Genomic DNA, 57,671 nt, shown 5'->3' with positions numbered 1-57,671 from the left:
AGCTTTGCTTTTCTCCTTTAAAAAATTCCAGTGTCCTCCGTCATTTGGAAGATTCCATTCGAAAAATTGCATTATAGTTCTATTCACCTAACTCATCTCCTATTATTAATCACATTTATTATAATATTAATAGCCACCAACTTATCGCTACAATATGTTAATGGCTAAAAATTGATGGCTGGATTCAATTTTAAATTTATTCGTTCACAATATTTACTGGAGTTCCTGCTAAAAATTTTTCAAGATTAACAACTGCAATATCCATAAGTCGTTTTCTTGACTCAATTGGTGCCCAGGAAATATGTGGTGTTATAATGCAGTTTTTAGCTTTTAGCAATGGGTTATCTAACTTTATCGGTTCGAAAGATACAACATCTAATGCTGCTCCTGATACTTTCCCGTTGTTTAATGCCTCAGCTAAATCTTCTTCCACAATCAAGGGGCCTCTTGAATTATTTATTATCATAACCCCATTTTTCATCTTTTTGATTGTTTCCTTATTTATGATACCCTTAGTACTCTCAAATAGTGGGCAATGTAGGGTTATAACATCGGAATTAGTAAGTAGAGTATCTAAATCTACATACTTCATTGTTTCACTTTCTAAATTTTTATTCTTAGAAGAACCAGATGCTAGTATCTTCATTCCAAGAGCCTGTGCTATTTTACCAGTCGCTTTTCCAATCTTTCCATATCCAATAATGCCCATAGTTTTTCCTGAAAGCTCAATTAATGGGTAATTCCAATAACAGAAATCTATATTATTTGACCATTCTCCGCTTTTAACGGATTCACTATGAGCCCCAACATGCTGGCACATTTCAAGCATTAGTGCTATTGCCATTTGGCTAACAGCATCTGTTCCATAAGAAGGAATATTAGATACTTTAATCCCTTTTTCCTTTGCTGCTTCCACATCTACTACATTGTATCCTGTTGCAAGCACTCCAATATACTTTAATTTTGGCATCTTAGCTAAAGATTGTCTTGATAAGGGAGTTTTATTTGTAAAAACTATTTCTGCATCTTTAGCCCTTTCTATAATAATATGAGTATCATCTAGATTATAATCGGTACGGTCATATATTGTTACATCCCCAATATTTTTTAGTCCATCCCAAGTTAGATCGCCTGGATTTAGAGTATAACCGTCTAAAACAACTATTTTCATATTGCCATCCCCTTTAAAGATTAAAATTATTTCTATTGATTAATAACTTCCTTGCTATATGATGCGTAATTAGGTGAGTCTTCACCAACCAATTTATCTAATTTCCAATTATATCCCTTAGCTTCGTCATAAACAAGGAAATATAATGCTACAAAAGAAACGTTTTTATTTTCTTTCTTTTTCTTATCCATATATGTAATACTTCCATATACATATTTTATATTTTCAGAGCCCTTCTTGGACAATATTTCTTTAATTTTAAATGTCTTCGCTTCTTCAGCGGTTATTTTATGGTTATTAGACCACCAAAAAAACAAATTACTTCCTTCAATTTCATTATTTGTTATAGTGGATATTATTACGTCCTGTGGAATCTTGTTAATAGTCCCACTATCAACGGTAGTTTTTGATCCATATAATAATGATACCTTGCTCAGTGATATTGAGAAATTATAATTAGTTGATAATACCGACTTTATTTCCCCAGCTGTATTTTCCCTTTTCGCAGTGATACTTAATGTTCCTTTTTGTGAATCATATTTTTTGCTAAATATCTGAATACCATTAGTAAATTTATCCTTTACAGCAAAACCCTTCCCTTCAAAAAAGTTTGGATAAGTTACATTCTCCTCAAGACCACCACTTCTTATTGTTTCAATAACCTTATCATCAGAAAAGGTTGGTGAAAGTGCTAATTTAAATTCATTAATTCCATTTTCTCCAGTGCTATTTTCTTCAATGCTTCCGATACTCCAAACCTCATTTTTAAAAATAAGCTCGCACTTTATCTTTCCAGTAGTTGAGAGAAGACCGCTATCTATAGATGTGGCAACCAAGATTTCTTCTTTTCCATTTTCAAAATCAGGTGTTCTAAGTGTCAACCCAAGATTTTTCACATCTTGACCACCTAATGTTATTGGTGTATCTGCAATAGTAATTTTTAATTTCTTGAGCCTGGCTAAGAACTTCGCCTCATCCATTCCTACTACAGGTTTCAATGAAGTAAGCCTAGCAAGCACAAATTTTTCAAACTTCCACTTATTATTACCTTCAGAAGTATATGCTAATGTCAAATTTGTATTTGCCTCAACAACACCATTGTTCAAAATTAATGATACTTTTATCTCATCTGTACTCTTGTCTGTGTTCCTACTATTTATACTAAAGCTTTTCATATTATTCTTATCGATTTTTATGCTTGTCCCTTTGGGAAAAGTTACAACCTTACCAATCAAATCTTCTTTTATTCTTACCTCATCAACAGGTTTTACAATTAAAAATGTTTTTGCAAACACTATCGCTGAAATAACAACTAATAAAGCTATTATAGGTACTATTATTTTTTTCCTTTTGAATATTTTCTTAAAAAAAGAATTTATCTTCTCTTTTTTATACTTTCTTATATCTTTTTTTGTTATAATCGGCATTTCTAAAGTGTTTTGATGTTTTTTATCCTTTGCTACGGCTTCAATTAAGTTTTCTATTCCTTCATTTTTAATTTTATCAGGAGCCTGCATAATATCAAACTCAATACTCTCTTCTGTTTTAGCTCCACAATATGGGCAAAATTTTAACCCATCAATATCATCAGATTCATTCTTACAGTTGTTGCATATCATTTGTTCCCTCCAAACATTCGTATAAATATATAAAATAAATAATATGTTATATTTAATATATTATAGCCTGTTCGTATGCTTTATTCAAACATATTCACATTTCTAATTATCCTCATATGCAATTGGCACATTATTTATTCCAAGTTCTTGTGCTGCAGCATATTGATCATGCCCTGACACAATTACAAGGCTACCTCTTTTTACAAGAATAGGTTTGTTAAATTTGTTATTATTTTTCATGTAATTTAGTGCTTTATTCTTTGAACGTTTTATAGACATTTCTTCATTTTCATTTACTAGTTTTGCGATATCCATTATCTCATCAGTACCAGTTGGCATTTCATAATTTAAATCTATTTGTCCATTCTCATCTTTTAACAAATGAAATATTTTAACAGAAGTTGCTTCTACTGAAATAAACGGGGTACCTTTGCTATTTACACATGCCTTAAGTTCTCCTTTAATTACAAAATAATTTACATCCTTCATACCTATTACTGCATCTCTCCAATAATCCTTTTTAACAATTACTCTATAAACTGATTGCATTTCATCGTAAGTTTCTATTCTAAAAAGTAACATAACATCTCCATTTTCTAGTCTATTTGTTTTTGTAGGTAATCCCTTAATTATAATTTCACTTTTATTCATATTTAATTTCTCCTTCAAACCATATTTATTTTTCCTAGCATATTAAGCAGTCCCTTTAATAATTGTAAATTTAAAATCATAAAAATAAAACACCTAGAAAGCACATATCGCTTTCTGGGTGTTTTTAATTGAATTATAGATTAATGGCATATTAATTTTCACACTAATAAATTGATCTTGACCTATATTAGATGTTTTTAGGTGTTTTTCAGCTGTAGAATTTTTTTTAATATAAACTAACATAGAAAACACCTCATTCATTTATTTAAAATATTTTTTATTTAAAATACAATTACACTTAAGTGGCTTTACTAATAAAGTCATTATACCATTTTTCTCATAAAATCACAATTTAAATCTGATAATAACAATGCTATAAAGATAAATCACTGACAGGAAATTACACCCTGCCAATTAAATTAGATATATTACATAGTAGATATTATAAGCTCCATTTTACCAAAAGGTAATTCTATTGGAAACACATATGTAGAAGCTATTTCCTTTTCAAAACACACTGATTGTGGCTCCATGTCTAATTCTACTCCTTTATTAGACATACCTACAAGATACAAACCATTATTTAAATTCAGAAATTCGCCTACTGAGTCTTTAGCCATTTCATCTACTATTGATAACTCTTCCTCCGCGTATCTAGAAGCAATTTTTAAAAACACATCTTGTTCTGCATTTATATACGTCATAAAATTAATTGAGTTTTTTATTCTTTGACTTACAACACATTTCGTTTTAAATTCTTTTACTTTCATTATTTTATTTGCATAAACCTCTGAATCAATAAAACGAATTATATTTCTCATAAACAAAGCTATGTATTGCTTTATTTCTATTCCATATTTCTCATCTTCTAAATTTACATAAATATTTATAATTTCATCTACATCGTCACCCTGCAACAAACTAAATTGACTCTCTGAAATATTATATTTTTTCTTGTACTCGTAAATTGCTCTTTCAAATTTCTCTAATGACATATAGTTTTTATCAATTAAAGCTTGTGCCAATAAAAGATGGCCAAATTTTTGTGAAGAAAGCAATTCTTCTATTTGCTCCTCCTTTATATATCCTGCCTCCACAGCAAGCTCGCCAAATCGTTTATCAACTTTTGATTGCATTTGATGTACCTGATTTGCCTGCTGAGAATTCATATATCCCGCATTTATAGCTAAAACTCCTAGTTTTAATCTAACAGATTGTTGATATTCTAATGCTATCTTTAATTGCTCACCTGTTAAATATTTTTCAGTTAATAAATATTGACCAAAATATTGACTAAACATAGTTTTACCTCCTTGCCTATTTTAGATTAAGAATAATTTTATTGATTTGTTCCTTTTCCCAAGGTTTTTGTACAAATTCAAATGCTCCTGCTTTTATTGCCTGTTTCACATGTTCTTTTGTACCGGCTGAAGAAGCCATCACTACTTTTGCATCTTTATCAAACCCTATTATTTCATAAACCGCTTCTATCCCATTTTTCAAAGGCATTATAATATCCATAAATACTAAATCTGGCTTGTTTTCTTTGTATATATCTATTGCTTCTTGGCCATTGGCAGCTTCTAAAATATTATTACACCCACAACTTTTCAATACTTCTTTTAGTTTTTTTCTTATTAGCATAGAATCATCGCACACTAATATTTTAAGAAAATTTTCTATCACTTAAATTCCCCCTCCTGTAATTAAAAAATGTAAAATTATTATTCATATGTATACTTTCGGCGTATTTCTAAAAAACCCTTTTTTACCTTCTATATTACTAAATTGTTATTTTTTATAATAAATTTAAAGCCACATTCCTATATTTATAGGATGTGGCTTTAAGTAAGATTGAAATCTTTTGTAATTATTTAATATAAATGACATGACACGAAGTGTCCACTCTCTACTTCCTTATTTTGTGGTGGGATTTCCCTACATATTGGTTTAACATAGGGACATCTTGTATGAAATCTACAACCTGAAGGAATATCCATAGGACTTGGTATATCTCCTTTTATAATCTGCCTTACAGAAGCTTTAGCCCTTATAGGGTCAGCTATAGGTATAGATGATAAAAGAGCCTTTGTATATGGATGAAGTGGATTTTTATACAAATCGTTTGATTTAGATATTTCTACAATGTTCCCTAAATACATAACTCCAATTCTATCTGAAATATGTCTTACCATAGATAAATCATGAGCTACAAAAAGGTAGGTTAATCCCATTTTTTCTTGTAAGTCTTCTAACATATTTACAACTTGAGCTTGTATTGATACATCTAAAGCTGAAATTGGTTCATCACATAATATAAAATCAGGTTCTGTTGATATTGCTCTTGCAATTCCAATTCTTTGACATTGACCACCACTAAATTCATGTGAAAACTTCTCCATATCATCCTTTTTCAGTCCAACCATTTCAAGTAAGTGTTGTATTTTTTCTAACTTAGCTTTTTTTGAAAGGGTTGTATGTAATGACAAAGGCTCATTTATTAGTTCTTCAACATTCATATATGGATTCAATGATGAATATGGATCTTGAAAGATAATTTGCATGTTTCTATGATATTCTTTCATTTGTTTTCTATTGAATTTTGCAATATTGGTTCCCTCAAAAAATATATCTCCCTCTGTAGCATCATAAAGTTTCGTTATTGTTCTTCCGAGAGTTGATTTACCACATCCAGATTCTCCAACAAGTCCAAATGTTTCCCCTCTTTTTATATCAAATGAAACACCATCCACAGCCTTTACAAATTTTTTTTCTCCACCCATAAATTTATTTTTTACAGGGAAATATTTTTTCAAATTTTTTACTTCAATTATTATATCTTCTGAATTATTCAATGTTTTCCTCCCCTCCAATAATCTAGGGTTGTGTAATATTTTCTAAAAAGCACATGGCTTTATGAGTTTCACTGATTTTTTTATATACTGGCATTTCATTAAAACACTTGGTAAATGCAAACTCACATCGCTCTGCGAATGGACATCCCATAGGCGGATTTAAAAGAGATGGGGCTGAGCCCTTTATTGGTTCAAGTCTTATTTTTTCATCCCCTTGAACTTTTGGTATTGCGTTCAGCAAGGCTTTTGTATATGGGTGATTAGGCTCATAAAATATCTCTTCGGTAAGCCCTTCTTCCATTATTAAACCACCATACATAACTTCTATTCTATTACATATACTAGCCACAACCCCAAGGTCGTGAGTTATTAGAATAATTGACATGTTATTAACTTCTTTAAGAGATTTTAAAAGTTCTAATATCTGTGCTTGAATCGTAACATCAAGGGCCGTTGTAGGCTCATCCGCAATCAATAGTTTAGGACTGCATGCAAGTGCCATTGCAATTAATACTCTCTGCCTCATTCCACCACTAAATTCATGTGGATATTGATTCATTCTTTTTTCTGGCAGAGGTATACCTACTTCGCGTAGAACATCTATTGCTAATTTTTGTGCTTGCGTCTTATTTATTCCCTTATGTCTAACTAAGACCTCTACAATATGCTCTCCTACTTTTCTTAGTGGATTTAATGCTGACATTGGATCTTGAAATATCATTGCTATTTCTTTGCCTTTAATCTTTCTCATCTCTTTAGGAGATAATTTAAGAAGATCTTTACCATAAAAATAAATTTCGCCTGAATCTATCTTTGCACTTTCTGGAAGTATATTCATTACTGATTTCATAAGCACACTTTTCCCACTGCCGGATTCTCCAACAATGCCAAGAATATCTCCAGTTTTAATTTCAAAACTTACCCCTCTCACAGCTTCTATTTTTTTATTCTTGCTGTAAAAAGTAGTTTTAAGATCTTTAACCTTAAGAAGTGTTTCTTCTCTCATAATATTACCTTCCACCTCCTGCAATCTTAGGTTCAACAAATACTCTTAAAACATTACCTATTTTATTAAATGAAAATATTGTAAATACTATTAATAACCCTGGTAAAATAGCCATATATGGCGCACTTTGTAAGTTTGTTTGAGCATTCTGAAGTAAATTCCCCCAGGATGACATTGGTTGCTGAATTCCAAGTCCTAAAAAACTTAATGAGGACTCTGTCATTATAGCATTAGCAATACTTGTTGTTGAAGCTATTATTATGGTAGGAAATACGCTTGGAATAATATGCGTAAATATTATACTTCCTGAACTCTCACCAATAGAAATCGCATAAAGTACATATTCTCTTTCCTTTATAGAAAGGGTTTCCGCTCGAACTAGCCTTGAAATTTCCATCCAAGAAAATAATCCTATTACTATAATTATAGCTTGAAGTCCTGGTTTTAAAAATATACTAATTATAGTTACAAGTATTAGCCAAGGAATAGATGATATTATATCGACAAACCTCATCAGAATATTATCTATCTTCCCTCCAAAATACCCACTTATAGTTCCAACTCCCACTCCAATACTTGTAGATATTACCATAGCAAGAACTCCAACTACAAGAGACACACGCCCACCATATATAGTTCTAACTAAATAATCTCTACCTAATTCATCAGTACCGAATAAATGAGCCAAACTAGGAGCTTGCAGAATACTAGATGTATCTATGGCATCTGGATTTATAGGTATTAAAAATGCAAATATTGAAATGAGTATTATAAAAATCAGGAAGGCAATTGAAAATAAAGCACTTTTATTACCTTTTAACTCATCTTTAACATTCTTTAATCTTCGATTTTTCATATATTTACTCCATTTCCTTTATTCTAGGATCTATCAAACAATATAATATATCAGACAATAAATTACCAATTATAACTAAAGACGATGATAATATTAAAACTGCCATAACAATAGGATAATCTAATCCCTGAACAGCTTTTATAAAGTAAGGTCCAACTCCCGGCCATCCAAATACTGTCTCAGTTATTACACCCCCAGTTACAAGCATTGGTAATGCCATGCCGACTTTTGTAATTATCGGAAGAAGTACATTTTTACACACGTGCTTAAATAATATTTCTTTTTTACTTGCTCCAAATGCATTTTGTACCATTACATATTCCTCTGATATTTGGCTTATTGTTGAGGATCTTACGTATCTTACAAGCTCTGGTAAGAATGCAATAACCAAAACAAAACTTGGCATTATAAAATGAAGCATAGAATCTGCAAATGATCCTTCTACCCCAATAGTATTCATTCCCAGTATGGGTAATATGGCAAATTTATAACCAAATACAAATATCATAATCATTGCAAACCAAAAACTAGGTATAGCTATTGCTATAGAGCAAAAGCCATCTATTATCTTATCCATTAATTTATTCTTATTTGCTCCGGCTATTAATCCAAGTATTATAGAAATTATAAGTGCAATTATATATGATGGTAACACCAATACAATAGTCGCTGGTATCCTTGCAGCTAAATCATTTGAAATACTTTCATGTGTTACTATCGAATATCCAAACTGACCACTTAATATACCTTTAATCCATAACAAATATTGTACATATGCAGGTTTATCGAATCCATACTTAGCCTTTATAAGGTTAACAGTTGCTATCGGCATCCTCGGCGTCGTCATTGCATCAACAGCGTTATATGGTGCTAGCTTGATAAGTGCAAAGCATATTATAGAAATTATTAAAAGTAACGGAATAGCTTGAAGCGTTCTTTTAAGTATATATTTTGACACTCTATGTTCACTTCCTTAATCTAAAAATTATACATATGGAATAAAATATCTTATTCCATATGTATTCAAAATAATTATTACTATTTAAAATAAAGTTTTGACATGTCTTCAAATGTATATACTGGTACTAGTGTTGCATCTTCTATTCCAGCTAATTTAGAACTCATAACTACAATTCTCTTATTTTCAAGAATTGGATAAAAATATGCATTTGCTTGAAGCTTTTTCTGAATTTCTGTATATATTTCTTTTCTTTTGGCTTCAGTTGTTGCAACCCTTCCGGCATTAAATAAATCATCAATTTTCTTATCGTTAAAATGACTATAATTATATTTACTGCCAGATGTAAATAGTGAACTAAATGTATCCGGATCTATTCCCATAATATATCCACCTAGGAACATATCATAAGTACTTTTTTCATTTTTCATCTGTTGACTTATAGCTGCATCTTCTCCTCCTAAAAGTTCAACATCTATACCTATTGCTTTAAGGCTTTGTTGAATTATAGCAGCGTCCTTTGAGTATGGTGCATTATTTCCTACATATCCAAGTTTAAGTTTAAGTCCGGATACTCCAGATTTCGCCATAAGTTCCTTAGCCTTAGTAATATTAAAATCATATTTTTCTACATCGTTTGAATGAAACTTTCCTTCATTTGGAAGGAATGAGTAAGCTGGTTTTGCATATTCAACTGATCCAAAAGCAGCATTAATCAAATCTGTCCTTTTTAATGCATAAAATATAGCTTGTCGTACATTAGCGTCCTTAAGTTTCGTTGAATTAGAGTTAATTACCATGTAAGCTATTCTACCTTCATCATATTTGTACGGAGTTAGCTTATCATCTTTTACCAAATCCTTTAAATCACTTGATTGAACTGATAATGCGTTAATTTCTCCTTTTTGCAAAGCAAGTTTACCAGTATTCGCATCAGGTATTACTCTATATATGACATTATTTATTTTAGGTATTCCTAAAAAATAAGTATCATTTTTAACTAATTTTACATATTGTCCAGCTTTATATTCTTCTAACTTATATGGCCCAGTACCTACTGGTTTCGCATTTTTTGCACTATTTTCAAAGTTAGTTTCGCCTTCATATATATGTTTAGGCATTATAAATATATTACCTAAAAGTTCAATTCCAGGTGCACTAACTTCTGGAAGTATAAATTTAACCGTATTATCATCAACTTTTTCAACCTTTAATGGTTTACCGTTAAATATTAATTGGCCATATGCCCAACCTGCATTCTTTTCTTTTAACATTTCATTATAAGTGAAAACTACGTCATCTGCAGTAAATTTAACTCCATCACTCCATTTAATATTTTTTTTGAGTTTTGCAGTATAAGTTAATTTATCTGCTGAAAGGGTCATACTATCTGCTAGAAAATACTGGATCTTAGTTGCATTGTACATATATAATGGTGAATATAAAGCCTTTATTTCCATTAATCCGTAACGATCACTTGTTGTTATTACATTTACAGAATTGCCTGGATCTCCATCAATGCCGTATATAAATGTATCCGATTTAGCTGCAGTTCCACTTGGAGTAGTGCTTTTAGATGTTCCACAACCACTTAATAAAAAGGTAGCAGCCATCATCCCTATTAGAACCTTTGATATTTTTTTAAATTTCATTTTCAATCCCCCTAAAATATTAATTCCTTTAATTCATATTGATTTACTATTGATTACAAATTAATTATAGCACCTATGTTTGTTTTGTCAATTAAACATTATACACTTATTTCTTTTTAAGTAGTGTATTTTTTTCTAAAAATGTAATAAATAATGACATAACCCTTATTTATTTTTTTTATAATCATAGTTTTTTTGATTTGTCTCATTTAGTTGACCTTAATCTAAGACACTTATCCCCCTATTGTTTATAATATATCTAGTATATAATAAATATTTTAAGGAGGTTTTATTATGGATAAAAAGATTTATACTAAAAAAAGCAAACAAGAGTTAAAAAAGATACTAACACCCACTCAGTATGAAGTAACTCAGGAAAATAAAACAGAAAGATCTTTTGATAATGAATTTTGGAATAATAAAGCAGAAGGAATTTATGTAGATATAAATAGTGAAGAACCTTTATTTACATCCCTTGATAAATTTGATTCAGGATGTGGGTGGCCTAGTTTTACAAAGCCAGTTGATGAGAATCATGTGAAAGAAAATAGTGATGTAACCCTTGGAATGACAAGAACGGAAGTAAGAAGTAAATATGGTGACAGTCATTTGGGGCACGTATTTAACGATGGCCCTCTTGCTCAGGGTGGATTAAGGTATTGCATAAATAGTGCTGCATTAAGATTTATACCAATTGATAAGCTTTGCGATGAAGGGTATGGGGAGTATTTAAAGTTATTTGAAAAATAACTATCATATATATTTCTTTAAAACAAAATTGCTCTTAACACTAACTTAATTAGTATTAAGAGCAATTTTTACGCCATAAGATTATTTTTTATTTATTCATTTCTTGAACTTTCTTTTTAAATAGAGGCTTAATTCCTCCGCTTTCTAGAATATTCATAGCATATTCGGATATTTTTTGACCTTGCATAATTTCGCCAGTAGTTTTGTTTTTAACTGTTCCTTGTTCAAGATTAATTTCAAGTATGTCTTCATCTTTTACCTTATTACTTATTCCTGGACACACCATAAGTGGGAGTGCCAAATTTATAGAATTCCTATAGAAAATTCTAGCAAATGATTCGGCGAGTACCACACTTACACCAGCACTTATTAATGTTATTGCTGCATGTTCACGGCTTGATCCACATCCAAAGTTTGTTCCCGCTACTACAACATCTCCAAAAGACACACGCTTAACAAAGGTTGGATCTGCTCCTTCTAAACAATGTTTTGCAATATCTTCTATCTTTACAAGTTCTACAAATCTACCAGGATATATTTGATCAGTATCAATATTTTTGCCATAAACAAAAGCTTTTGCTGTTATTTCTTTACGCATTTTATTCTACCTCCTTAATTACTTCTCTCGGATCAGTAATTTCACCCTTTAAAGCAGCCGCTGCTACGCTAGCTGGTGAGCCAAGATATATTTGTCCTCCTGTACTCCCCATACGTCCTGGGAAATTACGATTTGTTGCAGTAATACATACTTCTCCACTGGCAATTAATCCCTCGTGGGCTCCTAAACATGGTCCACAACCAGGCGATGAAAATGTGGCACCTGCACTAACTAAAGATTGTACATATCCTAGTTTCATTGCATTCTGATATACCTCGGTGGATGCAGGTATAACAACCAATCTTGTATCGGGATGCACACTTCTGCCATCAAGAATCTTATATGCCTCTTTCAAATCTTCCAGTCTTCCTCCAGTACAAGATCCTATAAAGGCTTGATCTACTTTTATTCCCTTTACATCTTCTATAGGAAAAACATTATCAACACTATGTGGTGCAGCAATTTGTGGAGACAATTCACTTATATCAAAAACATAAGTCGCTGAGTATTCAAAATCAACATCTGTTTCCTGAATTACAAATTCTTTATCAGTTCTTGAGTGTACATATTCTAAAACCTTATCATTTGGCTTCATATAAGCAGTTTTAGCTCCCATCTCAACAGCCATATTGCAAATTGTCATTCTCCCTGCAACTCCTAAACTTTCAACATACGTTCCTGAGAATTCAATTGCTTTGTACACTGCTATATCGGCTTTTAGTTTACCTATTATATGAAGGATAACATCCTTTGGATAAACACCCTTTTGAAGTTGTCCATTAATTTCTATCTTTATTATTTCAGGAACCCTAAACCAAAGTTCCCCCGAAATTAAAACTGTAGCCATATCAGTAGCTCCAAGGCCCGTTCCAAAAGCTCCAAAAGCTCCATGAGTAGTTGTATGTGAATCTGTTGCTACGAGAATCATTCCTGGCCAAATTACGCCTGCTTCGGGCATAACCTGATGACAAACTCCTTTATTAATATCAAAATGGTATTTTAAATTTTGCTCTTTCGCAAAAGCCCTCATTTCCTTATGACTTTGAGCAGAATTTATAGTAGGTGCTGGAGAATAATGATCAAATACAAAAGTTATTTTTTCATTATCCCAAACTTTTTTACCTCCCATCTCATAAAAAGAATATACAGTTTGAAGATAAAGATCATTAATTTCAGCAAAATCTATTTTACAAACAATAATTTCACCTGTTTCCACCTTATCTTTTCCTGCGGCTTTAGCTAGAATTTTTTCAATTGCATGCATTTTTATTCCTCCTTAAAGTCTAAATATATTATTGTTATATGTTCTAGAGCAATAACCTTGCCAACTTCCTATCTGTATAATCTACTTGTTCTTTATCTTAACAATAAATAAAAAAGTTACATATTGTATCACTTGTAATACAATATGTAACATTATTTTATTTATTATACTTTTGAAAATTCAATTTAATTTTCTCTTTTAACTTTAAAGCTTCTTTATCATATTCTTCTCCGCTATCCCATGTATTTCTGGGATTTAGTATATTTGTTGGAACACCGGGGCATTCCTTGGGGATGTGAAATCCAAATATATGTTCCTGATAAAATTCTACATTTTTAAGTTCTCCTGAAATAGCTGCGTCAACCATTTCTCTTGTATAAGCTAGTTTTATTCTCTCTCCTTTTCCATAACCGCCACCTATCCAGCCTGTGTTTATAAGATACACATCTATATCGTACTTTTCTATTTTCTCACCTAATAGTTTTGCATAAACCAATGGGTTTAATGGCATAAATGGTTCTCCAAAGCAAGCTGAAAATGTAGCTTCCGGAGTAGTTACCCCTATCTCTGTTCCAGATAACTTACTAGTATAGCCGGACATAAAATGATAAATTGCTTCTTTATGATCTAACTTAGATATCGGAGGCATAACTCCAAAAGCATCTGCTGTTAAAAAAATGATAATACTAGGATTGCTTCCAATTCCCGTTTCCTCAATATTTTCCACATAATTAATAGGATATGCAGCTCTAGTATTTTCTGTATAAACATTGTTATTATAATCCGGATGTCTATTTTCATTTAGTACTACATTCTCGAGTATTGTACCAAATTTTATAGCATTATATATCTCTTTTTCTTTATTTTTATCAAGACGTATTGCTTTAGCGTAACAACCACCTTCGAAATTAAATACATGCTCACCATACCATCCATGCTCATCATCCCCTATAAGTTTCCGATCAGGATCTGTTGAAAGTGTAGTTTTTCCTGTACCAGATAAGCCGAAAAAAATAGCAGTCTTTCCGTCTTTTCCCATGTTAGCTGAGCAATGCATTGGCATTATTCCTCTTTGAGGAAGCAAGAAATTCATTACTGAAAATACAGCTTTTTTTATTTCACCTGAATACAACGTACCGCCTATAATAATTATTTTCTTAGTAAAATTTATAATTATAAAACACTCTGAGTTAATACCATCATTCAACCCTTTAGCTTTAAATCCTGGTGCTGATATTACATGAAACCCTGGCATAAAACTACTAAGTTCAACATCACTTGCTCTTCTAAACATCTGATTAGAAAACATAGCTTGGTGAGCACATTCACATATAACCCTTATAGAAAGTGCACATTTTTTTAATGATCCTACAAAACCATCAAATAAAAATAAGTCTTTTCTCTTTAAGTACTCTGTTACATCATTGTAAAGATTATCAAATACTTGCTCATCTACTGGTAAGTTTACGTCGCCCCAATTTACTTTATCTCTTGTAACATCATCTTTCACAATGAACCTATCTTTTGCAGCTCTACCTGTATATTTCCCAGTATTTATAACTACACTACCCTTACTTGTTAACTTTCCCTCTCCCCTTTTAATTATAAACTCCGTCAATTGTGCTACACTAATATTTCTATATAAATTATTATAGCCTGTTATATTTAAATAATTTAAATCCAAGTCCATATTATTTCCCCCCTATTAATAAATTTCAGATCATCAGCCTTAACAAAATACTTGCTCTATATCTTAATAGCAATATTTACGCCAACTTTATAATTCCTATATTATAAGTACATTTGTTTGAAATATTATTAAAGCTAATCCTCAATAATTATTATTTGTAATTGTTTATAATGCGCCAAAGATGTGTACGACTAATACCTAGTCTACTAGCTGTTAAAGTTTGATTGTCACCACATTCAGATAGAATTTTATAAATATGTCTTTTCTTCACCTCTTCTAATGAATCAACATTTTCATCTTTATAATCTGAATTCTCATAATTTGCTTCCTCTATTTCTTCATCTATTACTTCTTTGACTTGTTCCCCAGTTATTATATTATCATTTAAAACCACAAGTCTCTCGATTACATTTTCCAACTCTCTTATGTTACCAGTCCAATTATAACCCTGTAATTTTTCTATTGCCTCCTTTGATATTTCTACATTTTTATTATATCTTAAGGAAATTGTACAAGCGAAATGTTCGATAAGCATTTTTATGTCATCTTTTCTATCCCTTAAAGTAGGTACTTGTAACTTTAAAATATTTAAGCGATAGTACAAATCACTTCTAAAATCACCTTTTTCTATTTCTTGTAGAAGGTTTTTATTAGTAGCAGCAATTATACGTATGTCTACAGGAATTACTTTACTTGAGCCTATTGGTCTGATTCCCCTTTCCTGGAGCACTCTAAGTAGACTCGCTTGCAATTCAATTCCTATCTCACCAATTTCGTCTAAAAATATTGTACCCCCATGTGCCTCAACAAAAAGACCTGTTTTACCAGTTTTCTTAGCACCAGTAAATGCCCCTTCTTCATATCCGAAGAGTTCACTTTCTAATAAATTTTGATTTATTGCAGCACAATTCACAGCTACAAAAGGTCCATTTTTCCGTATGCTCTCTAAATGTATACTCTGTGCAAACATCTCCTTGCCTGTACCACTTTCACCAACAATTAATACAGTACTATCATTTGAAGCATACTTTTTAGCTTTTTCTTTAGTTTTAAGCAAATTTTTACTTTTTCCTATAATTTTTGAGAAATCATATTTAGCTACATTTCCTTTTGATAAAAGCTTAGCCCTAATTCTCTGCTCATATTCTTGTATCTTAGTTACATCTTGAAAAGTCGCAACAGCGCCAACTGTTTTACCTTTTATAATTATAGGTACTCTATTAACTAGAACTTGAGTTTTTCCGATTTGTTGTAACCGTCCAAGTTCAGGTTTGTTTTTTTCTATAACTCTTGAAAGTTTTGTATCTGGAATTAATTCGTCAACTAATTGACCTATAGCATCTTTATTAGAAATGCCCATTATTTTTTCTGCTGAAGAATTAAATGTAGTAATCCGCCTTTCTCTATCTATAGCAATAATTCCTTCACTTATATAATGTAAAATTGCTTTGATTTTCTCCGTTTTTTCCTTTTCTTTGCGTGAAACTTCTGCAATTTTTCTTGCCTCATTAATACTAAATTCTATTGAAGTAGTACCCGTTTCCAAAAAAACAGTATGTATATTATATTTTATAGCTAAGTTCTCAGCAACTGTACCACCAAGCAGAGCATCAATTTTTGTACCTGAATTGATCAAGTTTTTTATATATACGTTTCCATCTTCCTCATTATCAATTTCATAAGCATGTATGTTTATATCTAAAATAGGACCTGACAAATGTACTTTTTCTATAACATTTTTAAATCCAATAATAAAAATATTTTTTCCATATTTTTTTGCAGTATATATTGCACTAAGCATATCATAAGGTGAAACCTGTATCTCTATTACAGGCACTGTTACAGCATTTTCAATAATTCTTGCAGTACCACCCCTAGATATTATGACCTCTACTCCATGATTTTCTGCATATTTAGCTATTTTAATTGCATCATCTAACAATGCTAACTCTACATCTACATCATAATAGTTATCAGCTACTTTTTTAGCCTCGCATTGAATTTTTGTGTGTGGTGCAATTATTAAAATAGGTTTCATGTTAAATTCTCCTTTTCATTAAAAACTAATACCTTACAGTCCTTCTACCATCATACTTCATACTTGTCTCAGTTCATAGTCGTATACATGTACTTTAGGTGTATTTCTATAAACAAAAACAACTAAATTCAAAATTCACTAAACTTCATGAAAAATTTCAAATCAGAAAATATAATAAAATTTTAAAATTTCACCACCATAATAAAAAAATTCTGTACTTAACCAAATTTAAGTACAGAATTTCTTAATTTAAAACACAGTTCTAAACTGTTCTATATGAGTAATTACATACTCCATACATCCCATTCCCATTGCAAAGAATGATACTATTAATATTAAAATTATTGCTCCAAAATCGTATTTCATTATTTCTTCTTTATTTATTAAGCAAGCAATAATAATTTCAATTCCAAGGAAAACTAAAACAAGTGGCCACAATGATGCTATTTTTAGATAACTAATACTTGGATATATTAACTGAAGTAAAAACATTACTCCAAACATAACTAAAACTATTCCAGTTGTAAATGTTCCAACAAGGCGTCCCTTAATCATTCATATCACACTCTTTTTTCTTACCTATAATAAGTTTTGCACCCACGACAATTATTACAACACCAATTATTATCTGAGGAGCCACACTTGTTGCAACATTGATAGCGTTATATACTTCGTTTGAAATATACCCATTTAAACCTAAACTGTTAATGAGGTTATTCCATATTAAATAAATACCTAAAAGCACAAGTAGTATTCCTGATAACAATCTGTGTTTTTTAAAAATGTCTTTATCTATTTTTGCAAGTTCATCTAAAGAAAACAAATAATTATCCTCTAAAAGTAAAAACTCCTCATCTGTTGAATAACGTTTGTTCATACAATCGAAAAACGAATAAAACCAGATTAACGGCAGCACGTAAAGAAGTGGACCAATACTAAGCCAGCTAGAAAGAAATATTAACAAAAAGAATACTGCCATAAGTGATATGCCCATCTTCATAAAACCCATATACATATGACCTGCCCCTGGCATAAGTGAAAAACCAAAGGTTAAAAATTTACTTTTTTCCTTTTTCATTATTAAAAACCTCCATGCTAATTATTTTTTGTGAAAAATTATTAAGATTTAAACTAATTGTATTTATATTGCTTAGACTTATAGGGTTTACCTTTAATGCTTCTACTTTCGTATTTGCAACAAAATTTAATCCATTAGAAAAAACAAACATTAATGCTATACTTGCTGCCATTACAACCCTAAAAGAATAAAATACGAAATGATTATAACTTTCTTTTCTCTTTTTTATCTTGCCTAGTATTTCCTGTTCAAATCCTAAAGGAGCATCCGAAAGTTCTTCATCATTAAAACTATCAGCTAAAGCATCAGCACAGACTTCACACAAACAAATATGTTCTGATAATAAAATCAGTTCATTATCACTAAGAGAACCCTCTTTAAACCCTACTAATGATATTTTACTTAAGTGGCCATTTTCTCTAAATAATGTACTACTCACATAAACTCCTCCTCCCATAAAACTTTCAGAAGCTTTTTAGATCTATAAAGATGGGTTTGCAATGTTTTCAAACTTTGACCTGTATCTTTTACCATATCTGACAGCTTAATATCTTCACAAAAATACTTTATTGCCACGACCCTATAAGGATCTTTTAATTTTTCACATAAACAATGTATTTTCTGCCTACTATGTTTTTTTATAAGTGTTTCCTCAGGTGTATCTCCCATATCTTTTAAACTATTAAAATCTTCATCAGATAAGATATGTATAACCCTAGTTGGACTTTTAAGAAAGTCTTTGCATTTATTAACAGCAATTGTTGTAAGCCAAGCCTTAAAATTTAATCCATTAAATTTACCAAAATTCGTATAGGCAGATAAAAAAGTTTGTTGTGCTAAATCTTCTGCATCAAAGTAATCTTTTGTAAAGGATAGACAAATAGTGATGATTAAACGCTCATATTGTTTTATATAGCTTGCAAACTGTTCCTTTTGAATAACCATCACCCCATTTTTTATCCTTACACTTTATATAACGAATGAAAATGAAAAAACACTTCAACTTCAATGTTAAAATAATTAATTTATTATTTTTAGTAGCTTTATTTATTTCTAAATAACAAAAAGGACTTACTATTGAAGTAAATCCATTGTTCATAAGTCTTTGCCTTAATCTTAACTCTCTTATAACTTGAATGACTAAATTATAGCACAAAAGTTACATTCCCTTTTTCTCTTTAAGAATGTAATAAAAACAAATTGTGTATACAATTTATTGACAAAGAAAAAAGGAGAGCATTTTATTTCGCTCTCCATCTAATATCCAAATTATAAATGCTCTATACCTGTGATCCAAAGATAGCTACATTCTGATTATCCAAAACAAATTTATTATCTTTCCATTTTAAAGTATTCAAAACATAACCTAAGGAATCTGCATTATATCTTCCAGCTATCTTTTGATATGCCAATAACTCATATACTTTATTTGAATCAAAATCCACAGGATATAATCCACCTATAGGATTTACAAATCCGTTGATTGGACTTTTAAGCTTCCCAAACTTATCATATATTTCAGATAAATAATCTACTCCCCTATTGGATATGTCTATAATGTATTTTTGATTATTATTCTTACTAATAACTTCTACCTTATAGTTGTCTTTATAAGTAACATCATATTTATATAAATCGTTATACACATTAAAATCAAACAGTAATTGTGGAACATTCTTAATAAACGAATAAATATAGTAGTACATAATTCCACCACTACCACCGGAATTAATCCCTATCAAAATATCATCTACACCATTCCCAGTAAAATCCCCTAAAAATAGTGTAGGATTATATCCTGCATTATCACGGAGTGATACACTAGTAAATTCCCCTGTCATTCCATTTTGAATTACAAGTGTAATATTTTGAATAAAGGGACTATCTGGTGTCTTTATACCCGTTAAATACACATTATCAGGTATTTTATCTCCATTTACATCTCCACTTGCATAACTAACAATGCTTGGTTTTATCATATTAGATCTATTATAATAATTATACATTAGAACCTCCTGTGCATTATATAATAACTTATGAGTTATATATAAAATTGTTCCAGTATAATTAATTTGTATCCTTTCTAATTCTTAAAGCTATGTATAGGTGCTGGAATCCTTCCACCACGATTAATAAAATCTACACTTGAGAATTCACTTACTTTCATAACAGGTGCACGTCCAAGGAGTCCCCCAAATTCAACTGAGTCCCCTACTTTTTTACCAGGTGCTGGTATAAGCCTTGTTGCAGTTGTTTTATTGTTTATCATTCCAATTGCACACTCATCAGCAATAATTGCTGAAATTGTTTCTGCAGGTGTATCTCCTGGAATTGCAATCATGTCTAGTCCTACTGAACATACACATGTCATAGCCTCAAGTTTCTCAATGTTTAAAGCACCTTTTTCAACGGCTTCAATCATTCCTTCATCTTCGCTTACTGGTATAAATGCGCCACTTAGTCCCCCAACAGAACCGGAAGCCATTATTCCACCTTTTTTAACTGCGTCATTTAGCATGGCTAGGGCTGCAGTAGTTCCATGAGTTCCACACACCTCAAGTCCCATTTCCTCTAGTATTCTAGCAACACTATCACCTATAGCAGGTGTCGGTGCCAAGGATAAATCTACTATACCAAAAGGTACATCTAATCTTTTTGCAGCTTCCATTCCAACTAATTGACCCATTCTTGTTATCTTAAATGCGGTTTTCTTTATTACTTCAGCTACAACTCCAAAATCAGCACCTTTTACTTTTTCAAGTGCAACTTTTACTGTACCGGGCCCGCTTATTCCAACATTTAAGGTACACTCAGGTTCCCCTACTCCATGAAAAGCTCCTGCCATAAACGGATTATCCTCCACAGCATTTGCAAATACTACAATCTTTGCGCAACCAAGCCCATCTCTATCTGCAGTGAGCCTTGCAGCTTCCTTAATAATCTGGCCCATTTCACGAACTCCGTCCATATTGATTCCAACCTTAGAGCTTGCAACGCATACAGATGAGCATACTCTCTCAGTAACTCTCATTGCTTCTGGTATAGATGAAATGAGTCTATGATCACCAGTAGTATATCCCTTTTGAATTAATGCAGAAAATCCTCCAATAAAGTTTATTCCAAGTTCCCTTGAAATTTTATCTAGCATAATGGCATATTCTACATAGTTTTGATCCTGAGATGCTCCTGCTATTAATGAAATTGGGGTAACTGAAATTCTTTTATTAATTATTGGAACTCCATATTCCATCTCTAAATCTTCCCCAACCTTAACTAAGTTTCCAGCAAGTTTCATAATTTTCTCGTAGATCCTAGCTCTAGACCTTTTACCATCAAAGTCACAACAATCGAGTAAAGATATCCCCATAGTAAGCGTTCTAATATCTAACTTTTCATCATCCAACATTTTTACTGTTTCCATTATTTGATTAATATTCACTTTCTACCTCCTATACAAGATGCATTGAATTAAAAACATCTTCATGTTGCATTCTTATTGAAACTTTTAATATTTTACTTTTTTCCATTAATATTTCATTTAGTTCCTTTAAAGAAGTATTAATATTAGATAAATCTACTAGCATTACCATAGTAAAAAATTCATTCATAATAGTTTGATTGATGTCTAAGATATTAGCATTTTTTTCAAATAATAAATTGGATACATTTGCAATAATACCTACTTTATCTTTTCCAATAACAGTTAGCACAGCCTTCATCTTTTTCACCTCCATTTTTTTTAAACACAAAAAAGCCGAATAGATAATACTCGACCCTTGAAATCAATATTATCCCCTGTCCTTTTACCTGAGAGTTTCATAAATTTTCACTAATTTAATTAGTAAAAATCAACTTTCTCCTTCGGTGCTCAATAAGAGTCTCTCCAAGGGCTCGTCCTATAACAGTCATATCCGTGCGGTACCTTAAAATTTTACTTTTTAGGTGTATAGATATATTCTATACTCTTCTGCTACATTCATCCGAACTATTTAATTGTAAGTTATTAATAGTATTCTATCAGTTTTATTTACTAATTACAACACAATATATCTATTACTTCTTTTCCTCTTCTCATAAATTTTCTTTTATATTTATCGCTTCTATCTAACTTATTTGATTATATTATTAAAATTAAGAAGCCCATGGAAATAAATCCAGGGCTTCTTAGCTTACTTAATAATTTTATTTATTGGCTTCTTCTACTATGGCTATTCCTGCACTTGCTCCTATTCTACTAGCACCTGCACTTATCATTTCCATTGTAGTCTTATAGTCTCTTATTCCACCTGATGCTTTTACTCCAATATCTTTGCCTACTGTCTCTCTCATAAGCTTAACATCTTCAGGTTTTGCGCCGCTTGTACTAAATCCTGTTGAAGTTTTCACAAAATTTGTACCAGCCTTTAATGAGAGTTTACAGGCCATAACCATTTCCTCTTTAGTTAAAAGGCAACATTCAATAATTACTTTAACCAAAGCTTTACCCTTGACACTATCCACTACTGCTTTTATATCATTTTCCACTACATCATATTCCTTGTCCTTAAGCGCTGCTATATTAATTACCATATCAACTTCCTCAGCACCATTTTCTACAGCGTTTGCTGCTTCAAATGCTTTAACTTCCTTGGTATTTGCACCTAAGGGGAATCCTATTACGATGCAGGTCTTTACGCCAGTTCCTTTAAGTTCTGTGCTTACAAGTTTTGCATAATAAGGATTTACACAAACTGAAGCAAAATTGTATTCTCGCGCTTCTGCGCAGACTTTCTTAACTGCCTCTAAAGTCGCGTCTGGCTTAAGTATAGTGTGATCTATATATTTTGATATTTCCATTTTATCATCTCCTGAGTACAATTTAGAAATTTTTAACTAGTCTCTTGTCTTTATTTTATCAATATTCTCTTTTGTAACCAATGTAGATTTGAGCATTATTTTCTTCTCAAGTTTTCCTCCATTTATAAACTTAACAGCATTCTCAACACCTGTTTTACCAAGGTAGAAAGGTGGCTCAGCTATTGTAGCTTTTTGTTTTCCTGCCTTTATTGATGCTATAGCGTCATCAATATCATCATTACCTACTAAAGTTATCTTACTCATTCTATTAGCGGCAGTAATAGCTGCTGTTGCTCCTAATGCCATTTCATCATTTGCACAATATACACCATCAATTACTGGGTTTGCCTGAAGTATATTTTCCATAACCTTCATAGCTTCAGCCCTGTCGAAATTAGCAGTTTGTTTTGCAACGATCTTGATATTTGGATATTTAGAAATTGCACTATTAAATCCCTTACTTCTGTCTTGTGCTACACTCGTTCCCATTATTCCCATTATTTCAACTACTTTTCCTTTTCCATTAAGTGCTTTAGCTAAATAATCACCTGCTAAGGTTCCTGCTTTAATAGCATCATATCCTAAATGTGATACTACTACTCCGCCATTTGAAGCTCTATCAATTGTAAACACTGGTATTTTTGCATCATTTGCTTCTTGAATTGCAGCAACAATTGCAGCACTATCGCATGGATCAATGATTAAAACATCTGGTTTTTGCTGAATCAAATTTTCAATATCTGTAAGTTGTTTACTTGCTTGATTCTGAGCATCTGTTGTTATAAGTTTTACATTATTATCTGCTGCTCCTTTTTCTGCTCCTTTTTTAACATCAACGAAGAAAGGATTGTTTAAAGTATTCATAGAGAGACCAATCACAATTTGTTTCTTTTTCCCAGCATCACTTGTTGAACTTTTAGTACCACATCCAACCAAACTTCCAAGCATACCTACTATTAGTGTAATTGATAAGATTTTACTGAACTTTTTCATAAAGAACTCCCCTTTATATCTTATTTTTTAAAACTATTTAAAATAGATTCTAATGAATCCATTATTAAATTATTTTTGATTTGCTTTTAAAGAAAGATTTTTAAACTTGCTATCTGCAAGTACTGCTAATAAAATCACTATTCCTTTAGCTATACTTCCCACATAAGGGCTTACATTCATTAATGTAAGTATATTATCAAGAACTCCCAATATTAAAGCTCCTACAACAGTTGGAAATATTGCTCCCTGACCACCAGATAAACTAGTCCCTCCTAGTATTACAGCAGCTATAGCATCTAATTCATATCCAGTTCCTGCTGTTGGCTGAGCAGATCCCAGTCTAGCAGTTAATATTAAACCTGTAAGGCCCGCTAAAAGTCCAGCTATCACATATACTATAGTTTCAGTCTTTTTAATATTTATACCAGATAACCTAGTAGCTTCTCTGTTTCCTCCAAGGCTGAATACGTTTCTCCCAAATTTAGTATATTTCAATATTAAAAATCCAATTAAAAATGTTAATGCAAGAATTATTATAGGAAATGGCATTCCAAGTATTCGTCCTTTACCTATAAACATATAAGCACTTGATTCTACTGGTATTGGTGATCCATCCGTGAAAACCAGAACACAACCCCTTACTAAGGTCATACTTGCTAAGGTTACAATAAATGGAGGTATATCTCCTTTTGTAATAAAAACACCATTGAATAATCCTAGTGCAGCGCCCACTAATAAAGCAACTACTATTGCAAGAAATAAAGAATTGGTTTTTACCATTACAGAGGCAGATATAGCACCTGCAAAAGCTAATATGGAACCTACTGATAAATCTATGCCCCCTGTAAGTATTACAAATTGCATTCCTGCAGCAACTATTGCAACTATCGCTACCTGTCTTAATACATTGAATATATTTCCTACTGATAAAAATGCATCTGATAAAAAGGTAGCCACAAGCAGCATTAAAATTAGAACTGTCAAAGTCCTGTACTTTGTTAATAAAGTAATCCCTATCTTTTTCATTATTTAACTCCTCCTGCAGCATAGGCTAATATTATTTCCTGATTTAGTTCTTCTTTTTTTAATTCCTTAACTATTATTCCTTCTCTCATTACTATTACCCTGTCACTCATGCCTATAAGCTCTGGCAAATCTGTAGAAACAAGTATAATACTAATTCCTTTTTCGGTTAACTCATTCATTATCTGATATATTTCTGCTTTAGCACCAACATCTACACCTCTTGTAGGTTCATCTAAAATAAGAATTTTAGGTACCGTTTCTAACACTTTGGCAAAAACGATTTTCTGCTGGTTACCACCGCTTAAATTTCCTACTGATTGTTCCATAGAAGAAACCTTTATGTTCAATTGTTTAATTTTACTGTTAACAATCTCTTTTTCAAGCTTATAATTTATAAAGCCATTCTTCATTATTTTGCCTAGTGAACAAGAAGTAATATTTTCTCGTACAGTTCTAATTAGTACCAAACCTTCATTTTTTCTATCATCTGAAACCAGTGATATTCCGTTATGCATAGCCTGCAAAGGTGTTTTTACATTTATTTTTTTATCATCCATTAACACTTCTCCATGAAAGTTATCATAACACCCAAACAGAGATTTGGATAAATGTATTACTCCAGCTCCCATAAGTCCAGTCATACCAAGTATTTCGCCTTTATGAAGTTTAAAATTCACCTTAGAAAAATGTGATCCTAAGCTTGCATCTCTTACTTCAAGTGCAACAGTTTCTCCAATAGGAATCCTTTCTGGATATAGGTGCGTGATACTTTTCCCTACCATTAGATTTACAAGTTCATCATAGTTTGTATCTTTTGTATTAAGTGTTTTTATATACTTACCATCTCTTAATATTGTAATTCTATCAGAGAGATCGAATATTTCGTCCATTCTATGTGATATATAAATTATGCTTATACCTTCGTCTTTAAGTTTTCTGATAATGCCGAATAGACATTTAATCTCTTCATCTGATAACGTTGCAGTAGGTTCATCCATAATAATTATCTTAGAATTAAGTGAGAGACTTTTTGCAATTTCTAGCATTTGACATTCTGCAACAGAAATGTCATGAACTATTGTTGTAGGGTCTAATTTGAGCCCTACTTTTTTTAATAAACTTATTGCATCTTTATTTAATCTTTTCCAATCTATTAGCCCAAATTTATTTTTAGGTTGTCTGTCTAAAAATAGGTTTTCTGCTACACTCAGATATGGAATAAGGTTAAATTCTTGATATATCATTGATATTCCAGCATTTTGTGCTTCTTTTGTAGATGAAAAATTTACTTTTTTCCCTTCTAAATATATACTTCCTGAAGTTATATCATAAGCACCTGATAATATCTTCATTAGAGTAGATTTACCTGCTCCATTCTCACCACATAAGGCATGTATTTCTCCTTTTTCTATCCCCAAATGTACTCCATCTAATGCTTTAACTCCGGGAAATGCCTTAACCACATTTTCTAGCTTTAGTATCATGTCGTTACCGCTCATTATCCCACCTCCTTCATAACATAATTTAAACTAATAAGCGCATCCTGACACCAAAATCACACTTGGATAAGGGGTAAATTCTCCTGTTCTTATTATTGCTTTTACAAGTTTAGTTTTCTCTTTTAGATCTATATGCGCAACATATTCAATTTCAATATCAGTTGGTAAAACTTTTAATATTTCTGCGTGTATTTCTGGACTTACGGTTTTTAACTCCTCCGCAAGAATTGCCTTTTCAACAACTATATATTTTAATATTTCTTTTAATACATCTATATATTTAGGTTCATTTGGTTTCCATGCAAGATCTATTCTCTCAACTCCGGTTGGAACTGGTAACCCTGCGTCGCTCACAACTATCATATCCATATGCCCTAAACTAGCAAGAACATTACTTATTTGTGGATTTAAAATCCCTGTTTTTAACATGTAATTCCCCTCCTATTTGTTATTTAAAATAAATTCATCTATTTCTTTTCTATATGGCATTGCAGGTGATGTTCCAATTTTTGTAACAGACAATGCACCAACCGCACTTGCAAATTTTGCAGCTTCAAAGATATCTTTACCTTCAGCTATAGCAGTTGCAAATCCTCCGTTATACGCGTCTCCAGCTCCAGTAGTATCTACGGCATTCACTTTATAACTTTCTATCATTTCAACTTTGGATGAAGTAACTACTAATGCTCCCTTACTCCCTAAAGTTATAATAACGTTTTCAGTACCTCTATCAATAAATATTTGAGCCGCGGCTCTAGCATCTTCTATGGTTTCAATAGTTACACCTGATAATATAGAAGCTTCCACTTCATTAGGAGTGAAAAAATCTATCTTACTATATAATTCTTTAGGAATTTCCTGTACTGGAGCAGGATTTAATATTACCTTCACACCCATGTTATGAGCAATATCGATAGCTTTTTCTACTGCATCTACGTTAGTTTCAAGTTGAGTCAAAAATACACTTGAACCCTCTATAGCTACTCTAGCTTTTTCAATATTAGCATCTGTTATATTTGAACATGCACCCAGTATTACTACTATTTCATTTTCACTAGTATTTTCATCAACAATTATAAGAGCAGCTGCTGTACTTAATTTATCATCTTTAAAAACAAAACTGGTGTCCATTCCTTCATTTACAAAACTTTTTATAGCAATTTCAGAAAAACCATCTTTCCCTATTTTGGTTACCATTGTTACATCCGCTCCAGCTCTCTGAGCTGCAACCCCTTGATTGGAACCTTTCCCACCGGGTCCAAGCTTAAAATAACTTCCTTTTACTGTTTCTCCTGGGACAGGTAAATGTGGCGTTCTTGCCATAAGATCTACTACAAAACTTCCCATTACTGTAATTTTTGCTTTTTTCATTATTATTCCTCCATTCATGGTATCGGTTACATTTCATTGTAAAAAAATAATAAAATTATTTAATTAATTTTTCAGATCCTTTTAATATAAGTTTTGACAATAAAGTTATTCTAACAGTTCCTGTATGTTCTTTCGTATCCATTTTTTTCAAAAGAAGTTCCATTGCTTTTTTACCCATGTCATTATTGGGACGTGATACTACACTAATATTTAATCCTACTACATCAAGCATCTGAACCTCATCAAACCCAATAATAGCCATATCTTGAGGAATTTTAAGCTTACTTTCATATATAGCTTTAATACTTCCTAAATTCATCATGTTATTACATACTAGTATTGCTGTAGGTCTATCTTCCATCTTTAATATATCTTGTGTACATAGATATCCACTTTCAAGCATAAAATCTCCATAAAACAGATATTCCTCATTCAATTCAATATTATTCATTCTAAGCGCCTTTTTATATCCAGTAAGTCTATCTCTTCCAGGCTTTGATGTATTAGGGCCTGTTATTATTGCTATTTTTCTATGTCCTTCTTTTATAAGAGCACTTGTAGCCTCATATGCTGCTCCTATATTATCAGTAAATACCCCATCAAAATTCGAATGTTTTACATCCCTATCTACGAGAACTATTGGTATACCCATGTTCTCAAGAACACTTAGTTGCTGATTATTCACTTCATTTACATCATTTGTGGGAGTAACAATTATCCCTGATATTCTCTGCTCTTTAAGCATATTAAGAAATTTAATTTCCTTTGAAGCATTTTCGTTTGTATCACAAAGAATTATATTAAGATTTCTTTCATCTGCCAATGAACTTATGCCTTTAATTATTTTTCCAAAAAACGGATTCTCTATATCAGGTACTATGACACCAATAGTGTTTGTCTCATTATTTGAAAGACTTCTTGCCACTGCACTGGGAGTATAATTAAATTCTTTAATTTTCTTTAGAACTAAAGCTTTAGTTTCCTCTTTAACATAGCCTGAACCATTCAGCACTCTTGAAACTGTGGTAGATGAAACCCCTGCTTCTCTTGCTATATCTCTTATGTTCGTCGCCATTTAGGTCCTCCTCAGTTCACAATCCCTTTTTAAGTAACCGGTTACCTATATAATAGAATACAAATACTTTATTGTCAATAGTTAATTTAATAATTATTTGAACCTATTATTTAGTTAATAAAAACCCCTTAACCCTTTTTTAAGGTTAAGAGGTTTCCAGTATATATATTAGTATTAAACACATTTTCTTAGAGTATATTATTGATGAATATTTATAATAACTATATTTTCATAACAGCTCCCTTATCTGCAGATTGTGCAAGTTTTGAATAAAGTGCTAAATACCCTTTCTTAAATTTTGGTTCAGGCCTCTTCCACTTTTTCATTCTTTCCTTAATTTCCTCATCAGAAACATGAAGATGTAACGATTTGTTAGAAATATCTATGGTTATTCTATCCCCATCTTCAATTATTGCAATGGGACCTCCTTCAGCTGCTTCTGGAGAAATATGACCAACAAAACAGCCGTTATTAGTACCTGAGAATCTACCATCTGTAATTAGCGCAGTCTTCTTTGCAAGTCCTACACCATATAAGTACTTCATAGCTTTGAACATTTCTCTCATACCTGGTCCACCCTTTGGGCCTTCATACCTAATAACTACAACATTACCCTCTTTAATTTTCCCTCCAAGTATTGCTTCTTCAGCCTCTTCCTCAGAGTTAAAAGTTATAGCTGTCCCAGTAAAATTCCACATTGCCTGATCTATAGCAGCAGGCTTGGTTACTCCTGTATCAGGAGCGATATTTCCTCTAAGAATTGCAAGTCCCTTAGAACTGCTGAAAGGTTGGTCTATTGTTTTAATTACTCTTCTATCAACTTTAAAATCAGAATTAAGTTGTAATAAATTCTCGTCAACTGTTTTCCCTGTTACTGTCATACACTCTGTATTTAAAATTGTCTTAAGCTCCTTCATTACCTGAGGTATTCCACCAGCAAAATAAAAATCTTCCATGTTATATTCAGAAGCAGGATTTACCTTTGCAACTTGTGGAGTGGTTTCGCTTAATGAATCAAAAGTTTCAATCATAATTTTAGCATCAATTCCAATCTCAGCTGCAATAGCTGTAAGGTGAAGAACTGCATTAGTTGATCCTCCCGTTGCCATTACAACTCTAATTGCATTATTTATAGAATTTTTTGTAATAATATCCTGTCCTGAAATATTTTTATTTACAAGATTAACTATCGCCTTTCCTGTAACTTCAGCTGCTCTTAATCTATCTGCAAAAACTGCTGGTATTAAAGCTGAACCTGGCAATGACATCCCCATAGCCTCTGCAGCACAACACATAGTATTTGCTGTTCCATAAAATGAGCATGATCCACATGTTGGGACACTAGATTCTTCAAGCTGATTATATTCTTTTTCTCCTATTTTACCACTCTTTAACATACCTAGCCCTTCAGATATAGATGTAAGGTCTGATTTTCTGTTGTCAAAAGTAGTTCCACCAAGCATTGGACCCCCAGCTAAAATAATTGACGGAATTTCAAGTCTTGCTGCCGCCATTAACATAGCTGGTACTATTTTATCGCATGAGCCTAACATAACAATACCATCTAACTGATGCGCCTCAACCATAACTTCAATATCATTTGCTATAAGGTCTCTTGATGGTAATATAAAGTGCATACCTTTATTACCCTGAGCTGTACCATCGCATGCACCTATAACCCCAAATTCTGCAGCAGTTCCTCCAGCTAAATATATTCCTCTTTTTACATTCTCTGCTAATTGCCTTAAATTATAATGACCAGGTACAAGTTCACTCCACGCATTGGCAATCCCTATTATTGGCCTTTCAAGATTATCATCTGAAAATCCCATTGATTTAAAAACTCCCCTGTTAAATGAACCTTCTGGTCTTGATAGTACACTTTTGCTTCTACAACTCATTATAATTTCCTCCCTTTATAATTAATGTCCAACTTCTATGATTACATCTAAATAACCAAGTAATTAAAAAGAACCTCCTATGCTAGAATATCTATCATAGAAGGGTTGTACCATATAAAACTTAAAGCTAAATTATGCTATTTTTTTAAACAACTCAATTAATTTTTCTTTGTTGAAAAATACCGGATTTGCACCAGCACAAGCATCTTTCATTGCGTTTTCAGAAAGCAATTCGAAATCAGGGTTTTCTACTCCAAGTTCTTTTAAAGACTTTGGAATCCCAACTTCTTCAGAAAGAGCTACAATTTTACTAATTACATATTTAACACATTCTGCATCAGTTTTACCTGTAATATCCATTCCAATAACTTCTGCGATTGGACGGAATTTAGCAGGAACCCCTTTTGCATTCTCTTCTTCAACTATGGCAAGAAGCATAGCATTACATACTCCATGTGGTAAATCATATAAACCTCCAAGTTGGTGAGCCATAGCATGAACATTTCCAAGCCCAGCATTACTAAAAGCAATACCATTTAAAAAGCAAGCATAACACATTTGCTCTCTAGCTTCTATATCACTACCATCAACTACAGCCCTTGGTAGAAAGTTAAAAATCTGTTTTATAGAGTACAATGCAGTTGCATTCGTAACATCAAATGAACCATTTGCAACTACTGCTTCAACAGCATGTGTTAATGCGTCCATACCTGTTGCAGCAGTTAAACCAGCTGGTTTACTAAGCATAAGTTCTGGATCATTAACTGTAATTGTTGCAAGAGAATTAGTATCAACCATAATCATTTTAACATGACGATCTTCATCAGTTATAACATAATTAATTGTAACCTCTGCAGAAGTACCTGCTGTTGTAGTTATAGCTACGATTGGAAGACACTTTTCAGTGGTTTTATTTACTCCTTCATAATCTTTAGTTTCTCCACCATTTGTGGCAAGAATAGAAATAGCTTTTCCACAGTCTTGTGGTGATCCTCCACCAATAGTAATAACGAAGTCACACTTTTCTTTTTTTAGAATCTCTAAACCTTTGTTAACATTAGTAACAGTCGGGTTTGGCTTAACTTCGTCAAATATAACAAAATCAATACCTACTTCAGTTAATAAACCTGTTACTTTTTTAACTGTACCGTTAGAAGATAAGAACTTATCACTAACCACAAAAGCTTTTTTAGCTCCCAATGACTTTATTGGTTTTTTAACTTCATCAAGGCAACCTCTGCCAAGCAAATTTATTGGTGGAACATAGTAAATACTCATAATAAAACTCTCCTTTATCATATGTTTTTGTTTTGAAATACATATTTCTTATCTAAATAAGATTTACTTCTTTCATAATAGCAATAATTTGTTCAACTTGTTTCTTATTTGCCTGAAGAAATGGCTTTGTACAGTAATCCTTCATATCAATTCCTCTTATCATCATTGCCTTTTTTATAATCGGAATAAAAGGAGTTCCTATGTCATAAAGATCCATCATTTTATCAACTATCTTTTGACATTCTGCCATTTTATCAAAGTCTTTTTCATTAACAGATTTTACCCAAGTAGCAAAAATCTCTGGTGCTAAGTTTGAAAGTCCACCTATACATCCACCGCCACCACAAAGAATATTATGAACAAAATTTTCATCAAAACCAGATAAAACATCAAATTCAGGGAACTCTGATTTTATAAACGAAATAAGCGCTCTTGTATGTCCCATTAATGTTACTGTATCCTTATATCCTACAATATTCTTATTTTTTCTAAGAAGTCTAAGTGTAATTTCTTTTGATAAATCATATCCAGTTCTATCTGGGAAGTTGTAGAGGTAAATATTTGCCTTTGTTGCTGCCGCAACTTCATTATAGAAATACTCTATACTCTCATCAGAAAGATTGAAATAATAAGGACTGATAATCATAACAGCATCAGCACCGGCATTGTGTGCATAATTAGTCATCTCTATTGTATCCTCAATTGACATGCAACTTGTTCCAATATAAACTTCCACTCTTTTATTTACATATCCTACAGCTAAGTCAATAAGATCTTTTTTTTGCTGAGTTGTCATTGTAAAGAACTCACCTGTACTTCCCATAACAACTAAACCATCTACACCACCGTTAATTAGGTGATCAATTATATTTTTATTTGCTTGAATGTCTAAATTTCCAGTTACATCAAATGCTGTAACAACTGGTGTCAAAATTCTTGCCTTTCCCATAAAGAAAATCCTCCTATATATTTATTCATTATTTATTAACTAAAATCCAGTATTTTGACTAACCCTTGGTATACTTGGACTCTCACCAATCATTCCGAAGGATCTTAATGTTGCAATCTTTTCCATATCCTCATTAGAAATATTAAAATTGAATACATCGACATTATTTTGAATTCTTTCTATGCTAGTTGATTTTGGAAGAGGTACAACACCCTTTTGCATAATCCATCGTACACAAATTTGAGCTATGCTTTGATTATATTTTTTTGCCATGTCTTTTAGTAATTCTCGTTTAAATGCATCTCCTTGAATTAAAGGACTCCAAGCTTCAACCAAAATTTGATTTTTATTACAATACTCCACCATATCTTCTTGAGGATTCTGAGGATGTAGTTGAACTTGATTAACCATAGGAAAAACTGAAGCGTTTTTCTTTATAAGCTCAAGATGTTCAATAAGAAAATTACTTACACCAATAGCTCTAACTTTCCCTTCTTTATATAACTGCTCAAAAGCTCTCCATGTTTCTAAAATATCCTCTTTATAATCACCTTGAACTACAACTGGCCAATGTATTAAATACAAATCTAGATAATCCATATCTAAACGTTTCAATGATTCTTCACAAGAACTAATTGCTTTTTTATAGCCATGATCTAAATTTGGAAGTTTACTAGTTACAAAAAGCTTATCTTTTGAAAATCCGCATTGTTTAATTCCTTGCCCAACACCAATTTCATTTTGGTAAGCAGCCGCTGTATCAATATGTCTATATCCAGTGGCTGTAGCCATTTTTATGCCTTCACGTACAACGTCAATTGGTGATTTCCATGTTCCATAACCAATGCATGGTACTTTAACTCCATTTTTTAAAGTATAACAATCCTGTAAATTTTTCAAATAAATCCTCCTTTATAAAGTACACAATCCTATTCAACAGTGTTTGTTAATTTACCTATTTCAGGTATTTCACATGTTATTGTGTCTCCCTTCTTCATAAAACGAGGTGGTTTAAACCCCATACCTACACCTGATGGTGTCCCTGTAGCAATAATATCCCCCGGTTCTAATGTGATTCCATTAGAAATTTCTGATATTAAAGTTTTTATCTCTGCTAAGAATAGTCTTGTATTTGAATGTTGTCTAACTTCATTATTAACACTACTTATAAGATCAACATGTATTGGAAAAGGTAAATCTGCTTTATATATAATTGAAGGTCCCATTGCTGTATACGTATCTAAACTCTTTCCTCTATACCATTGATTATGCTGTTGCTGTAATTTTCTTGAAGATATATCATTAAATACTGAGTATCCAAAAATGTACTCTTCAACTTTATCCTTAGGAATACATGTTCCTTTTTTTCCTATTATAACAGCCAATTCCACTTCATAATCTAATTGATCATCTAAATCAAGACGGCTTTTAATAACTTCACCTGATCCAATAATTTCAATAGCTCTTTTTGAAAAATAAACAGATCTATCAGGCTCTTTAAATCCATTTTCTACAAAACTTTCTTTTGTCTCTTCAAGATGATCTTTATAATTAACTCCTACACAAATAATATCATGTATAGGTTTTTTTATAGGAGAGCATAACTTAACTTCTGAAATGCAATATTTCAAATAATCTGATGTTCCACCTTCCAAGACCATTGCAAGCTTTTTAATATCATCTTCTGTCACATGTTCTATCATATCTATCATCGTCATAAACTTTTTACCTAACAATACAGATGATACTTCTATAACAAAATTTTCATCCTTCGTTAAAATACCTAATAATTCTTCATCATCTTTTTTAAATCTTACAAATTTCATTTTTTCACATCCTTTTAATAATTTAAATATAAAGAATATTTAAATTACAATCATTTATGTAAAATTAACCTCTCGATTATCTAGCCATATTACCAAATAATCTAGAGGTTTATAATGTTTAAAATCTACGTATTCAGATCATTATGATTTAAAACATTTTCCATTTTTTTCTTTTGATTACGCTTATATACAAATGTGGTTAGTATTGGTGTTAAAATAGCTGTTACTATTACCGAAGCAGCTACTTGTACAGTAGCAATCGGTGCTATAGCAGCATAAGTTGGATCAGCCAACGCAATTGCTTGCGGAGTAGCTACTGCGTTACCGGCAGTAGTTGATGCCGCAGCACCAGCAACTCCATTCCCACCTGTCATTCTATCTGCAAATGTACAAGCAAGACCAGTTAACACACATGTAAATACTCCCAGTAGAATACCTGCTGGACCAGCTTTAACTACTGATGCTAAATTAATACCATTGCCTAGCGCAAAAGCGAAAAACGGAATTAATAATTCAGAATGAGTACTACAGAATAGGCGAATATCCTTATCCAAATTACCCAATATCGCCCCCAAAACTATAGGAACAACAACTGAAATCATGGAAAGATATGGAATTGCAGCTAAACCAGAGCCTGCTAATACTAACATTGTAAGAAAAGGACCAGTTTCAAGACTTTGTACTACATAAGATCCTGAATCGTTTTCATCTCCCATAGTACTTGTTAATGCTATAAATATACCACCATTTGTATCGTTCATTGCAGCTAAAATAGCTAAAGTAGACAATCCTAAAAAATCACCACCAAAGAATTTGGAAACAAGTAATGCAACTAAAGAGGCAATAGCTACTTTTGCTCCTAAAATGGAAAACCCTTTTTTCAGCATAGTAGGTGCACCTCTCAGTGTCATTTTAGTCCCCATACAAAACAAGAATGCGGCACATAAAGATTGGAATCCCTTATTACCTAGTGATTCTGTAAAACCACCAATATGAATTAAATAGGGGAAGAATGTATTTACGATAGCGCCAATAAATAATGGAACAACCATTAAACCACCAGGTATTTTCTGAACACGTTCTAAAATTTTCATTATTAATCTCCTCCATAATCTAATATTACCTCTATATTAAGTTACACATTCTTACGATTAACATCATTTATTTCTAAAAATTTGAGATTTGTTTTTTATAGTTTCATACTTTTTAAAAAAAGCACTTATTTTATACGAAATTACATAACCTAGCAATTGCTGTTTCTGAATATCCAAGACATTCTGATTTAGTTAATTTACCATTTGCAACAACAATAACTTCTTTTAGTAAAACGTCTGTTAATTCTTCCATTGTCTTAGATCCATAAATAATAGGACTTGCATCTATATCCATGTTATCAACCATATTGGCATATGTGATTTTATTTGCTGTTATCTTTATAACTGGTGCAATTGGATTGCCAATTGGATTACCACGTCCTGTTGAAAATACAACAATTTGTGCACCTCCAGCTACCATGCCAGCAACAGATGAACCATCATTCCCTGGTGTATCCATAATAACAAGACCTTTTTCACTGATCTGTTTACCATAATCATATACAGCTGTAACCTCTGTATGCCCGGCTTTATGAATACATCCAAGTGATTTTTCTTCCAATGTTGTAATACCTCCGGCTTTATTCCCTGGTGCTGGGTTCCCTTCTCTGACTTCTTCTCCAACAAGTTGTAGTGCTTTTTCATATCTATGCACTATATCATAAATTCTTTCTTTAATTTCTGGTGTTTTAGCACGTGAAGCTAAAATATGCTCAGCTCCAATAAATTCCGTTGTTTCTGAAAGAATAGATGTTGCGCCATTCGCAACTAAAATATCACTTAATTCGCCAATTAATGGATTAGATGCTAATCCACTTGTTGGATCTGAACCACCACAATTTGTGCCAATTATTAGTTCAGAAATAGGGAACTCTTCCCTTAGAACCATAGAAGCATCCTGTGACATCTTTTTACCCGCACGTACAGCCCTTTCAATTGTAGTAATTGTTCCACCATTTTCTTGAATAATAAATTGTTCTATTGGTTTGTTTGTCCTTTCTTTAATTGCTTGAACAACTAAATCCATTTGACAATTTTCACATCCAAGAGAAACAACGATGGTACCATATACATTTGGATTTGCAGCCATTCCTGCCATAACATCCATTGTTAACTGTTGATCCCCAGATACCTGTGAACAACCAAGTTGGTTATTAAATGTCATAGCTCCTTCTATTTGAGAAGCTATGATTCTTGTCGTGTCTGAAGCGCAAAGACTCGCTGGTAAAATAAAAATTTTATTTCTAACTCCAACTCTACCATCAGGTCTTTTATATCCTAAAAAATTCATATTAACTCCTCCTCTAAATTTTCTCTGTGGCTTTCAACATTATGAACATGTACATGTTCACCAACTTTAATATCTTTAGCTGCAATACCAATATGTTGACCATATTTTACAACTGGTTCGCCTATTTTGACTTCTTTAATTGCAATTTTATGATAAATTTGAATTTCTTCTAATGTTAATACTGTTTTCACTAAACCTTTTAATTTGTAACTAACTTCTGAGCCTTTTGTAATGGGCTCGATAGCTACTGCTACACTGTCTTTTTCATCAATAATTATAGCATTAATCATAATTTTCTCTCCTTATATTGTATTTTTCTACTAACTTGATTAACAATTTCTCTAATTTTCAACATTCATCAAAAATTCAGAATAAAACATTCACTCAAACGTTTATACAGTAAGTAACTAAAATATACTATTAGTGCTTTTACCCTCTACCATATTATTTTTTATCACCACCTTATCTCTAACAAACATGATTGTTATTTATTTAAGTTAATACACAAAATTTATTGTTACTTCCCTCATACATATCATTTCTAATTTCATATTTGTTCTAATTTCTATATTATATAAACATTTTGATTGATCATCAAGTTGTTTATATAATGTAATAATATTATCTGCTATTTTACAACATGTTAGAGAGTAATAATCTAATACCTCTCTATATGGTCCAGTGGTTTTCGATCCTTCTTTAACTCCCATTATATAAAGTGGAGGAGCATTTTTAATAGGGGCAACCACATCTGCTACTACACTTCCAAAACCATTTACAACTGAATGTTCTTCAACAGTAACTACCATTTTACACTTTTTAGATAAATCAGAAATCATGTCTTTATCAATAGGTTTTACTGTAAGAAAATCAGCAACTGTTTCATTTATACCTTTTTCTCTTAAAATATTAGCTGCTATTTGTGCCTCTTTTACCATAGTGCCACATGCTAATATTGCTACATCATCTCCAACTTCCAGTATTTCTGCTTTACCTATTTTAAAATTACGTCTACTACTATCAATAACCTGTTCGTATATACGAATCACATTTGTATTTACGAACTCTATAGACTTATAGTAGCACCTAACATATAATGTGTCAATAGGTAATTTTTTTTATAATTGAGATTGCTTGAAAAATAATAACATATTTGTTATTATATAGTTAGATTTGTTTTTTTAGAGTGGCTAATTAACTATAAAAAAGTGTTTAAATTGAGGTAACTTTAAATTTGATTTGCACTTTGTTAAAAATAATTACTAAATTATATTTTTTCACAAGTCATGTTATACAAGGAGGTATACTAGTGATTCAGAGTGAACATAGACCTACTTCTCGAGTTTTAGACATATTAGAACTACTTTCATCAACTTCTGACGGGTATACCCTAACTGAAATTGCCGATGCAATTGGTACACCCAAAAGCACTATTTTTCCGGTTATACATACCATGAACCAACGAGATTTCATATCAATAAGCAAACAAACATCAAAATACATAATAGGAATAAATTCTTTTGCTGTTGGCTCATCTTATTTACAAAATTTAAATTCCTTAAATTTCATTAAAGAAGAAATGAGACATATTGTTGATAAAAGCTTTGAAACTTGTCAACTGGGAATTCTAGATAAAGGTGATGTTCTCTATATAGCTAAAATAGACTCTCTAGAACCTATTAGGCTAATTTCATCAGTTGGGAAACGTCTGCCTGCTTACTGTACAGCTTTAGGCAAAGCATTACTATGTGATTATTCAATTTCAGATTTGGAAACCTTATATTCTAATGGGCTAAAATCATACGCTAAAAATACTATAACTAATTTAAATGTATTGCATAATCAGCTAGTTAATATACATGAAAGTAATATTGCCTTAGAATGCGAAGAATCTACTAACCACATTAAATGTATTGCGATTCCGGTACGTAAAGATAATAAAATTGTTATAGCTATTAGTGTTACTATTCCTATATTTCGAGAAACTCCAGAAAAAATTGAATTGATTACAAAACTATTAGTTCAAGCCAAAAACAAGATAGAGCTACTTTTCAACAACTTAAATATTGACATAAATGCTTCAACTCTTCTTACATAGATTTCAACTCAAAATTTATTTAATTACTAATTAAAATATTACGCGAGAGCTACCCTCTCCTAGAATGTCAAAAAAAATGCCTATAAAATAAACACTTTTTTCAAAGTGTTTATTTTATAGGTTATTTTATATCTATATTTGATTTGCCTTAATCTTTACCTCAGTAGATATATTAGGAGTAAATACATGTTCTACTCTAGGCAATGATATTCCCAGAGCTTCACGAAGAACATCCTCTACTGTTTCAACTGTTTTAATTGTTAACAAACTCTTAATTTCTTCTGGTACATCCTTTATGTCAATTAAATTTTCCTTTGGAATTAATATTTTTGTTATCCCGGCTCTTTGAGCTCCTATTAATTTTTCCTTAAGTCCTCCTATTGGAAGTACTGCCCCTCTTAAGGTTATTTCCCCTGTCATCGCAAGCTTAGGATCTACCTTTATGCCGGTAACTAAAGATGCGAGTGCAGTAAATAAGGTAATCCCAGCTGAAGGGCCATCTTTTGGAACTGATCCTGATGGAACATGAATATGAAGATCTCTTTCCTTAAAGTTTATAGAATTCATTGGTAACCTTGATTTAAGTAGACTTAAAGATATCTTTGCAGATTCTCTCATAACATCTCCTAATTGCCCTGTTAAGGTAAGTTGTCCACTTCCTATCATGTCTGTAGCTTCAATAAAAAGTATCTCTCCACCTACTGATGTCCATGCAAGTCCCGTAACAACTCCTGGTGGGTTATCCGTTTGAGCCTTATCATGGCTTGAAACTTTTCTTCCAAGTAAATCATCAAGATCGCTTACACTAACAACGAACGGCAACTCTACCTTATTAGACACAATCTTCTCTGATGTAATTCTTGCAAGGGTAGCTAGTTGCTTTTTAAGTCCTCGAACGCCAGCCTCTCTTGTATATTCACTAATTATATTTTCTAGTGCCTCATCTTCAATAACTAACTGATTTGTATTTAATCCATGTTCTTCAAGTATTTCAGGTATTAAGTGATTTTTACCAATGTGAAATTTTTCATTCATTGTGTAACTTGATATTGGTATTATCTCCATTCTATCAAGTAGAGGCCTTGGAATATTGTCTAGGGAGTTAGCTGTAGCTACAAAAAACACTTCAGACAAATCATATGGTAAATCCAAATAATGATCTGTAAAACTATTGTTTTGTTCTGGATCTAATACTTCTAATAATGCGCTAGCTGGATCTCCGTTATAGCCTGTCATTAGCTTGTCCACTTCATCTAAAACCATAACTGGATTTATTACTCCTGCTTTCTTAATACTTTGAATAATTCTCCCTGGCATTGCACCTATATATGTCCTTCTATGCCCTCTAATTTCAGCTTCATCACGTATTCCACCTAAACTAAGTCGTATATATTCTCTTCCTAGTGCCTCGGCAATACTTTTACCTAAACTTGTTTTTCCTGTACCAGGTGGTCCAACTAATAATAAAATAGAACCTTTTTTATCCTTTTTAAGCTGCATAACCGCTAAATGTTGTATTATTCTATCCTTAACTTTTTCAAGACCATAATGCTGCTGATCAAGTAACCGCCTTGCTTCTCCTAAATTTATAACTTTAGGTTCAGATTTTCTCCAAGGAAGATTAACTAATAGATCTAAATAGTTACGTAAAACATTATATTCAGCACTACTTTCACTTTGTCTTTCTAGTTTTTGTAGTTCATCCAATGCAGCATCTTTTATTTCAACTGGCATTTGAGCCTCTTCAATCTTATCTATATAATTTTTTTCTTTTTTAGAACCTTCGCTTTTGCCTTCATTTAATTCATTTTGAATAGCTTTTAATTGATCCCTTAGTACTGATTCTCTATAGTTTTTGTTTGCTTTCACAGTAAATTTTTCTGCCATTTCTAGTTGTAACTTTAAGGCTTCCTTCTGCTTTAAGAGGTAATCCATAAACTTAAGGCTTCGCTCTTTTAATGATTGAGTTTCAATTAGCTCATACTTTTCTTGGTTTGTTAGTGGCATAAATTGAGCAAGATGAGCCATGAGTTTATTTAAATCCTTTTGTTCCTCTATCATCTTTATAAACTGGTCTGATCCACTAAATTTTTCACTAACCTCACGAGTAATCTTTTTCACATACTCTATCATTTCTTCTTGACTCGCTTGAGTAAGGTCGATGAGATCTGGTGCTACTTCAAATTCTGTGCGAATAAAATCATTATAAATAGTAAGTTCTTTAATTTCTACCCTATCTAATACTTTAATTTTTATTTGATATCCCTTTTCTGTTTTTTCAATTGCATTCACGTGAAATGTTACTCCAACTCTATGAAAATCTTCTTGCTTTAACTGACTTTGATTGAAATTTTGCTTTAAAGGTAATGCAATACTAATTTGATCTTCCTTTGCTAAATTTTGAAGTTCTTCTTGGCTAATTTTATTTAAATTCAAAGTATAAGTCATTCCTGATAGTAAAACTATATCCGCTACAGGAATTACCATTCCCTCTTTATTTTTTTTATCTAAGCTCATCATTTTCATCATCCTTTCTTTTAAAAACATTTATAAGTGAATGTTCATTTAATTATATATTAAATAATAGCGAGACACTTTTGTAATCATTTTTCCACAAAATTCTCTCGTTTTTACTTGATAATCAATTTGGTTAATCATTCTAACAAAGCATCCTGCATAATCAAAATCATCTCTTTTAGTAAGTTTGCTTGTTCAACTTCGCAAGTACATTTCTTAATAGCTATGGACTTTACCGGATAAAAAATTATTGCTATTAAATTATCGTTTTGGATATCTTTAAGTATCCTTTTTGCTTTCATTTCTTCTAACAAATTATTCAAATTATGAATACCTTGTATTTCTAAACAATGACTTGCTAGAGCTGGGCAACTGGAAAATTGATCTACAAAATGAAATATCTCTCCATTCTCTTTGATGTAGGTATAATATCCTCTAGCAAGTATTTCAATAAGCTCACGCCCATCCATCTCCTCATAAACCATACTAAGTAAATAATCAAAGATTTCTTCAGAATACTCATGATATATGTCACGTAACATAATCTCTTTGTTCTCATAATAAATATAAACAGTAGCTGGGGAAACCCCTGCCTCTTTGGCAATTTTGGAAATAGAAGTACCATGAAAACCTAATTCAAGTATTAACTTAACAACTGCTTCTTTTATACTTTTTTCTTTTTCATCATCTTTTCGTCTCATTACCACACCTCTATAAGTCTTATAATAAATGACCATTCATTTATTGTCAAGAGATATTTTAATGTTAGTAGCTAAATTTATTCTTCAAAATAATACATAGAACATCTATTCATGTAAAAACAATAACAATAAATATTTTATAATAATTATTATTGTTTACTTTCTTATAAAAATATAGTATCATAAAATTAAAGGAAAGTAAAATAAAAAATACAGTTTATTCATAGTATTAAAGTAACTATGTTTTTAAAAAAATATAAGAAAACTGATTTTCTAAATAGTAATAAAATTTATTTTGAAAAGGAGAGATTAAATTGAAATTAGAAAAATTACTTAAGACTAGAACATTAAATTCATCAATAAATGTAAGAAATCCTATAGTTATGGCGCCTATGACTACTTTTTCTGGAAACCCTGACGGAACAGTATCTGATGCGGAATTAAGTTATTATAAAGCAAGGTCAAAAGGTGTAGGAATAGTGATTACTGCTGCAACATATGTAAGAACATCAGGCAAAGGATTCCCAGGTCAATTTGCTGCCTATGACAATAGTTTTTTACCTGGGTTAACAAAATTATCCCAAACCATAAAAGAAGAAGGTGCTCTGGCAATTTTGCAAATATTCCATGGTGGTAGAATGGCAATTCCGTCAGAAATACCCGGTGGACAGACTATTAGTGCCAGCGCAGTAGCACCTGAAAGACCCGGAGCAATGACTCCTAGAGAAATGACAGAAACAGAAATTCAGGATACTATTAAAGCCTTTGGAGAAACAACAAAACTCGCCATTGAAGCAGGTTTTGATGGTGTAGAAATTCATGGGGCTAACACATATCTATTGCAACAATTTTTTTCTCATCACTCCAACCTTAGAGAAGATATGTGGGGTGGAAACATATTAAAACGAATGAATTTCCCATTGGCTGTTATATCCGAAGTGAAAAAAACAGTGAAAGAAAATGGGAAGGAAAACTTTATAGTGGGCTACCGTTTTTCACCAGAGGAAGTAGAAAAGCAAGGTATAACTTTAGAAGATTCACTTTTATTTATAGATGTATTAGCGAATCAAGGACTAAGTTACTTGCACAGCTCCATAATGGATTTCTGGCAAAGCTCAATGAGAGATACTACAAACACAAAACCTATTATTTGCAAAATACTAAACCAAATTCACGGAAGAGTACCTTTTATTGGTGTTGGTTCTATCCATACACCGGAGGATGCTATAAAGGCATTGGATAGTGGCATTGAATTTATATCTCTTGGCAGAGAGATTATCATGGAACCAGAATGGGTGAGCAAAGTTCAAAACGGAAAAATATCAGAAATTCGTACTACTTTAAGTAAAAGCCATGGAAAATCTTTAGATATCCCAGAAGCACTTTGGAATGTTATTATAAAAACACCTGGTTGGTTCCCAATGACAGAATAATTTTAAATATATAAAGTATTTATTTAATTAAACATATCAAAAGTGCCAGATATAAAATAAATTTATATCTGGCACCTTTGTTATTTAAATTAAGACTTCCTATGGAAGACCTAATATTACTGAGTTCGTTACTGATTTTTATATTTGAGTTTATTAATACTTTTATGCAGAAAAAATGCCGTTAAACCAGTTGCAATCAAATCCGCACAAGGTTGTGAAAACCATAAACCATCTAATTTAAAAAATATTGGAAGTATAAGAACAATAGGAATTAACACTATTACTTGTCTTAATATACTTAAAAGCATTGAGGTTTTCGCCTCATTTATTGCTTGAAAATAGCTTGATCCCAAAATTTGAAACCCTATAATGGGCAAAACTATTAAATCAATTCTAAGTCCACGTGCACCTAGATTTATTAAATCAGGATTATTACCTACAAACACGCCAATTAGTGGTTTAGCAAATAGCTGTACACCGATAAATCCAATTATACAAATGCTGGTACCTGCTATTATGGCAAATTTTAATACCTTTAGAACTCTTGGATACAATTTAGCCCCATAATTGTATCCTATTATAGGTTGGATCCCTTGACTAATACCAAATATAGGCATAAAAATAAGCATCGATATACTATTTAATATTCCCATTGCGGCTACTGCAATATCCCCTCCGTAAGTGTAAAGACCTTTATTATATAAAATAGCTACAAGACTTGATGCTATTTGCATAGAAAAAGGTGCAATACCAATAGCAAAAATATCCTTTATAATATATTTACGAAGCTTTAAATTAGCTTTCTTTATTTTAAGTATGCTTCCACTTTTTTTAGAAGTGAAATATGTAAGTACCCAAATAGTATTAAAAGCTTGAGAAATTATTGTCGCTATTGCAGCACCTTGAATTCCCATACCGAAAACAAATATGAATATTGGATCTAATATAATATTAATAATAGCACCAAATATCATTGTAAACATTGCCATTTTAGGATTACCCTCAGCTCTAATTATGTTGTTAATTCCAAATCCTATGTTTTGAAAAACGGCTCCAAAAAGTATAATCTGTATATATGCTTTTGCATATGGGATATTATTTTCACTTGCACCGAATAAAATTAAAAGTTTGTCTAAAAATGGAATTCCAAGTAGAGCAATTACTATCGATACTATTGTTATTAGTATCACTGCATTTCCTAAAATATCATCCGCTGAATCGACGTTTTTTTCTCCTAGTCTTATTGATATCACTGCACTAGCACCTAATCCAACAAGCATGCCAAAAGCCATTATAATAACTGATATTGGAAACGTTATAGCAAGTCCTGAAAGTGCATCGTTTCCTATACCTTTCATATGTCCAATATAAATCCGATCTACAATGTTATATAAGGCGCTTACAATCATTCCAGATATAGCAGGCACTGAAAACTTAAAAAGTAGTTTTCCTATACTTTCAGTTCCTAATTCTTTTGTTTGGTTCATAAAAATTTTCCTCCATGTCATAAATATAAAACTAAAAGTTTTTTGTGTATTCTATAGCATCAAGTTCCGTCATAGGCTTACTAAAAATATACCCTTGTATTTTATCACACCCTTGAGCTGAAAGCACCAACTTCTGAATCTCTGTCTCTACTCCTTCGGCTACAACCTTTAATCCCATCCTATGTGCAAGCACTATAATAATATCAATGAAATTTTTATCATTATTATTATTTGCAATATCATCTACAAATGCTTTATCTATTTTTAGTGTATCTATAGGCAATAGATTTAAATATTTTAGTGATGAATAGCCCGTCCCAAAATCATCCATAGCAATACTTACACCAAATTCTTTTAACATATTAAGTTTTTCAATATTAATATCGAAGGATTCCATTAATGAAGATTCAGTAATTTCAATTTCAATAAGATTTGGGGATACTCCACTTTTGTTTATAATGTCTTTAACATTATCAACAAATCCATATTGCATAAGCTCAATTGGGGAAATATTCACGCATATAACATATTTATCTTCCTCATTAACATTAATCTTTTTGCAAAATTCACAAGCTTGTGTAAGTACCCATCTACCTAACAGTACAATGGTTCCATTTTCTTCTGCAAGCTTTATAAATCTATCTGGTCCAACAAATCCATACTTCGGGCTCATCCATCTTATTAATGCTTCATAGCCACATAACTTACCAGTTAAAACATCAATCTGAGGTTGATAGTATAAAATAAATTCATTATTTTCAAGAGCCTTTCTTATACTACCCTGAAGCAATATTTTATTTCCTATGCTGTCGCTCATAGAGTAATCAAAATACTTATAGCAGTTCTTTCCTAATTCTTTTGCCTTATGTAATGCCGTATCAGCATTTTTAAGAAGTTGTTGTGCTGTGACTCCATCTTCTGGAAATAAAACTATTCCCATACTAATAGTTATATAGAGTTCATTATCCTCAATTACAATCTTTCCTTCAAATACTTCTAAGATCCTTTTAATATATTCTTTGACGCCCTCATCACTACTTAACTCTTTTATAAGAATAACGTATTCGTCACCACCGAATTTAGATACAAATGCTTTATCACTATCTTGAAAGGTCTCTTTAAGTTTATTGCTTATATAAACAAGTACCTTGTCCCCAGTTTCATGTCCAAAAAATTCATTTATAAGACTAAAATTATCTAAACCAATAAAAATAGTAGAACCACATAAAAAACTCTTGTCACAATTAAGTAGTACAGAATCTAACTCTTTATGTAAATAGGTTCTATTAGGCAGTCCTGTCAAAATATCATGATATGCTAGTTTCTCAATTTTAATATCTTGAAGTTTTCTGTCCGTTATATCTGTATGCGACCCTGCAATACGCTGGATTTTGCCGTCAGGATCACGTACAACTATAGACTTTTCTACAAAATATCTATATTCGACCTTATTTGCTTTAATTCTATACTCACAGGAATATTTCTCATGATTGCTTTCTTTAATTGATTTTTGATAAGTTAAAAATATTTCTTTATCTTCAGAATGTATGTGATTCGTCCAATTTTTTATATTAAGAAAGTCACTTTCCAAAAAACCATATTCCATGTACCAACTTTCTGTAAATACCCGTACATTTGTTAATAAATCAAAGTCCCATGTTCCACCTGTGCTTGCTTCGCATATTAACCTATAGCTTTCTTTAGCATGAACTACTATTTCACCTTGCATTTGTATTTCATCAAATTGTGCCTTTAGTTCCTCTGAAGATGATTCTAATTCCTCATATGTAGCTCCCAGAGCATTATTAGCTTCTACTAAATCTAGTTCTGCCTTTTTTCTAAAAAAAATACTCCTTAATAAATGAGCAATAAAAAACATCATTACAATGAAAATACTTAAAACAAACCATATATATATTTTATAGTTGTCATAAAAAGATACTTCTTTATTTAATATTAAACTGCCCTTCGGAAGTAACTCTTCCTTTATATTAAATTTCTTCAATTGATTATAATCAAATATGTATTTATTAGGACTTTTCTCTATTATAGGTATCTGCTGAACAGGAGTTCCTGAGAGTATTTTTTTCACCATTTGTGCTGCGGTTTTTCCTTGTTCAATATGACTAACAAGCTTCCCACCTATTAGCCCATCTCCTGAGCCATAAAGATATAGGTCAAATATAGGCTGACTACAATTATCACTCACAATTTTAAGCCCTGTTTGAAAGTCAATTGCACTCCCAGTTAAATCTCTAAACGCAGCAATAAAAACTACAATTGTATTATTATCTATACTTCTTAACTGATTCTTAAAATCATCAATATTCAATTTTCCTAAATTTATATCTGAAAATTTAAGATTACTAAAATACTTTTGTTGAATATAAAAACTTTTAACATCTTGGACACTAGTTTCTGTAGAGTCTCCTATAGCCACAACCTTTGTAACACTAGGCTTTATACTCATGGCTACTTCTATTGTTTCCCTAACTGAAGCAGCCTCTGCTACTCCAGTTACAAAAGGATTTTTTTTTGATTTTATGGCTTTTTCAAAATCATTTATTCCAAAAAAAACAATTGGAATTTTATTAAAAAGTTCATTTTGATATTTTAAAGCAAAATCATAAGCATTATCGTCTCCTACAATAACTGCATCATATTTTTCAGGTTCATTCTTTATTTTGTATTTTATTGAATTATAAAAATTTTCAATGTTTTTTTCTTGAAAAAATCTTTTACTATCCAAAAATTCTACATCTAATATGTAATTTTTATCTGATAAAACGGATTTAATCCCATCTATTTGTTGAAAGAAAGTTGGGAAAGAAGAATTATAAGAACTAATAAATAATACTCTATTTTTGTGTTCAATAGAAGCAAAAGCATTTGAGGGAAATCTATTAAAAATTATAAATATTGCAAAAAATAATAGGAATATTTTTTTCTTCATATTAAACCTCTTCTCATGTAACATCAATAATATTAATATTATACCATTATTGGATTACAATACCTATAATTTCCTCTCTTATTTTAATAAAACATACAAAGATATCCTTCCATTATTTTATACACCATTTTTGGCAAAAATTAAAGAAATGAATAAAGTTATGAGTTTCACTCACGTCTCCATTCATTTCTTTAAAATCATTTTTTATAATTTAATTTTTTAGTTTTCATTTTTTAATAGTTTTCTGTGAATAATTCAAAATAAGCTTTTGGATGAGCACATGCTGGACAAATTTCTGGTGCATTGTTACCTTCAAATATATATCCACAATTATCGCACTTCCATAAAGTTTTTTCATTTTTTCTAAAAACAGTTCCATCTTCTATGTTTTTAGCTAGCTTGTTATATCTTGCTTCATGTCTTTTTTCAACTTCAGCTATTTTTCTATATATTAATGCAATGTCAGAAAAACCTTCCTGCTCTGCAACGTCTGCGAAATGAGGATATAAAGTTGACCACTCTTCATTTTCACCAGCTGCTGCTGCTAATAGATTTCCTTTAGTATCACCTAAGAAAACAGGATAACCTGCATCATTGATAACAACTGCTTCTCCATTTAATGCATTACCTACTAAAAATTTAAAGAACCTTTCTGCATGCTCTTTTTCATTACCTGCTGTTTCAGTAAATATGTTTTGTATTTGCACGTAACCTTCCTTTTTAGCTATTGAAGCATAAAAAGTGTACCTATTTCTTGCTTGAGATTCTCCAGCAAAAGATTTCATAAGATTTTCAGCCGTTTTTGTTCCTTTTAAACTTTTCAATTTACATCCTCCTTTTAATTTATATATGACTTTAATTAAACCAGCCATATATATTAATACTTATAACTAAACTATTTATTTTCCATAATACTTAAATAGTGTAATATGCTTTCTAACTATTCCTTTTTATCATTGTAAACAAAGTTACAAGGTTTTCCTTCACAATTTAAAACTTCTTCATCATTTTCACCAGTATATATCTTTTTATTACTTATATCATTCTCATTTGATTTGACTAGAAGTTTTTCAATATCTGTAGAAATAGATTCCGGCTGAGTTGTAGGTTCATACCTTTCTATTATATTACCATCAGTGTCAATAAGAAATTTTGTGAAATTCCATTTTACTGAATCCCCTTTTAAGAATTCAGGAAACCTTTCCTTCAGCATGTCATTAAGTTTTTTACCATTAGGGTGATTCAAATCAAACCCTTTAAAAGTAGTTTCTTCAGTAAGATATTTAAAAAGCGGATGAATGTCTTCTCCTCGAACATCGCTCTTTTGGAACAATTGAAAACTCACTCCATAATTAATCATGCAAAAATTTTTTATTTCATCGCTTGTGCCTGGTTCTTGTCCAGCGAATTGATTGCTTGGGAATCCAAGTATCTCAAGGCCTTTATCCTTGTACTGGTTATATAGTTTCTCTAGACCCTCATACTGTGGTGTAAATCCACATTTGCTTGCTGTATTAACTATAAGAAGTACTTTTCCCTTGTACTGTTGTAGATTAACTTCTTCACCATCTATGGTGGTTGCTTTAAAATCATAAATTGTCATTTGTCATCCCTCCATTTATATAAATTTGAGTTATTTGTATAATCATATTATTATCAGAATCTTGTAGTTTTATTAAGTATATTCCTAACATTTTTTTATAAAATTTAGAATATTCTTTCTATATCATAACATTTTTGCCACCATTTTTCAACGCTTTTCTACAATTACTCTTTTTCAAAACTATTAAAATTATCTTAGTTTAGATTAATGAATTTATATTGTTTCCAAATAATTAATAAACAGCAATTAATGTTTTATAATAGTCATTATTGCTTTAAATTGTTTAAAAGTATTGTAACATAAATGTAAAGAAAAGTACAATTAAATTAATATTTCAAACCAAACTGTGATATAATAATTCTTTATTGTCTTCTCAATATTTAAATAGAGAAATAAACATTATATACGAAAAATTTGTTAGGAGTGACAACATATGAAAAGTACCATATTAACACCAAGTGGTGTATTAAAATTAGAAAACGAATTAACACTTCGCACAGGCGAAAAAAGAAGAGAGATAACCGCAGAAATTAAAGAAGCAAAGAGCCATGGAGATTTAAGTGAGAATGCAGAATATGACGCAGCTAAAGATGATGAAGCAACTAACAATGATAGAATAATTACTATTCAAGAGTTGCTTCGGAACTCTACTGTAGTTGAGGACGACAGTGATGATAACCATTTAGGGCTTGGTGGCCAAGCTGATATTAAATTTCTTGATACAGATGATATTGAAAAAGTATGTTTGGTGTCTACTGTAGAGACCAACCCTGAATTAATGAATATAAGTATTGAATCACCACTGGGAAAAGCAATTTATAAAAAAGCACTTGGAGAGAAATGCATTGTTATATCTCCAGAAAGTAATTATGAAGTACTTATAGAAAAAATCTATTAGTAACTTTATTAAAAATTTAAGCAGAGATTAATTTCTGCTTAAATTACATTTTTTATTTATTCTGATCCACCATATTTTTTTCTGCTGCTTCTACCATTCTTTTTACCATTTCTCCACCAACGTTACCTGAATTTTTTATTTTATTTACTGCGTTACTTGCCACATCACTCATATTCACATTTCTGCTCTGAATGTTATCAATTGCCATATCTTGAGCTACTTCCATTTTGAATTTTTCAAGTTTTCCCATCGCTTCTGGTACTAATGCTCTTCTACTCATTTTACTACCTCCCTCTAATTTTTTATTTTAGATATCCAAAATAAATTTTAATAATTTTAATTTGTAACTTGCATATCTACAGTTAGTATTTTTTAAAAAGAATTTTTTATTCATTAAATAAATATAATTTAACCTTAAAAAAACTACAAAATATTTTCAGCAGTGCTACCGTCTAATATTAAATAAAGGTAGCAATATATATTGCTACCTCACTTTTCTCCTATGCCAGTAATTGTATTACAAGAGGATTTACCTTTTTGCTTTCATACTTTCCTTTTAGCTTTGGCATAACTGCCTTCATAACCTTCCCCATATCTCCCTTTCCTTTAAATCCATTTTCTGCAATAACTTCAATAACAATTGCTTTTGCTTCATCATCAGTTAATTGCATTGGCATATAATTTGTAAGCAATTCAATAGAAATTTTTGTTTCTGCAATTATTTCTTCTTTATTAGCTTGCTTTGCATAACTAAGTGTTTCATTTAATTGTTTAATTGTTTTCTCAACAATACCAATTAATTCATCGTCTTCGATATCTTTTTTTGAATCTATTTCTTTATATCTAACTTCAGCCATTAAAGTCCTTAAAGTAGTCAACCTTACCTTATCCCTATTCTTCATATATTTAATAATATCGTCTTTTAATGTTTGTTTTAACATATGTACCTACCTCCAAATTAATTTAATATCTTTTAACAAGTTATCTTGCTAACTTATCAAAACCAATCCTATATCACATTATACACTTATCAGTTCACTTTGACTAAATAATGATCTTAATTAGCCTTCAGACTTAAATTTACAAATTTAACAATCGAATGTACATTCCAATTTTTAATTGAATATTAAGAAAAAACTGCCTGTAAGATTGTTAAAACAAACTTGCAGGCAGTTTTTTAATAAATCTTATTTAAGTATGCTAAGGTTACACGAAAATAAACTACTTAGAACCTAACTTAAAGCAATTTATTTAAAAATTCCTTTGTTCTTGCACATTGAGGGTTTGAAAAAAGATTTTCAGGTTTATCCTGTTCCACAATTTTTCCATCACTCATAAATATTACTCTATCTGATACTTCTTTTGCAAAACCCATCTCGTGAGTTACAATTACCATTGTCATTCCATCTTTTGCTAAGTCTTTAATTACTTGAAGAACTTCTCCCACCATTTCAGGATCTAATGCTGAGGTTGGTTCATCAAACAACATTATTTCAGGGTTCATTGCCATAGCTCTAGCTATGGCAACCCTTTGTTGTTGTCCACCCGATAGTTTTTCTGGGTATTCATAAGCTTTTTCACTAAGTCCGACTTTTTTTAGTAATCCTAAAGCTGTATTCTTCGCTTCTTCTTTTCCCATTTTCTTTAGTTGCACTGGAGCAAGCATTACGTTTTGTAATACATTCAAATGTGGAAATAGATTAAATGATTGAAATACCATACCAATTTTTTCTCTTAACTTATTAATATTTACATTCTTACCATCTACATCAACATCATTTATTAAAATTGTTCCTTCTAATTTCTCTTCTAACATGTTTAAACATCTTAAAAGTGTACTTTTTCCAGACCCTGATGGGCCTATTATACATAGCACATCACCTTTAGTCACATAAAAATCAATTCCATCAAGCACCACGAGTTTTCCAAAATTCTTTTTAAGACTCTTTACTTTTATCATATGGTTAAATACCTCTCAATCCTTCTTGAAACAGTAGACAAAATCATTATTGGTACAAAATAAACCAATCCTACCATAGCCCATATTTCAAGTGCTCTGTAATTTGATGCAATGATTATTTCACCACTTTGCGTTAACTCTCTAATCCCTATTACGGATAGTATTGAAGTATCTTTCAATGATATGATAAATTGATTAATTATAGCAGGCACCATTTTTCTTACCGCTTGAGGTAATATTACTTTCATCATAGCTTTGCCATAAGGTAGTCCTAGGCTTCTAGCTGCTTCCATTTGACCTTTGTCTACAGCCAAAATACCACCTCTAAAAATTTCTGCCATATATGCACCTGCATTCAAACTAATTGCTAAAGTGCCTGCTGTAAAAGCATCTATCTTAAAATTCAAAGCACTTGGAAGGCCAAAATATATAAAGAAAGCTTGAACTATTAATGGAGTACCTCTCATTACATCAATATAAATCATGGCTACAACTTTTAATGTTTTGTTTTTTCCAACGTTTATAAAACCTACAACTAACCCAATTATTGTAGCTGAAATTAACCCTACAACAGTTATTTGAATTGTCATAGAGAGACCCTTCATTAAACTAGGTAAACTTTCTTTAAATAAAATTAATGTATCCAAATTGTGTCACCTCTTTATTTTTTAATGTATTTAGCTATTATTTTGTCATATTCACCATTCGCTTTTATCTTTTTAAGACCTGCGTTAAATTTTGTTATTAATTCTTTGTTTGATCCTTTTTTAACTGCAAATCCATAATAATCTTTGTTGATTTTCTCTCCAGCAATTCTAAGTCCACTTTTTGGATCAATACTAATTCTATAAGCAACAACTGGGTAATCTTCAAAAGTAACATCTGCATTTCCATTGATTACTTCTTCAAACATAGCAGGTGTATCATCAAAGTATCTTATAGTTCCTTTATATTTAGCTTGATTTGCTTCAGCATAAGTTGAACCTGAAGTCCCTTTCTTAACTGCAAATATCTTTCCTTTTAGATCATCTAATGTTTTTATAGTAGTATTTTTTTCACTTACTACAGCTGATAACCCTGATTCATAATAACCATCTGAGAAATCAACAACCTTTTTTCTCGCGTCGGTAATTGAAATTCCCGCAATAGCTGCATCAATTTGGTTAGCAGCGAGCGCTGGGATTATACCCTTAAAGTTCATTGGCTTTAATTCATACGTAAAACCTTCTGATTTAGAAATTGCATCTAATATATCAATATCAATACCTACGTATTTCCCATCCTTCTCATACTCGAAAGGTGCATACGTAGCATCTGTGGATATAGTATATTTTTTAGCGGCTGTTGTGCTCTCTTTTGATGCCCCACTGCAGCCACTCAATAGTGACACTGCAAGAATTGATACTATTGCAACTTGTAATATGTTTTTTTTGTTCATTATTAATTCCCCCCTAATATACACTCACTTTGTTAATAATATACGCAAAATATTTGATTGTGATAATAATATTATTATTATATATTAACAATTGATGAGTGTCAATTGTTTTGAACATTCAATTGGGTTTAATTTTACAATATTATAAAACTTTTTAAAAATCGTTCTTTAAAGGCTACCACTTAATTTAATGATTATTTAGGAGTTCCATTTTCTATTATATATAATTATCATTCTCAATGTTTTGATAAAAATAAAAAAAATCTTGCATTTATTTTTCTGCAAGATTTAACTTCATATTCTACTTAGAGTGCATATTTATAATAGTTTTTTATTAAGTTATGTATAAACATCTATACCCTTAGTTCACCTTCTAGTAACACTTTGTTTTATAATTACTACTATATAATTAATAAGATAAAACCTATATGAGGAGGGAGTTTATTATATTTAAAACAATCAATCTACGTAATCATAGAAAAGTAGAGGTGAATAATATAAACAATCTTATTTTTGAAACAAAAGCAAAAGATATTAGGCAACATGAATATCGCAAAATAATTGGCTTTACTATAGCAATTCTTTTTTTTAGTAAACATTTCGCATATGCCAATTCCACAGTAGAAACAAGTAGTAAAGTAATAGAATTTTTTAATAATTATGGACCGCCTTTAATCCTTACCGCTATTGACCTTTTAAAATTGAGTATACCTATAAGCATACATATGAAAAATTCAAAAATTTCCAAAAATTAAAAAAAATCAGCTAACCCATCTGATTTTATAGTGGATTAGCTGATTTTGTTTTGCAATGAAATATAAATAGGAATATATTAAAAGGATATACTTCTATCTATAGGTTGGGATAAGGTTATAAAAGTATCTGTACTTTGAACTCCTGCTATTACCTGAAGGCGGTTCATTAGTAAATCCTGGAGATTAGATATGCTCTTACACATAACCTTAATAAATATAGAATATGCACCAGTAGTGTAATGTAACTCCACTATTTCTTTTATTTCTTTAAGTTGTTCTAATACATCTGGATATGAGGATGCTTTGTTAAGAAATATTCCAATAAAACAACATACATCATATCCAAGTTTTTTTGTATCTAATATAAGTCTTGTACCTTTAATAATACCCATTTCTTGCATTTTATTCATTCTAACGTGAATTGTACCCCCACTTACATGACAGTGCCTTGCAATTTCAAGATAAGGCGTCCTAGAATCTTTAATTAAAATGTCTAATATTTGATAGTCAACTTCATCTAAACCAGAAATATTCAATTCCACAACATCATCTCCTATTACATTAATATAAATAACTAAGTAAAATTAACAATCTCATATACTTTATATGATTATAACAAACATATTAGCAAATTAGCAAAAAAAACGCAAATAAAATAAGCTTTTTAACAATATGTTAATATGTAATGCTTTAAATTACTTATTCAGTAAAAATAATAAATATATATTAAATATATTGTAATAATTAGCTTAATGTATTATTATATTATCAATGGATGAAACAAAAACGAGAACTTATTAGGGGGAATTAATAATGGCAGAATTAATAAAAGAAGAAAAAGTAATATTAGAAAAAGCAGTGTCTATGATTAAAAATAAGAAAATTAAGGATATATTATTTGTTCAACAATCGGTTTTAAAAGCTGTAGATGAATTTATGTATAAGAGAAGAGTAACTAGAATATTACCTCTTATGATGTCTCCAATTACAGATACATTAAATCATAGTGTTGAAGAATGTGAAATGACTTATAACAAACAAACATTCAACGTTATGAAATCAATGATATTCCACAAACAAATGACTATGTTAAACGATGATATTGATAGTCTTTATATAGTATCTCCTAACATAAGACTAGAAATGGCAACTAGAGGGGATTCCAGACATCTATTTGAATTTACTCAGGTAGACTTTGAATTCAAAGAAAAAACTATGGAAGATATACTTCAATTTATAGAAGAAATTATTACTTTTATATTCAAATTTGTGAAAGAAAACTGTATTCCAGAGCTTACAAGGCTTGGCGTAGGTACAGATCATCTTAATATAAGTGGACCATTCAAAAAATATACAACTGATGAAATGCAAGCAAAATATGGTGATGATTTCGAAGCAGAAGCTTCAAAAGCAGCAACAGAGCCTTTTTTCTTAACAAACCATAAAAGAGAATTCTATGATGCTGAAGATTTAGATAATTTAGGAACTTATAGAAATTATGATCTTATTTGGCCACTAGGATTCGGTGAAGGTTTAAGTGGAGGAGAAAGAGAATTCACATTAGATCGAATACTTTTAAGAATGAGAGAACTCGCAACTGATGAGAATGCATTTAGATATTATATAGAACTTGCAAAACAAGGTGAACTATTTAAGACAGCTGGAGCTGGTTTTGGAGTAGAAAGAATAACTAGATTTATAACTCAGCAACCTGAAATTAGTGATGTTACACTCTTCTGTAGAAAACCTGGTGAGCAATATATATTCTAGGGGAAATAAAAAATGATGACTATTTAAATAGTCATCATTTTTTTATCTTTAATTATGTCTTTTTAATATACTTTTTGTCGAAAAGTGTTGAACTGTAATGAAATTAATGATATAGTAAAAATAGAATATTCTAAATTTTCGTTAAAAATGTTATGGACCATATACCTCGATTCCTAGTTTCTAATAATACAGTGATTATACGAAGGAGTGATGTTTATGCCAAAGAAATTTTCAAATAATGAACGCTGGTTACGAGGAGGCCGTCTAAATCAGAAACGCCACATTGAAATGACAGATGTTGAGAAATTAAATATTGCCAACTGTCCGGGTGTTAAAAATGAACATCCTTGTAAAAACCCTATATTCAGATGTTCAGAATGCGGCAATTATGGATGTGACCAAGAATCTCTAGATAAATGTGATGAACAAGGATTTAAAAATGACAAGTGCCTCCATTGTGGAGCAGTAGGAACCCGAATACCCGTTATGAAAGATGAACTTTCAAAGTATATCTCTGAATGGGGAAAAGAAGTGCCTGTAATTAAATAGTAATTTTTATATTACAAAAGCCACCTTATTATAGGTGGCTTTTGTTCAGGTTGTTTACAAACCCAGTATAATTTTTTATTATACTGGGTTTATTTTACATGTAGTTATGCGATAGCATTTTGAATTATGAATGAGTTAGAACAAAACACTATATTTCGCATTAGAAAATCAAAAAACAGTTGAG

General features: G+C 31.2%; 55 protein-coding genes, 1 pseudogene and 1 riboswitch (1 of these 57 running past the window's edge). Of the genes and pseudogenes, 6 read left to right on the top strand and 50 right to left on the bottom strand.

Translation table 11 applies throughout. The features are described from left to right. The 11 genes from VIM70_RS02520 to VIM70_RS02470 form a co-directional block, all read right to left on the bottom strand. On the bottom strand, window positions 1–87 hold the 5' portion of the coding sequence (locus VIM70_RS02520; protein WP_331943819.1) for an alpha-amylase. It extends 1,341 nt beyond the left edge of the window; only the first 87 of its 1,428 coding nucleotides appear in the window; the start codon lies at window positions 85–87; its stop codon lies beyond the left edge, outside the window. Between the two features lie 109 nt (window positions 88–196). Then, window positions 197–1,171, bottom strand: a complete 975-nt coding sequence (locus VIM70_RS02515; protein WP_331943817.1) for a D-2-hydroxyacid dehydrogenase — start codon at window positions 1,169–1,171, stop codon at window positions 197–199. Between the two features lie 32 nt (window positions 1,172–1,203). Further along, window positions 1,204–2,790: a hypothetical protein gene (locus VIM70_RS02510; RefSeq protein ID WP_331943815.1), complete on the bottom strand. Its 1,587-nt coding sequence runs from the start codon at window positions 2,788–2,790 to the stop codon at window positions 1,204–1,206. 102 nt (window positions 2,791–2,892) lie between these two features. Beyond that, on the bottom strand, window positions 2,893–3,441 hold the full coding sequence (locus VIM70_RS02505) for a hypothetical protein (RefSeq protein ID WP_331943813.1): 549 nt from the start codon (window positions 3,439–3,441) through the stop codon (window positions 2,893–2,895). A gap of 428 nt (window positions 3,442–3,869) precedes the next feature. After that, a complete protein-coding gene (locus VIM70_RS02500; protein ID WP_331943811.1) occupies window positions 3,870–4,742 on the bottom strand; it encodes a chemotaxis protein CheX in 873 nt (290 codons plus the stop codon). A 16-nt stretch (window positions 4,743–4,758) separates the two neighbouring features. Then, window positions 4,759–5,127, bottom strand: coding sequence for a response regulator (locus VIM70_RS02495; protein WP_331943809.1), 369 nt, complete (start codon window positions 5,125–5,127; stop codon window positions 4,759–4,761). Window positions 5,128–5,315: 188 nt separating this feature from the next. Beyond that, complete coding sequence (locus VIM70_RS02490; RefSeq protein WP_331943807.1) at window positions 5,316–6,296, bottom strand: ABC transporter ATP-binding protein; 981 nt, start codon at window positions 6,294–6,296, stop codon at window positions 5,316–5,318. Window positions 6,297–6,318: 22 nt separating this feature from the next. Continuing rightward, a complete protein-coding gene (locus VIM70_RS02485) occupies window positions 6,319–7,302 on the bottom strand; it encodes an ABC transporter ATP-binding protein (protein WP_331943805.1) in 984 nt (327 codons plus the stop codon). A gap of 4 nt (window positions 7,303–7,306) precedes the next feature. Beyond that, window positions 7,307–8,158, bottom strand: coding sequence for an ABC transporter permease (locus tag VIM70_RS02480; RefSeq protein WP_331943803.1), 852 nt, complete (start codon window positions 8,156–8,158; stop codon window positions 7,307–7,309). Window positions 8,159–8,162: 4 nt separating this feature from the next. After that, window positions 8,163–9,116, bottom strand: coding sequence for an ABC transporter permease (locus tag VIM70_RS02475; protein WP_331943801.1), 954 nt, complete (start codon window positions 9,114–9,116; stop codon window positions 8,163–8,165). 80 nt (window positions 9,117–9,196) lie between these two features. Then, window positions 9,197–10,768, bottom strand: a complete 1,572-nt coding sequence (locus VIM70_RS02470) for an ABC transporter substrate-binding protein (RefSeq protein WP_331943799.1) — start codon at window positions 10,766–10,768, stop codon at window positions 9,197–9,199. A gap of 294 nt (window positions 10,769–11,062) precedes the next feature. Between VIM70_RS02470 and msrB the strand changes: the two genes are divergently transcribed. Next, window positions 11,063–11,518 carry a peptide-methionine (R)-S-oxide reductase MsrB gene (gene msrB, locus VIM70_RS02465; RefSeq protein WP_331943797.1) on the top strand — a complete coding sequence of 152 codons (456 nt, stop codon included), beginning with the start codon at window positions 11,063–11,065 and terminating at the stop codon, window positions 11,516–11,518. 88 nt (window positions 11,519–11,606) lie between these two features. On the opposite strand, the gene VIM70_RS02460 is transcribed toward msrB, so the two are convergent. The 27 genes from VIM70_RS02460 to VIM70_RS02330 all read right to left on the bottom strand — a co-directional run bounded on the left by VIM70_RS02460 (window position 11,607) and on the right by VIM70_RS02330 (window position 38,374). Beyond that, the gene (locus VIM70_RS02460; RefSeq protein WP_331943795.1) at window positions 11,607–12,116 is read right to left on the bottom strand and encodes a 3-isopropylmalate dehydratase small subunit; all 510 of its coding nucleotides are present in this window, start codon (window positions 12,114–12,116) and stop codon (window positions 11,607–11,609) included. 1 nt (window position 12,117) lies between these two features. After that, on the bottom strand, window positions 12,118–13,380 hold the full coding sequence (locus tag VIM70_RS02455; protein ID WP_331943793.1) for a 3-isopropylmalate dehydratase large subunit: 1,263 nt from the start codon (window positions 13,378–13,380) through the stop codon (window positions 12,118–12,120). Between the two features lie 157 nt (window positions 13,381–13,537). Beyond that, a complete protein-coding gene (pckA, locus tag VIM70_RS02450; RefSeq protein ID WP_331943791.1) occupies window positions 13,538–15,070 on the bottom strand; it encodes a phosphoenolpyruvate carboxykinase (ATP) in 1,533 nt (510 codons plus the stop codon). 151 nt (window positions 15,071–15,221) lie between these two features. Further along, entirely contained in the window at window positions 15,222–17,108 is a 1,887-nt protein-coding gene (locus VIM70_RS02445; protein ID WP_331943789.1) for a sigma 54-interacting transcriptional regulator, read from the bottom strand. A gap of 249 nt (window positions 17,109–17,357) precedes the next feature. Beyond that, window positions 17,358–17,663 (bottom strand): LiaI-LiaF-like domain-containing protein, encoded by a 306-nt coding sequence (locus VIM70_RS02440; RefSeq protein WP_331943787.1) that lies wholly within the window; start codon window positions 17,661–17,663, stop codon window positions 17,358–17,360. Next, window positions 17,656–18,186, bottom strand: a complete 531-nt coding sequence (locus tag VIM70_RS02435; protein WP_331943785.1) for a hypothetical protein — start codon at window positions 18,184–18,186, stop codon at window positions 17,656–17,658. The genes VIM70_RS02440 and VIM70_RS02435 overlap by 8 nt, the downstream gene beginning before the upstream one ends. Then, a complete protein-coding gene (locus tag VIM70_RS02430; RefSeq protein ID WP_331943783.1) occupies window positions 18,167–18,625 on the bottom strand; it encodes a hypothetical protein in 459 nt (152 codons plus the stop codon). The genes VIM70_RS02435 and VIM70_RS02430 overlap by 20 nt, the downstream gene beginning before the upstream one ends. Further along, complete coding sequence (locus VIM70_RS02425) at window positions 18,622–19,134, bottom strand: sigma-70 family RNA polymerase sigma factor (RefSeq protein WP_331943781.1); 513 nt, start codon at window positions 19,132–19,134, stop codon at window positions 18,622–18,624. The genes VIM70_RS02430 and VIM70_RS02425 overlap by 4 nt, the downstream gene beginning before the upstream one ends. 332 nt (window positions 19,135–19,466) lie before the next feature. Next, complete coding sequence (locus VIM70_RS02420) at window positions 19,467–20,192, bottom strand: VCBS repeat-containing protein (RefSeq protein WP_331943779.1); 726 nt, start codon at window positions 20,190–20,192, stop codon at window positions 19,467–19,469. A gap of 77 nt (window positions 20,193–20,269) precedes the next feature. Continuing rightward, complete coding sequence (locus VIM70_RS02415) at window positions 20,270–21,625, bottom strand: PFL family protein (RefSeq protein ID WP_331943777.1); 1,356 nt, start codon at window positions 21,623–21,625, stop codon at window positions 20,270–20,272. Window positions 21,626–21,635: 10 nt separating this feature from the next. Next, window positions 21,636–21,905: an ACT domain-containing protein gene (locus tag VIM70_RS02410; protein ID WP_331943775.1), complete on the bottom strand. Its 270-nt coding sequence runs from the start codon at window positions 21,903–21,905 to the stop codon at window positions 21,636–21,638. A gap of 66 nt (window positions 21,906–21,971) precedes the next feature. Then, a riboswitch (glycine riboswitch) is annotated at window positions 21,972–22,083 on the bottom strand. 285 nt (window positions 22,084–22,368) lie between these two features. Then, complete coding sequence (deoC, locus tag VIM70_RS02405; protein ID WP_331943773.1) at window positions 22,369–23,022, bottom strand: deoxyribose-phosphate aldolase; 654 nt, start codon at window positions 23,020–23,022, stop codon at window positions 22,369–22,371. A gap of 36 nt (window positions 23,023–23,058) precedes the next feature. Further along, window positions 23,059–24,015 carry a substrate-binding domain-containing protein gene (locus VIM70_RS02400; RefSeq protein ID WP_331943771.1) on the bottom strand — a complete coding sequence of 319 codons (957 nt, stop codon included), beginning with the start codon at window positions 24,013–24,015 and terminating at the stop codon, window positions 23,059–23,061. A 69-nt stretch (window positions 24,016–24,084) separates the two neighbouring features. Then, a complete protein-coding gene (locus VIM70_RS02395) occupies window positions 24,085–25,041 on the bottom strand; it encodes an ABC transporter permease (RefSeq protein WP_331943769.1) in 957 nt (318 codons plus the stop codon). Continuing rightward, window positions 25,041–26,540, bottom strand: coding sequence for a sugar ABC transporter ATP-binding protein (locus VIM70_RS02390; RefSeq protein ID WP_331943767.1), 1,500 nt, complete (start codon window positions 26,538–26,540; stop codon window positions 25,041–25,043). The genes VIM70_RS02395 and VIM70_RS02390 overlap by 1 nt, the downstream gene beginning before the upstream one ends. A gap of 30 nt (window positions 26,541–26,570) precedes the next feature. After that, window positions 26,571–26,969 (bottom strand): D-ribose pyranase, encoded by a 399-nt coding sequence (gene rbsD / locus VIM70_RS02385; RefSeq protein WP_331943765.1) that lies wholly within the window; start codon window positions 26,967–26,969, stop codon window positions 26,571–26,573. Between the two features lie 12 nt (window positions 26,970–26,981). After that, on the bottom strand, window positions 26,982–27,911 hold the full coding sequence (gene rbsK, locus VIM70_RS02380) for a ribokinase (protein ID WP_331943763.1): 930 nt from the start codon (window positions 27,909–27,911) through the stop codon (window positions 26,982–26,984). A gap of 55 nt (window positions 27,912–27,966) precedes the next feature. Next, window positions 27,967–28,986, bottom strand: coding sequence for a LacI family DNA-binding transcriptional regulator (locus VIM70_RS02375; RefSeq protein WP_331943761.1), 1,020 nt, complete (start codon window positions 28,984–28,986; stop codon window positions 27,967–27,969). Window positions 28,987–29,207: 221 nt separating this feature from the next. Beyond that, a complete protein-coding gene (gene ilvD, locus VIM70_RS02370) occupies window positions 29,208–30,887 on the bottom strand; it encodes a dihydroxy-acid dehydratase (protein ID WP_331943759.1) in 1,680 nt (559 codons plus the stop codon). A 132-nt stretch (window positions 30,888–31,019) separates the two neighbouring features. Beyond that, window positions 31,020–32,165 (bottom strand): iron-containing alcohol dehydrogenase, encoded by a 1,146-nt coding sequence (locus tag VIM70_RS02365; protein ID WP_331943757.1) that lies wholly within the window; start codon window positions 32,163–32,165, stop codon window positions 31,020–31,022. A gap of 52 nt (window positions 32,166–32,217) precedes the next feature. Continuing rightward, complete coding sequence (locus VIM70_RS02360) at window positions 32,218–33,114, bottom strand: dihydrodipicolinate synthase family protein (protein ID WP_331943755.1); 897 nt, start codon at window positions 33,112–33,114, stop codon at window positions 32,218–32,220. A 39-nt stretch (window positions 33,115–33,153) separates the two neighbouring features. After that, window positions 33,154–34,014: an aldo/keto reductase gene (locus VIM70_RS02355; RefSeq protein ID WP_331943753.1), complete on the bottom strand. Its 861-nt coding sequence runs from the start codon at window positions 34,012–34,014 to the stop codon at window positions 33,154–33,156. Between the two features lie 29 nt (window positions 34,015–34,043). Next, the gene (locus VIM70_RS02350; protein ID WP_331943751.1) at window positions 34,044–34,940 is read right to left on the bottom strand and encodes a fumarylacetoacetate hydrolase family protein; all 897 of its coding nucleotides are present in this window, start codon (window positions 34,938–34,940) and stop codon (window positions 34,044–34,046) included. A 125-nt stretch (window positions 34,941–35,065) separates the two neighbouring features. Next, window positions 35,066–36,034 (bottom strand): 2-keto-3-deoxygluconate permease, encoded by a 969-nt coding sequence (locus VIM70_RS02345; RefSeq protein WP_331943749.1) that lies wholly within the window; start codon window positions 36,032–36,034, stop codon window positions 35,066–35,068. A 130-nt stretch (window positions 36,035–36,164) separates the two neighbouring features. Further along, on the bottom strand, window positions 36,165–37,325 hold the full coding sequence (locus tag VIM70_RS02340; RefSeq protein ID WP_331943747.1) for a UxaA family hydrolase: 1,161 nt from the start codon (window positions 37,323–37,325) through the stop codon (window positions 36,165–36,167). Then, window positions 37,322–37,615: a UxaA family hydrolase gene (locus VIM70_RS02335; RefSeq protein ID WP_331943745.1), complete on the bottom strand. Its 294-nt coding sequence runs from the start codon at window positions 37,613–37,615 to the stop codon at window positions 37,322–37,324. The genes VIM70_RS02340 and VIM70_RS02335 overlap by 4 nt, the downstream gene beginning before the upstream one ends. Window positions 37,616–37,822: 207 nt before the next feature. Continuing rightward, window positions 37,823–38,374: a transketolase C-terminal domain-containing protein gene (locus VIM70_RS02330; protein WP_331943743.1), complete on the bottom strand. Its 552-nt coding sequence runs from the start codon at window positions 38,372–38,374 to the stop codon at window positions 37,823–37,825. 260 nt (window positions 38,375–38,634) lie between these two features. Here VIM70_RS02330 and VIM70_RS02325 point away from each other — a divergent pair, with 260 nt between their 5' ends. Continuing rightward, a complete protein-coding gene (locus VIM70_RS02325) occupies window positions 38,635–39,423 on the top strand; it encodes an IclR family transcriptional regulator (RefSeq protein ID WP_331943741.1) in 789 nt (262 codons plus the stop codon). A gap of 132 nt (window positions 39,424–39,555) precedes the next feature. On the opposite strand, the gene lon is transcribed toward VIM70_RS02325, so the two are convergent. Next, window positions 39,556–41,943: an endopeptidase La gene (gene lon, locus VIM70_RS02320; protein ID WP_331943739.1), complete on the bottom strand. Its 2,388-nt coding sequence runs from the start codon at window positions 41,941–41,943 to the stop codon at window positions 39,556–39,558. A gap of 134 nt (window positions 41,944–42,077) precedes the next feature. Beyond that, window positions 42,078–42,641: a TetR/AcrR family transcriptional regulator gene (locus VIM70_RS02315; protein WP_331943737.1), complete on the bottom strand. Its 564-nt coding sequence runs from the start codon at window positions 42,639–42,641 to the stop codon at window positions 42,078–42,080. A gap of 314 nt (window positions 42,642–42,955) precedes the next feature. Here VIM70_RS02315 and VIM70_RS02310 point away from each other — a divergent pair, with 314 nt between their 5' ends. Continuing rightward, window positions 42,956–44,074 (top strand): NADH-dependent flavin oxidoreductase, encoded by a 1,119-nt coding sequence (locus VIM70_RS02310; protein WP_331943735.1) that lies wholly within the window; start codon window positions 42,956–42,958, stop codon window positions 44,072–44,074. Window positions 44,075–44,202: 128 nt separating this feature from the next. On the opposite strand, the gene VIM70_RS02305 is transcribed toward VIM70_RS02310, so the two are convergent. From VIM70_RS02305 to VIM70_RS02290, 4 genes and pseudogenes are all read right to left on the bottom strand, one after another. Further along, on the bottom strand, window positions 44,203–45,561 hold the full coding sequence (locus tag VIM70_RS02305; protein WP_331943733.1) for an MATE family efflux transporter: 1,359 nt from the start codon (window positions 45,559–45,561) through the stop codon (window positions 44,203–44,205). 31 nt (window positions 45,562–45,592) lie between these two features. After that, window positions 45,593–48,514: an ABC transporter substrate binding protein gene (locus tag VIM70_RS02300; RefSeq protein WP_331943731.1), complete on the bottom strand. Its 2,922-nt coding sequence runs from the start codon at window positions 48,512–48,514 to the stop codon at window positions 45,593–45,595. A 233-nt stretch (window positions 48,515–48,747) separates the two neighbouring features. Further along, window positions 48,748–49,338 carry a rubrerythrin gene (rbr, locus tag VIM70_RS02295; protein WP_331943729.1) on the bottom strand — a complete coding sequence of 197 codons (591 nt, stop codon included), beginning with the start codon at window positions 49,336–49,338 and terminating at the stop codon, window positions 48,748–48,750. A 236-nt stretch (window positions 49,339–49,574) separates the two neighbouring features. Then, window positions 49,575–50,117, bottom strand: a pseudogene (locus VIM70_RS02290) (glutathione peroxidase); the annotation flags it as partial. Window positions 50,118–50,550: 433 nt separating this feature from the next. Here VIM70_RS02290 and VIM70_RS02285 point away from each other — a divergent pair. After that, complete coding sequence (locus VIM70_RS02285; protein WP_331943727.1) at window positions 50,551–51,015, top strand: GreA/GreB family elongation factor; 465 nt, start codon at window positions 50,551–50,553, stop codon at window positions 51,013–51,015. A gap of 52 nt (window positions 51,016–51,067) precedes the next feature. Here the strand turns inward: VIM70_RS02285 and VIM70_RS02280 are convergent, their stop codons facing one another. The 6 genes from VIM70_RS02280 to VIM70_RS02255 form a co-directional block, all read right to left on the bottom strand. Continuing rightward, window positions 51,068–51,295, bottom strand: coding sequence for an alpha/beta-type small acid-soluble spore protein (locus VIM70_RS02280; RefSeq protein WP_331943725.1), 228 nt, complete (start codon window positions 51,293–51,295; stop codon window positions 51,068–51,070). A gap of 220 nt (window positions 51,296–51,515) precedes the next feature. Then, entirely contained in the window at window positions 51,516–51,956 is a 441-nt protein-coding gene (locus VIM70_RS02275; RefSeq protein WP_331943723.1) for a GatB/YqeY domain-containing protein, read from the bottom strand. Between the two features lie 296 nt (window positions 51,957–52,252). Continuing rightward, window positions 52,253–52,975 carry an amino acid ABC transporter ATP-binding protein gene (locus tag VIM70_RS02270; protein ID WP_331943721.1) on the bottom strand — a complete coding sequence of 241 codons (723 nt, stop codon included), beginning with the start codon at window positions 52,973–52,975 and terminating at the stop codon, window positions 52,253–52,255. Beyond that, window positions 52,972–53,565, bottom strand: coding sequence for an amino acid ABC transporter permease (locus tag VIM70_RS02265; protein WP_414648646.1), 594 nt, complete (start codon window positions 53,563–53,565; stop codon window positions 52,972–52,974). Before VIM70_RS02265 ends, VIM70_RS02270 begins: the two co-directional genes overlap by 4 nt. Before the next feature lie 71 nt (window positions 53,566–53,636). Then, a complete protein-coding gene (locus tag VIM70_RS02260; RefSeq protein ID WP_331943717.1) occupies window positions 53,637–54,413 on the bottom strand; it encodes a transporter substrate-binding domain-containing protein in 777 nt (258 codons plus the stop codon). A gap of 832 nt (window positions 54,414–55,245) precedes the next feature. Then, complete coding sequence (locus VIM70_RS02255) at window positions 55,246–55,710, bottom strand: Lrp/AsnC ligand binding domain-containing protein (protein ID WP_331943715.1); 465 nt, start codon at window positions 55,708–55,710, stop codon at window positions 55,246–55,248. Window positions 55,711–55,981: 271 nt separating this feature from the next. Here VIM70_RS02255 and VIM70_RS02250 point away from each other — a divergent pair, with 271 nt between their 5' ends. Then, window positions 55,982–56,938 (top strand): asparagine synthetase A, encoded by a 957-nt coding sequence (locus tag VIM70_RS02250; protein WP_331943713.1) that lies wholly within the window; start codon window positions 55,982–55,984, stop codon window positions 56,936–56,938. Between the two features lie 216 nt (window positions 56,939–57,154). Beyond that, a complete protein-coding gene (locus VIM70_RS02245) occupies window positions 57,155–57,487 on the top strand; it encodes a hypothetical protein (RefSeq protein WP_331943711.1) in 333 nt (110 codons plus the stop codon). The last annotated feature ends 184 nt before the right edge of the window (window positions 57,488–57,671 follow it).

This window comes from Clostridium sp., assembly GCF_036569345.1.
Lineage (GTDB): Bacteria > Bacillota > Clostridia > Clostridiales > Clostridiaceae > Clostridium_AD.
This window is presented reverse-complemented; position numbering and strand designations above follow the sequence as displayed.

Bases quoted from the DNA above. Each gene is read 5' to 3' on its own strand.
- VIM70_RS02275 (WP_331943723.1), bottom strand. From the start codon at position 51,956: ATGTTAAAACAAACATTAAAAGACGATATTATTAAATATATGAAGAAT.
- VIM70_RS02445 (WP_331943789.1), bottom strand. From the start codon at position 17,108: ATGAAACCTATTTTAATAATTGCACCACACACAAAAATTCAATGCGAG.
- VIM70_RS02460 (WP_331943795.1), bottom strand. From the start codon at position 12,116: ATGCGTAAAGAAATAACAGCAAAAGCTTTTGTTTATGGCAAAAATATT.
- VIM70_RS02420 (WP_331943779.1), bottom strand. From the start codon at position 20,192: ATGTATAATTATTATAATAGATCTAATATGATAAAACCAAGCATTGTT.
- VIM70_RS02480 (WP_331943803.1), bottom strand. From the start codon at position 8,158: ATGAAAAATCGAAGATTAAAGAATGTTAAAGATGAGTTAAAAGGTAAT.
- VIM70_RS02410 (WP_331943775.1), bottom strand. From the start codon at position 21,905: ATGAAGGCTGTGCTAACTGTTATTGGAAAAGATAAAGTAGGTATTATT.
- VIM70_RS02505 (WP_331943813.1), bottom strand. From the start codon at position 3,441: ATGAATAAAAGTGAAATTATAATTAAGGGATTACCTACAAAAACAAAT.
- VIM70_RS02280 (WP_331943725.1), bottom strand. From the start codon at position 51,295: ATGAGTAGAAGAGCATTAGTACCAGAAGCGATGGGAAAACTTGAAAAA.
- rbsK (WP_331943763.1), bottom strand. From the start codon at position 27,911: ATGAAAAAAGCAAAAATTACAGTAATGGGAAGTTTTGTAGTAGATCTT.
- VIM70_RS02440 (WP_331943787.1), bottom strand. From the start codon at position 17,663: ATGATTAAGGGACGCCTTGTTGGAACATTTACAACTGGAATAGTTTTA.
- deoC (WP_331943773.1), bottom strand. From the start codon at position 23,022: ATGGAAATATCAAAATATATAGATCACACTATACTTAAGCCAGACGCG.
- VIM70_RS02500 (WP_331943811.1), bottom strand. From the start codon at position 4,742: ATGTTTAGTCAATATTTTGGTCAATATTTATTAACTGAAAAATATTTA.
- lon (WP_331943739.1), bottom strand. From the start codon at position 41,943: ATGATGAGCTTAGATAAAAAAAATAAAGAGGGAATGGTAATTCCTGTA.
- VIM70_RS02265 (WP_414648646.1), bottom strand. From the start codon at position 53,565: ATGACAATTCAAATAACTGTTGTAGGGTTAATTTCAGCTACAATAATT.
- VIM70_RS02485 (WP_331943805.1), bottom strand. From the start codon at position 7,302: ATGAGAGAAGAAACACTTCTTAAGGTTAAAGATCTTAAAACTACTTTT.
- VIM70_RS02345 (WP_331943749.1), bottom strand. From the start codon at position 36,034: ATGAAAATTTTAGAACGTGTTCAGAAAATACCTGGTGGTTTAATGGTT.
- VIM70_RS02470 (WP_331943799.1), bottom strand. From the start codon at position 10,768: ATGAAATTTAAAAAAATATCAAAGGTTCTAATAGGGATGATGGCTGCT.
- VIM70_RS02300 (WP_331943731.1), bottom strand. From the start codon at position 48,514: ATGAAGAAAAAAATATTCCTATTATTTTTTGCAATATTTATAATTTTT.
- VIM70_RS02395 (WP_331943769.1), bottom strand. From the start codon at position 25,041: ATGAAAAAGATAGGGATTACTTTATTAACAAAGTACAGGACTTTGACA.
- VIM70_RS02375 (WP_331943761.1), bottom strand. From the start codon at position 28,986: ATGGCGACGAACATAAGAGATATAGCAAGAGAAGCAGGGGTTTCATCT.
- VIM70_RS02285 (WP_331943727.1), top strand. From the start codon at position 50,551: ATGAAAAGTACCATATTAACACCAAGTGGTGTATTAAAATTAGAAAAC.
- VIM70_RS02315 (WP_331943737.1), bottom strand. From the start codon at position 42,641: ATGAGACGAAAAGATGATGAAAAAGAAAAAAGTATAAAAGAAGCAGTT.
- VIM70_RS02515 (WP_331943817.1), bottom strand. From the start codon at position 1,171: ATGAAAATAGTTGTTTTAGACGGTTATACTCTAAATCCAGGCGATCTA.
- msrB (WP_331943797.1), top strand. From the start codon at position 11,063: ATGGATAAAAAGATTTATACTAAAAAAAGCAAACAAGAGTTAAAAAAG.
- VIM70_RS02340 (WP_331943747.1), bottom strand. From the start codon at position 37,325: ATGAATTTTTTAGGATATAAAAGACCTGATGGTAGAGTTGGAGTTAGA.
- VIM70_RS02455 (WP_331943793.1), bottom strand. From the start codon at position 13,380: ATGCATGCAATTGAAAAAATTCTAGCTAAAGCCGCAGGAAAAGATAAG.
- VIM70_RS02390 (WP_331943767.1), bottom strand. From the start codon at position 26,540: ATGAGCGGTAACGACATGATACTAAAGCTAGAAAATGTGGTTAAGGCA.
- VIM70_RS02335 (WP_331943745.1), bottom strand. From the start codon at position 37,615: ATGATTAATGCTATAATTATTGATGAAAAAGACAGTGTAGCAGTAGCT.
- VIM70_RS02360 (WP_331943755.1), bottom strand. From the start codon at position 33,114: ATGGGAAAGGCAAGAATTTTGACACCAGTTGTTACAGCATTTGATGTA.
- VIM70_RS02305 (WP_331943733.1), bottom strand. From the start codon at position 45,561: ATGAACCAAACAAAAGAATTAGGAACTGAAAGTATAGGAAAACTACTT.
- VIM70_RS02435 (WP_331943785.1), bottom strand. From the start codon at position 18,186: ATGAAAAAGGAAAAAAGTAAATTTTTAACCTTTGGTTTTTCACTTATG.
- pckA (WP_331943791.1), bottom strand. From the start codon at position 15,070: ATGGACTTGGATTTAAATTATTTAAATATAACAGGCTATAATAATTTA.
- VIM70_RS02270 (WP_331943721.1), bottom strand. From the start codon at position 52,975: ATGATAAAAGTAAAGAGTCTTAAAAAGAATTTTGGAAAACTCGTGGTG.
- VIM70_RS02250 (WP_331943713.1), top strand. From the start codon at position 55,982: ATGGCAGAATTAATAAAAGAAGAAAAAGTAATATTAGAAAAAGCAGTG.
- VIM70_RS02365 (WP_331943757.1), bottom strand. From the start codon at position 32,165: ATGAGTATTTACTATGTTCCACCAATAAATTTGCTTGGCAGAGGTTGC.
- VIM70_RS02510 (WP_331943815.1), bottom strand. From the start codon at position 2,790: ATGATATGCAACAACTGTAAGAATGAATCTGATGATATTGATGGGTTA.
- VIM70_RS02400 (WP_331943771.1), bottom strand. From the start codon at position 24,015: ATGAAAAAGTTCAGTAAAATCTTATCAATTACACTAATAGTAGGTATG.
- VIM70_RS02245 (WP_331943711.1), top strand. From the start codon at position 57,155: ATGCCAAAGAAATTTTCAAATAATGAACGCTGGTTACGAGGAGGCCGT.
- VIM70_RS02350 (WP_331943751.1), bottom strand. From the start codon at position 34,940: ATGAAATTTGTAAGATTTAAAAAAGATGATGAAGAATTATTAGGTATT.
- VIM70_RS02260 (WP_331943717.1), bottom strand. From the start codon at position 54,413: ATGAACAAAAAAAACATATTACAAGTTGCAATAGTATCAATTCTTGCA.
- ilvD (WP_331943759.1), bottom strand. From the start codon at position 30,887: ATGAGTTGTAGAAGCAAAAGTGTACTATCAAGACCAGAAGGTTCATTT.
- rbsD (WP_331943765.1), bottom strand. From the start codon at position 26,969: ATGTTAAAAACAGGGATTTTAAATCCACAAATAAGTAATGTTCTTGCT.